This window comes from Leclercia sp. M50 (genome assembly GCF_037150775.1).
GTDB lineage: Bacteria > Pseudomonadota > Gammaproteobacteria > Enterobacterales > Enterobacteriaceae > Enterobacter.
In genome coordinates this window covers 1-57,671 of sequence record NZ_JBBCPK010000012.1, presented here as the reverse complement: position 1 = coordinate 57,671, position 57,671 = coordinate 1, and the positions used below count along the sequence as shown (strand labels likewise).

General features: G+C 57.1%; 51 protein-coding genes (1 of these 51 running past the window's edge). 26 read left to right on the top strand and 25 right to left on the bottom strand.

The window, feature by feature from the left end:
- From argH to argC, 3 genes are all read right to left on the bottom strand, one after another.
- Positions 1-1,133, bottom strand: partial view of an argininosuccinate lyase gene (gene argH, locus WFM46_RS04920; RefSeq protein ID WP_103177483.1) — the 5' portion only. It extends 241 nt beyond the left edge of the window; 1,133 of the gene's 1,374 nt are visible here — the first part of the coding sequence; it begins with the start codon at positions 1,131-1,133; its stop codon lies off the left edge, out of view.
- 74 nt (positions 1,134-1,207) lie between these two features.
- The gene (gene argB, locus WFM46_RS04915) at positions 1,208-1,984 is read right to left on the bottom strand and encodes an acetylglutamate kinase (protein ID WP_103177484.1); all 777 of its coding nucleotides are present in this window, start codon (positions 1,982-1,984) and stop codon (positions 1,208-1,210) included.
- Positions 1,985-1,990: 6 nt separating this feature from the next.
- Positions 1,991-2,995, bottom strand: coding sequence for an N-acetyl-gamma-glutamyl-phosphate reductase (gene argC, locus WFM46_RS04910; RefSeq protein WP_336997171.1), 1,005 nt, complete (start codon positions 2,993-2,995; stop codon positions 1,991-1,993).
- An 88-nt stretch (positions 2,996-3,083) separates the two neighbouring features.
- Between argC and argE the strand changes: the two genes are divergently transcribed.
- From argE to WFM46_RS04895, 3 genes are all read left to right on the top strand, one after another.
- Positions 3,084-4,235, top strand: a complete 1,152-nt coding sequence (gene argE / locus WFM46_RS04905; protein WP_336997170.1) for an acetylornithine deacetylase — start codon at positions 3,084-3,086, stop codon at positions 4,233-4,235.
- A gap of 247 nt (positions 4,236-4,482) precedes the next feature.
- Positions 4,483-7,134: a phosphoenolpyruvate carboxylase gene (gene ppc / locus WFM46_RS04900; RefSeq protein WP_336997169.1), complete on the top strand. Its 2,652-nt coding sequence runs from the start codon at positions 4,483-4,485 to the stop codon at positions 7,132-7,134.
- Between the two features lie 95 nt (positions 7,135-7,229).
- Positions 7,230-8,078 carry a helix-turn-helix transcriptional regulator gene (locus WFM46_RS04895; RefSeq protein WP_159340313.1) on the top strand — a complete coding sequence of 283 codons (849 nt, stop codon included), beginning with the start codon at positions 7,230-7,232 and terminating at the stop codon, positions 8,076-8,078.
- Here the strand turns inward: WFM46_RS04895 and WFM46_RS04890 are convergent.
- The 5 genes from WFM46_RS04890 to WFM46_RS04870 are packed head-to-tail and all read right to left on the bottom strand — an operon-like array spanning position 8,065 to position 13,028.
- Positions 8,065-8,412 carry a PTS fructose-like transporter subunit IIB gene (locus tag WFM46_RS04890; protein WP_442913445.1) on the bottom strand — a complete coding sequence of 116 codons (348 nt, stop codon included), beginning with the start codon at positions 8,410-8,412 and terminating at the stop codon, positions 8,065-8,067. The genes WFM46_RS04895 and WFM46_RS04890 overlap by 14 nt on opposite strands.
- 11 nt (positions 8,413-8,423) lie before the next feature.
- On the bottom strand, positions 8,424-9,299 hold the full coding sequence (locus WFM46_RS04885) for a [formate-C-acetyltransferase]-activating enzyme (RefSeq protein WP_336997167.1): 876 nt from the start codon (positions 9,297-9,299) through the stop codon (positions 8,424-8,426).
- On the bottom strand, positions 9,265-11,562 hold the full coding sequence (locus WFM46_RS04880) for a formate C-acetyltransferase (protein WP_336997166.1): 2,298 nt from the start codon (positions 11,560-11,562) through the stop codon (positions 9,265-9,267). The genes WFM46_RS04885 and WFM46_RS04880 overlap by 35 nt, the downstream gene beginning before the upstream one ends.
- A gap of 51 nt (positions 11,563-11,613) precedes the next feature.
- A complete protein-coding gene (locus WFM46_RS04875) occupies positions 11,614-11,934 on the bottom strand; it encodes a PTS fructose-like transporter subunit IIB (RefSeq protein ID WP_103177492.1) in 321 nt (106 codons plus the stop codon).
- Between the two features lie 14 nt (positions 11,935-11,948).
- Complete coding sequence (locus WFM46_RS04870; protein ID WP_180210093.1) at positions 11,949-13,028, bottom strand: PTS fructose transporter subunit EIIC; 1,080 nt, start codon at positions 13,026-13,028, stop codon at positions 11,949-11,951.
- Between the two features lie 314 nt (positions 13,029-13,342).
- On the opposite strand from WFM46_RS04870, the gene ptsP reads away from it, so the two are divergent.
- The 3 genes from ptsP to gldA are packed head-to-tail and all read left to right on the top strand — an operon-like array spanning position 13,343 to position 17,637.
- Positions 13,343-15,844: a phosphoenolpyruvate--protein phosphotransferase gene (ptsP, locus tag WFM46_RS04865; protein ID WP_336997165.1), complete on the top strand. Its 2,502-nt coding sequence runs from the start codon at positions 13,343-13,345 to the stop codon at positions 15,842-15,844.
- 14 nt (positions 15,845-15,858) lie between these two features.
- Positions 15,859-16,521: a fructose-6-phosphate aldolase gene (gene fsa / locus WFM46_RS04860; RefSeq protein ID WP_336997164.1), complete on the top strand. Its 663-nt coding sequence runs from the start codon at positions 15,859-15,861 to the stop codon at positions 16,519-16,521.
- A gap of 12 nt (positions 16,522-16,533) precedes the next feature.
- Positions 16,534-17,637, top strand: a complete 1,104-nt coding sequence (gene gldA / locus WFM46_RS04855; protein WP_336997163.1) for a bifunctional L-1,2-propanediol dehydrogenase/glycerol dehydrogenase — start codon at positions 16,534-16,536, stop codon at positions 17,635-17,637.
- 117 nt (positions 17,638-17,754) lie between these two features.
- Here the strand turns inward: gldA and katG are convergent, their stop codons facing one another.
- The 4 genes from katG to metB all read right to left on the bottom strand — a co-directional run bounded on the left by katG (position 17,755) and on the right by metB (position 24,764).
- Positions 17,755-19,926 (bottom strand): catalase/peroxidase HPI, encoded by a 2,172-nt coding sequence (gene katG, locus WFM46_RS04850; RefSeq protein WP_103177497.1) that lies wholly within the window; start codon positions 19,924-19,926, stop codon positions 17,755-17,757.
- A gap of 144 nt (positions 19,927-20,070) precedes the next feature.
- Positions 20,071-20,961, bottom strand: coding sequence for a methylenetetrahydrofolate reductase (metF, locus tag WFM46_RS04845; RefSeq protein ID WP_032615268.1), 891 nt, complete (start codon positions 20,959-20,961; stop codon positions 20,071-20,073).
- A 207-nt stretch (positions 20,962-21,168) separates the two neighbouring features.
- Entirely contained in the window at positions 21,169-23,601 is a 2,433-nt protein-coding gene (locus WFM46_RS04840) for a bifunctional aspartate kinase/homoserine dehydrogenase II (protein WP_336997162.1), read from the bottom strand.
- A 2-nt stretch (positions 23,602-23,603) separates the two neighbouring features.
- Complete coding sequence (gene metB / locus WFM46_RS04835; RefSeq protein WP_159340305.1) at positions 23,604-24,764, bottom strand: cystathionine gamma-synthase; 1,161 nt, start codon at positions 24,762-24,764, stop codon at positions 23,604-23,606.
- Between the two features lie 278 nt (positions 24,765-25,042).
- Here metB and metJ point away from each other — a divergent pair, with 278 nt between their 5' ends.
- Complete coding sequence (metJ, locus tag WFM46_RS04830) at positions 25,043-25,360, top strand: met regulon transcriptional regulator MetJ (RefSeq protein WP_015966498.1); 318 nt, start codon at positions 25,043-25,045, stop codon at positions 25,358-25,360.
- 48 nt (positions 25,361-25,408) lie between these two features.
- On the opposite strand, the gene rpmE is transcribed toward metJ, so the two are convergent.
- A complete protein-coding gene (gene rpmE, locus WFM46_RS04825; RefSeq protein ID WP_103177500.1) occupies positions 25,409-25,621 on the bottom strand; it encodes a 50S ribosomal protein L31 in 213 nt (70 codons plus the stop codon).
- A gap of 201 nt (positions 25,622-25,822) precedes the next feature.
- Here rpmE and priA point away from each other — a divergent pair, with 201 nt between their 5' ends.
- The 8 genes from priA (at position 25,823) to WFM46_RS04785 (ending at position 34,913) form a co-directional block, all read left to right on the top strand.
- Entirely contained in the window at positions 25,823-28,018 is a 2,196-nt protein-coding gene (gene priA, locus WFM46_RS04820) for a primosomal protein N' (RefSeq protein WP_336997161.1), read from the top strand.
- A 134-nt stretch (positions 28,019-28,152) separates the two neighbouring features.
- A complete protein-coding gene (gene cytR / locus WFM46_RS04815) occupies positions 28,153-29,178 on the top strand; it encodes a DNA-binding transcriptional regulator CytR (RefSeq protein WP_103177502.1) in 1,026 nt (341 codons plus the stop codon).
- A gap of 93 nt (positions 29,179-29,271) precedes the next feature.
- The gene (gene ftsN / locus WFM46_RS04810) at positions 29,272-30,264 is read left to right on the top strand and encodes a cell division protein FtsN (RefSeq protein ID WP_336997160.1); all 993 of its coding nucleotides are present in this window, start codon (positions 29,272-29,274) and stop codon (positions 30,262-30,264) included.
- 94 nt (positions 30,265-30,358) lie between these two features.
- A complete protein-coding gene (gene hslV / locus WFM46_RS04805) occupies positions 30,359-30,889 on the top strand; it encodes an ATP-dependent protease subunit HslV (RefSeq protein WP_032615282.1) in 531 nt (176 codons plus the stop codon).
- Between the two features lie 9 nt (positions 30,890-30,898).
- Entirely contained in the window at positions 30,899-32,230 is a 1,332-nt protein-coding gene (hslU, locus tag WFM46_RS04800; protein WP_103177504.1) for an HslU--HslV peptidase ATPase subunit, read from the top strand.
- 64 nt (positions 32,231-32,294) lie between these two features.
- Positions 32,295-33,221: a 1,4-dihydroxy-2-naphthoate polyprenyltransferase gene (gene menA, locus WFM46_RS04795; RefSeq protein WP_103177505.1), complete on the top strand. Its 927-nt coding sequence runs from the start codon at positions 32,295-32,297 to the stop codon at positions 33,219-33,221.
- A 91-nt stretch (positions 33,222-33,312) separates the two neighbouring features.
- The gene (gene rraA / locus WFM46_RS04790) at positions 33,313-33,798 is read left to right on the top strand and encodes a ribonuclease E activity regulator RraA (RefSeq protein WP_103177506.1); all 486 of its coding nucleotides are present in this window, start codon (positions 33,313-33,315) and stop codon (positions 33,796-33,798) included.
- 92 nt (positions 33,799-33,890) lie between these two features.
- Positions 33,891-34,913, top strand: a complete 1,023-nt coding sequence (locus WFM46_RS04785) for a hypothetical protein (RefSeq protein WP_336997159.1) — start codon at positions 33,891-33,893, stop codon at positions 34,911-34,913.
- Positions 34,914-34,994: 81 nt separating this feature from the next.
- On the opposite strand, the gene zapB is transcribed toward WFM46_RS04785, so the two are convergent.
- Entirely contained in the window at positions 34,995-35,234 is a 240-nt protein-coding gene (zapB, locus tag WFM46_RS04780; protein ID WP_103177509.1) for a septal ring assembly protein ZapB, read from the bottom strand.
- Between the two features lie 402 nt (positions 35,235-35,636).
- Here zapB and WFM46_RS04775 point away from each other — a divergent pair, with 402 nt between their 5' ends.
- The 4 genes from WFM46_RS04775 to fpr all read left to right on the top strand — a co-directional run bounded on the left by WFM46_RS04775 (position 35,637) and on the right by fpr (position 39,974).
- On the top strand, positions 35,637-36,491 hold the full coding sequence (locus WFM46_RS04775; RefSeq protein WP_103825246.1) for an MIP/aquaporin family protein: 855 nt from the start codon (positions 35,637-35,639) through the stop codon (positions 36,489-36,491).
- 21 nt (positions 36,492-36,512) lie between these two features.
- Positions 36,513-38,024, top strand: coding sequence for a glycerol kinase GlpK (gene glpK / locus WFM46_RS04770; protein ID WP_180210087.1), 1,512 nt, complete (start codon positions 36,513-36,515; stop codon positions 38,022-38,024).
- Between the two features lie 96 nt (positions 38,025-38,120).
- Positions 38,121-39,131 (top strand): class II fructose-bisphosphatase, encoded by a 1,011-nt coding sequence (gene glpX / locus WFM46_RS04765; RefSeq protein WP_336997158.1) that lies wholly within the window; start codon positions 38,121-38,123, stop codon positions 39,129-39,131.
- A gap of 96 nt (positions 39,132-39,227) precedes the next feature.
- Positions 39,228-39,974, top strand: coding sequence for a ferredoxin--NADP(+) reductase (fpr, locus tag WFM46_RS04760; RefSeq protein WP_103177513.1), 747 nt, complete (start codon positions 39,228-39,230; stop codon positions 39,972-39,974).
- Here the strand turns inward: fpr and WFM46_RS04755 are convergent, their stop codons facing one another.
- A complete protein-coding gene (locus tag WFM46_RS04755) occupies positions 39,975-40,394 on the bottom strand; it encodes a DUF805 domain-containing protein (protein WP_103177514.1) in 420 nt (139 codons plus the stop codon).
- 113 nt (positions 40,395-40,507) lie between these two features.
- On the opposite strand from WFM46_RS04755, the gene WFM46_RS04750 reads away from it, so the two are divergent.
- Positions 40,508-41,104, top strand: a complete 597-nt coding sequence (locus tag WFM46_RS04750; RefSeq protein WP_103177515.1) for a DUF1454 family protein — start codon at positions 40,508-40,510, stop codon at positions 41,102-41,104.
- 110 nt (positions 41,105-41,214) lie between these two features.
- Positions 41,215-41,982: a triose-phosphate isomerase gene (gene tpiA, locus WFM46_RS04745; RefSeq protein ID WP_103177516.1), complete on the top strand. Its 768-nt coding sequence runs from the start codon at positions 41,215-41,217 to the stop codon at positions 41,980-41,982.
- An 81-nt stretch (positions 41,983-42,063) separates the two neighbouring features.
- Here tpiA and WFM46_RS04740 read toward each other — a convergent pair whose 3' ends face one another.
- The 6 genes from WFM46_RS04740 to cpxP all read right to left on the bottom strand — a co-directional run bounded on the left by WFM46_RS04740 (position 42,064) and on the right by cpxP (position 48,197).
- Entirely contained in the window at positions 42,064-43,368 is a 1,305-nt protein-coding gene (locus tag WFM46_RS04740) for an SLC13 family permease (RefSeq protein WP_336997157.1), read from the bottom strand.
- Between the two features lie 58 nt (positions 43,369-43,426).
- Positions 43,427-44,185, bottom strand: a complete 759-nt coding sequence (locus tag WFM46_RS04735) for a CDP-diacylglycerol diphosphatase (protein ID WP_103177518.1) — start codon at positions 44,183-44,185, stop codon at positions 43,427-43,429.
- Positions 44,186-44,296: 111 nt separating this feature from the next.
- Positions 44,297-45,286 (bottom strand): sulfate ABC transporter substrate-binding protein, encoded by a 990-nt coding sequence (locus WFM46_RS04730; RefSeq protein ID WP_103177519.1) that lies wholly within the window; start codon positions 45,284-45,286, stop codon positions 44,297-44,299.
- A gap of 213 nt (positions 45,287-45,499) precedes the next feature.
- Positions 45,500-46,462 (bottom strand): 6-phosphofructokinase, encoded by a 963-nt coding sequence (pfkA, locus tag WFM46_RS04725; RefSeq protein ID WP_103177520.1) that lies wholly within the window; start codon positions 46,460-46,462, stop codon positions 45,500-45,502.
- Between the two features lie 175 nt (positions 46,463-46,637).
- Positions 46,638-47,543 (bottom strand): CDF family cation-efflux transporter FieF, encoded by a 906-nt coding sequence (fieF, locus tag WFM46_RS04720; protein ID WP_336997156.1) that lies wholly within the window; start codon positions 47,541-47,543, stop codon positions 46,638-46,640.
- Between the two features lie 153 nt (positions 47,544-47,696).
- Complete coding sequence (gene cpxP, locus WFM46_RS04715) at positions 47,697-48,197, bottom strand: cell-envelope stress modulator CpxP (protein ID WP_103177522.1); 501 nt, start codon at positions 48,195-48,197, stop codon at positions 47,697-47,699.
- Between the two features lie 150 nt (positions 48,198-48,347).
- On the opposite strand from cpxP, the gene cpxR reads away from it, so the two are divergent.
- Together cpxR and cpxA are read left to right on the top strand one after the other, a co-directional pair.
- Entirely contained in the window at positions 48,348-49,046 is a 699-nt protein-coding gene (cpxR, locus tag WFM46_RS04710) for an envelope stress response regulator transcription factor CpxR (protein WP_039032144.1), read from the top strand.
- Entirely contained in the window at positions 49,043-50,416 is a 1,374-nt protein-coding gene (gene cpxA / locus WFM46_RS04705; RefSeq protein ID WP_103177523.1) for an envelope stress sensor histidine kinase CpxA, read from the top strand. The genes cpxR and cpxA overlap by 4 nt, the downstream gene beginning before the upstream one ends.
- 26 nt (positions 50,417-50,442) lie before the next feature.
- Here cpxA and yiiM read toward each other — a convergent pair whose 3' ends face one another.
- From yiiM to rhaS, 4 genes are all read right to left on the bottom strand, one after another.
- Positions 50,443-51,126 (bottom strand): 6-hydroxyaminopurine reductase, encoded by a 684-nt coding sequence (yiiM, locus tag WFM46_RS04700; RefSeq protein WP_336997155.1) that lies wholly within the window; start codon positions 51,124-51,126, stop codon positions 50,443-50,445.
- A 66-nt stretch (positions 51,127-51,192) separates the two neighbouring features.
- Positions 51,193-51,813, bottom strand: coding sequence for a superoxide dismutase [Mn] (gene sodA / locus WFM46_RS04695; protein WP_103177525.1), 621 nt, complete (start codon positions 51,811-51,813; stop codon positions 51,193-51,195).
- A 185-nt stretch (positions 51,814-51,998) separates the two neighbouring features.
- Positions 51,999-52,847, bottom strand: a complete 849-nt coding sequence (rhaR, locus tag WFM46_RS04690; RefSeq protein ID WP_327061136.1) for an HTH-type transcriptional activator RhaR — start codon at positions 52,845-52,847, stop codon at positions 51,999-52,001.
- A 73-nt stretch (positions 52,848-52,920) separates the two neighbouring features.
- Positions 52,921-53,757 carry an HTH-type transcriptional activator RhaS gene (rhaS, locus tag WFM46_RS04685; RefSeq protein ID WP_156240078.1) on the bottom strand — a complete coding sequence of 279 codons (837 nt, stop codon included), beginning with the start codon at positions 53,755-53,757 and terminating at the stop codon, positions 52,921-52,923.
- 300 nt (positions 53,758-54,057) lie between these two features.
- Here rhaS and rhaB point away from each other — a divergent pair, with 300 nt between their 5' ends.
- The 3 genes from rhaB to rhaD form a co-directional block, all read left to right on the top strand.
- Positions 54,058-55,527: a rhamnulokinase gene (rhaB, locus tag WFM46_RS04680; protein ID WP_336997154.1), complete on the top strand. Its 1,470-nt coding sequence runs from the start codon at positions 54,058-54,060 to the stop codon at positions 55,525-55,527.
- Positions 55,524-56,783, top strand: a complete 1,260-nt coding sequence (gene rhaA, locus WFM46_RS04675; protein ID WP_103177529.1) for an L-rhamnose isomerase — start codon at positions 55,524-55,526, stop codon at positions 56,781-56,783. Before rhaB ends, rhaA begins: the two co-directional genes overlap by 4 nt.
- Before the next feature lie 96 nt (positions 56,784-56,879).
- Positions 56,880-57,671 (top strand): rhamnulose-1-phosphate aldolase (rhaD, locus tag WFM46_RS04670; protein ID WP_336997153.1); only part of this gene is annotated, 792 nt, incomplete at its 3' end.

The window sequence follows — 57,671 nt, the reverse complement described above, 5'->3', positions numbered from 1 at the left end:
CCTTTCGCCACAAGATAGTCCGCCAGCTCGGTGGAGTTGGCATAGCCCTGCTGGGCCGCTTCCTGGCAGCGCGGGCGTTTCACCTGAATGCCGTCCAGCACCAGGGCCGCCATATGCAGACAGTCCAGCCAGGTGTCGAGCGCGTCGAACAGCCCTTCTTTGTCTTCCTGCATATCTTTGTTGTAGGCCAGCGGCAGACCTTTCAGGGTCATCATCATCCCGGTCAGCGCCCCCTGCACACGGCCACACTTACCGCGGATCAGCTCCAGCGCATCCGGGTTTTTCTTCTGCGGCATGAGGGAAGAGCCGGAGGTCACGCGATCAGACAGCTCAACAAATCCGGCTTCACCGGAGTTGAAGAAGATCAGATCTTCGGCGAAGCGCGACAGATGGACCATGCCGATAGAGGCGTTGGAGAGCAGCTCCAGCACGTGGTCACGGTCGGATACACTGTCCAGGCTGTTACGGGTCGCAGAGGCAAAGCCCAGCCAGCCCGCCAGCTGTTCGCGGTCGATTTCATAGGCGGTGCCGGCCAGCGCGCCGCTGCCCAGCGGGCTCACGTCCAGACGCTTTAAGGTGTCCTGCAGACGGCTTTCATCGCGCGCCAGCATCTCGACATAGGCCAACGACCAGTGAGCAAAGGTGACAGGCTGCGCACGCTGCAGGTGGGTATACCCCGGCATCACCGCATCCTGGTTATTCTGCGCGGTCTCCACCAGCGCGCTCTGCAACTGACGGTTAGCCGCCAGCAGTTCCGCCACGGTCTCTTTACACCACAGCTTCAGATCGGTTGCGACCTGGTCGTTACGGCTACGGCCAGTGTGCAACTTTTTACCCAACTGGCCGACTTTGTCGATCAGTTTGCCTTCCACCCAGCTGTGAATATCTTCGGCATCGCTTTCAAGGATTTGCTGCGGGTTAAGACGCACCTCTTCCAGCAGATTGTTCAGCGCCTCTTCCAGCTGCAGCTGTTCGTCTGCGGTCAGCACGCCAACGGTGACCAGCGCTTTGGACCAGGCCACAGAGCCGACGATATCCTGTTCGGCCAGGCGGTAGTCGAAGCGCAAAGAGTCGTTGAACTGTTTGAACCGTTGATCCGCTGCCTGTGTAAAACGCCCACCCCAAAGTGCCATAACATCGTTCCTTTATTCGTTAGTTCTGCCGGGTGGCGCTGCGCTTACCCGGCCTACGGTCATTCATTAAAAACTTACGCTAGAATACGCGTACCAATCGGCGTGCCGTTAAACAGCGCCGGAAGCTGCTCCGCGTGACGCCAGGAGGCGATATCCACCGGACGGCCCAACGTGCGCGCCGCATCCAGCGCGGCGTTCACTTTGACAATCATGCCGTCAGTAATAATGCCCTGATCAATCAGCTGCTCGGCTTTTGCCGCGGTCATCTCCGCAATGCGCTGGCCTTTGCCGTCCAGAATGCCGCTCACGTCGGAGAGCAGGATCAGGTCTGCGCCCAGCGTTGCCGCCAGGGCGGTTGCCGCCTGGTCAGCGTTGACGTTCATCAGTTGCCCCTCTTCGGTCACACCGATAGAGCTGACGACAGGCAGGAAACCGCCTTCCAGCAGCGTATTGATCAGTTTTGGCGAACCCGGCTGGGCCAGGCCAACGTGGCCAAGCTCTTCATCGAGCTGGGTCACCTTAACGCTGTCGCCATCGCCCAGGTAGAGACCGACAGAGGCGATATGGTGTTTCTTCGCCCAAGCCAGCAGGGTTTTGTTTGCCGTACCCGCCAGCGCACCGGTAATGATGTCGATCTGATCGGCAGGCGTCACGCGCAGGCCGTTCTTCTTTTTCACCGGCAGGTTCAGGCCTTTCATTAACTCATCGACCACACAGCCGCCGCCGTGAACAATCACCAGCGGGCGTTGATGTGACTCGCGATAGTTGACCAGCGCGGTAAACAGACGCTCCAGCGCTTCTTCGCTGTCCAGCAGTACACCACCAAGCTTGATAATTAATGGGTTCATCATCACACCTTAAATAAGAGACTGCGTTTCAGCATAGCCAAAACGAATATTTGCGCACTGCATTGCCTGGGCGGCAGCGCCTTTCAGTAAGTTATCTTCTGCGGCCACCACAATCAGGTGCTCGCCCTGCACGGCAAAACCGATGTCGCAGAACGGCAGGCCGACCACATTTTTCAGCGCGGGCACGCCTTTGTCATAGAGACGCACCAGCGGTTTATCCGCATACGCCAGGGTAAAGGCCCCGCTCACCTGCTCTTTGGTCACGCCAGGCTTCAGGCGGCAGGTGATAGTTTCGAGGATCCCACGCGGGAAACTGCCCAGGTGCGGCGTGAAAATCACCTCCGCGCCCAGATGGGTAGTAATTTCCGGGTGGTGGCGGTGGTTAAACACGCCATACGGCTGCAGGCTCACTTCACAGAAGCTGTTGGAGATAGCCGCTTTGCGTCCTGCCCCGCTCACGCCGCTGGTGGCGTTGATCACTGGCCACTGGTTCAGATCCAGCAGACCCGCGTCGATCAACGGCTTCAGGGAGAGCTGCGCCGCCGTCGGGTAGCAACCCGGTACGGCAATCAGGTTCGCTTCTTTCAGTTTATCTGCGCTCCACTCCGCCAGACCGTAGACTGCCTGTTCAAGCAGGTCCGGGTGTTGATGGGTGAAACCGTAGTATTTTTCATAGAACGCGGCGTCGTTCACGCGGAACGCACCGGAGAGATCGAACACCACGCAACCCGCTGCCAGGAACTGCGGCGCCAGGTCGTGGCTGACTTCGTGAGCGGTGGCTAAAAAGACCACATCCACGCCGTCGGTAAATTCGCTGATATCCGACATTGGCTGCAATGGCAGATCGACAATCCCTTTAAGCTGCGGATGTAAATCGGAAATTAACTTTCCTGCATCATTGCTTTGCGCTGAGACAGTCAAAGCGGTTATGGTCATATGAGGATGGCGATTCACGTAGCTTACAAGCTCTGCGCCCGCATAACCGCTAGCGCCTACAATCAGCGTATTCAACATCGGGTTCCTTTATGCTCAACGTTAATGTATTTTTATTCACATTTATTGCATGAATATTGATACTATCACGACCTAAGGTGTGTCAACAATGAAAATGAATTTACCGCCATTTATCGAGATCTACCGCGCCCTGATTGCCACGCCGTCCATCAGCGCAACGGAAGAAGCGCTGGATCAGAGTAATGAGACTTTAATCAATCTGCTGGCAGGCTGGTTCAGCGATCTCGGGTTTAAGGTGGAGGTTCAGCCGGTGCCGGGAACCCGTAACAAATTTAACCTGCTCGCCAGTACTGGCCAGGGTTCGGGCGGCCTGCTGCTGGCAGGGCATACCGACACCGTGCCGTTTGATGACGGACGCTGGACGCGCGATCCCTTCACCCTGACCGAGCACGACAACAAGCTCTACGGGCTGGGCACTGCTGACATGAAAGGCTTCTTCGCCTTTATCCTCGACGCGCTGCGTGACGTCGACGTGACAAAACTGAAAAAGCCGCTCTATATTCTGGCTACCGCCGACGAAGAGACCAGCATGACCGGGGCACGCTACTTCTCGGAAAACACGGCGATTCGCCCGGATTGCGCCATCATCGGCGAGCCGACATCCCTGCAACCGATTCGCGCGCATAAAGGCCATATCTCTACGGCGGTGCGCGTGCTGGGCCAGTCCGGCCACTCCAGCGATCCGGCGCGCGGCGTTAACGCTATTGAACTGATGCACGACGCCATTGGCCGCATCATGATGCTGCGCGACGACCTGAAGGAGCGGTATCACTACGATGCCTTCACGGTCCCTTACCCGACGCTGAACCTCGGCAGCCTGCACGGTGGTGATGCCTCTAACCGTATCTGCGCCTGCTGTGAACTGCATATGGATATTCGCCCGCTGCCGGGCATGACCCTGAGCGACCTCGACGGCTTGCTGAACGAAGCGTTGGCCCCGGTGAGCGAGCGCTGGCCGGGTCGCCTGACGGTCTCTGAGCTGCATCCGCCAATCCCGGGTTACGAGTGCCCGCCGGACCATCAGTTGGTGCAAGTGGTGGAAAAACTGCTCGGCGAGAAAACCGACGTGGTGAACTACTGCACCGAAGCGCCGTTTATTCAGACCCTCTGCCCGACCCTGGTGCTTGGCCCAGGCTCTATTAACCAGGCCCACCAGCCGGATGAGTACCTGGAAACCCGCTTTATCAAGCCAACCCGCGAACTGATCGCTCAGGTTGTGCATCACTTCTGCTGGCATTAATGACTGTTCCCCTCTTTCGCGAGAGGGGAAAAATCGCATGATCTTCGTCACATTCTCATAAGCATCTCTTATCTGACGCAAAGCGAATTAAATTTCGTAAATTGCCCCTATTTATTCGTTTGCTGAACCGTTTTCGCAGCAATTGACGACGGGGGTTTTACGTGGCTTTATAAAGGGAGATGACAAAATAATGTCCGCGAGATGGCTTTACGGGCATAAACAAAAATGATGGGGTGACTGGGTTTTTATGAACGAACAATATTCCGCGTTGCGTAGTAATGTCAGTATGCTCGGCAAGGTGCTGGGAGATACCATCAAGGATGCGTTGGGCGAGAACATTCTCGATCGCGTTGAAACAATCCGTAAGCTGTCCAAATCTTCCCGCGCGGGTAACGAAGCCAATCGTCAGGAGCTGCTCACCACGCTGCAGAACCTCTCCAACGACGAACTGCTCCCTGTTGCCCGAGCCTTCAGCCAGTTCCTGAACCTGGCAAACACCGCCGAGCAGTACCACAGCATTTCGCCGAATGGCGAAGGGGCCAGCAACCCGGAAGTGATTGCCCGCACGCTCAGAAAACTCAAGGACCAACCCGATCTTAACGAAGCCACCATCAAAAAGGCCGTCGAGTCCCTGTCGCTGGAGCTGGTGCTCACCGCCCACCCGACCGAGATCACCCGTCGTACCCTGATCCACAAAATGGTGGAAGTGAATAACTGCCTGAAGCAGCTGGATAACAAAGAGATCGCTGATTACGAACGTAACCAGCTGATGCGCCGTCTGCGCCAGCTGATTGCCCAGTCCTGGCATACCGATGAAATTCGTAAGCACCGCCCAAGCCCGGTTGACGAAGCCAAATGGGGCTTTGCGGTGGTGGAAAACAGCCTGTGGGAAGGGGTGCCAAACTACCTGCGCGAGCTGAACGAGCAGCTGGAAGAGAACCTCGGCTACCGCCTGCCGGTGGATTTTGTGCCGGTACGCTTCACCTCCTGGATGGGCGGCGACCGCGACGGCAACCCGAATGTGACTGCCGACATCACCCGCCACGTACTGCTGCTGAGCCGCTGGAAAGCCACCGACCTGTTCCTGAAAGATATTCAGGTGCTTATCTCTGAGCTGTCGATGGTTGAAGCCACGCCGGAACTGCGCGAGCTGGCCGGCGAAGAGGGTGCCAGCGAGCCGTACCGTTATCTGATGAAAAAACTGCGCGGCCAGTTGCTGGCAACGCAGGCCTGGCTGGAAGCCCGCCTGAAAGGCCAGCGTCTGCCGAAGCCGGAAGGACTGCTGAGCCAGAACGAGCAGCTCTGGGATCCGCTGTATGCCTGCTATAAATCGCTGCAGGCCTGCGGTATGGGCATTATCGCCAACGGCGAACTGCTCGACACCCTGCGCCGCGTGAAGTGTTTTGGTGTGCCGCTGGTACGTATCGACGTGCGTCAGGAGAGCACCCGTCACACCGAAGCGCTGGGCGAGCTGACCCGCTACCTTGGCATTGGCGACTATGAAAGCTGGTCTGAAGCTGACAAACAGGCCTTCCTGATCCGCGAGCTGAACTCCAAACGTCCGCTGCTGCCGCGCAACTGGGAGCCAAGCAACGAAACCCGCGAAGTGCTCAACACCTGCAAAGCGATCGTTGATGCGCCGAAAGGATCGGTGGCCGCCTATGTGATCTCCATGGCGAAGACCCCATCCGACGTGCTGGGTGTTCATCTGCTGCTGAAAGAGGCGGGCATCGACTATGCGCTGCCGGTGGCACCGCTGTTCGAAACCCTTGATGACCTGAACAACGCTAACGACGTGATGACCCAGCTGCTGAATATCGACTGGTATCGCGGCTTTATTCAGGGCAAACAGATGGTGATGATTGGCTATTCCGACTCCGCAAAAGACGCGGGCGTAATGGCAGCATCCTGGGCGCAGTATCAGGCGCAGGACGCACTGATCAAGACCTGCAAGAAAGCCGGTATTGAACTGACCCTGTTCCACGGTCGCGGCGGCTCTATCGGTCGTGGCGGTGCGCCAGCGCATGCGGCGCTGCTTTCCCAGCCGCCGGGCAGCCTGAAAGGCGGTCTGCGTGTGACCGAACAGGGCGAGATGATCCGCTTCAAGTACGGCCTGCCGGAAGTGACCATCAGCAGCCTGTCGCTCTACACCAGCGCCATTCTGGAAGCCAACCTGCTGCCGCCGCCGGAGCCGAAAGAAGCCTGGTGCCATATTATGGACGAGCTGTCAGATATCTCCTGCGATCTGTACCGCGGCTACGTGCGTGAAAACAAAGATTTCGTGCCTTACTTCCGCTCGGCTACACCGGAGCAGGAGCTGGGTAAACTGCCGCTCGGCTCCCGTCCGGCCAAGCGTCGCCCGACCGGTGGCGTAGAGTCCCTGCGTGCCATCCCCTGGATCTTCGCGTGGACGCAAAACCGCCTGATGCTCCCGGCCTGGCTGGGTGCCGGTGCCGCGCTGCAAAAGGTGGTGGACGATGGCAAGCAGAGCGAACTGGAGACCATGTGCCGCGACTGGCCGTTCTTCTCTACCCGTCTGGGCATGCTGGAGATGGTCTTCTCCAAAGTCGACCTGTGGCTGGCGGAATACTACGACCAGCGCCTGGTGAAACCGGAGCTGTGGAAGTTGGGTAAAGAGTTGCGCGAACTGCTGGAAGGCGACATCAAAGTGGTGCTGGCTATCGCCAACGATTCCCACCTGATGGCCGATCTGCCGTGGATTGCGGAGTCTATCCAGCTGCGTAACATCTACACCGACCCGCTGAACGTTCTGCAGGCAGAGCTGCTGTACCGTTCACGTAAAGCGGAAGAAGAGGGTCAGGAGCCAGATCCGCGCGTGGAACAAGCGCTGATGGTCACCATCGCGGGCGTTGCGGCGGGGATGCGTAACACCGGCTAAGCGTAAACCTGATGTAATCAGGCCACACTATGTGTGGCCTTTTTTTATGCTTACAGGTAAGGTTTTGGCTTTGTTGCAACGGGAGAAGGTAAATTATGCAGCCAGATATCAGTCACATACTGGCAGAATTAATTGGTAGCCCTGTGCGGCTGGGTCATGTTCATTTTGCCAGCTCACCTTCTCCGGCCCCTGCCCTTGCATTACAGGTTGATTTCCCACGCCTTGAAATTATCCTGGAGGGCGTCGTTGAGGAGAGCGCCGCACCGGCGTTACAGCAGTACGACATCCTGTATATACCCGCGGGCGGATGGAATTTCCCTCACTGGCAACAGCCTGCGACAACCTTGAGTATCCTCTTCGGCAAACAGCAGCTCGGTTTTAGCGTCCTGCAATGGGATGGCGTCATGCACCGCAATCTGGCTAAACAACATGTTGCCCGGCGCGGGCCACGTATAGGATCTTTTCTGCTGCAAACGCTGCACGAAATGCAGATGCAGCCGCAGGAGCAGCAGACCGCGCGCCTGGTCGTCGCCAGTCTGCTGAGTCATTGTAACGACCTGCTTGGCAGCCAGATCCAGACGGCATCGCGCAGCCAGGCGCTGTTCGACGCTATTCGCAGCCACATCGATGATAATTACGCTTCGCCGCTTACCCGGGAATCCGTAGCCCAGGCGTTTTATATCTCACCCAACTACCTGTCGCATCTTTTTCAAAAAACCGGTGCGGTGGGCTTTAATGAATACCTGACGCATATCCGTCTTGAACACGCACGTCAGTTACTTAAGGGCTATGATCTGAAAGTGAAAGAGGTGGCGCACGCCTGCGGATTTGTCGACAGCAACTATTTTTGTCGGCTGTTTCGTAAGAACACGGAACGTTCCCCGTCAGAGTATCGTCGCCAGTATCATAGCCAGCTGACCGGTAAGGCCGTTAAGTCAGATTAACCTGCGTGTGCTGAGGGGCGGTTAACAACTTCCGCACGGCGCTCATTACCTTGTGCGGCTCGCGCAGAAAGGCGTTGATACCACATTTCACATAACGACAATATTCAAAGCGTTCGCTACCCGCCAGTTCAATATCGGTGATTAACAGTACCAGATCGGCACGATGGATATCCTCTTCTGTCAGCTCGTTTTCAATCCCTAACGCCCCCTGGGTTTCGATACGGACAGCCCAGTTCTCTTGCTGACAAAGTTTTTCCAGACGCTCGGCGGCCATGTAGGTGTGCGCCACGCCGCTCACGCAGGCTGTTACCGCCACCAGTTGTCTTCCCGTCATGACTGACATTGTTAACCTCCCACGGTTACCTGAAAACCTGCACGTTCTGCCAGCAGGCGTATGGCGGCAATCTCATTCGCATCCGGCGCGGCCACATCACGCATTAACCATGTTTGCCCTAGCAGACGGTATTTTGGTTCGCCATATTGATGAAAAGGCAGTAAATGCAGCTGCCGTATCCCTGAGGGTATCAGAAATTCCAGCACGCGCGTGATGTTGGCCGAGTCCAGTGTGTAGCCCGGAATAAGCGGAACCCGGGGGATGACATTGACCCCTTCTGCCGCCAGGCTGCGCAAGTTCTGTAACACACGGGGCAAATTCATATTCACGATAGCCCGCGCCTGCTCTGGTTCCATGATCTTCAGGTCGAACAGCACTTCATCGCACTGTTGCGCCAGCGGCAGCAAACGCGACAACGGCGCATCACCCGCCGTCTCGATTGCGGTATGCACGCCATAACGGCGCAAACGTTGCAAAAACTCTGTGGCGAAAGGCGCCTGCATCAGTACTTCTCCGCCAGACAGCGTGACGCCGCCGCCGGAAGCGCGAAAGAAAACATCGTCTTTCATCACCTCCTGTTCCAGCTCGTCGAGCGTCACATCCCGGCCGATCCGCTCAAACGCCCCCGAAGGGCACTCATCGGCATCGCGTAAACAGGGCGCGCAATGCAGGCATTTGCTCTCCCGGCGTACGGTTTCGATTTTTGGCGACATCGATTCAGGGTTGGCGCACCACGGACAGGTATGCGGGCACCCTTTAAAGAAGACCACGGTACGAATACCGCGCCCGTCATTCAGGGAGTAACGCTGGATATTGAAGATGCGCGCCATAGGGGCGCGCGTCTCAATGACCTCACAGTTGATGCGCGGTGCGGCGGATAATGTCATCCTGGATCTCCTTCGACAACTCGACAAAGAAGGCGCTGTATCCGGCAACCCTGACCACCAACCCGGCAAAATCCTGTGGGCGCAACTGGGCTTCACGCAGCGTATCTCCATTCACCACGTTGAACTGAACGTGCTGCAATTTGAGCTGGGTAAACGCGCGCAGGAAATCGGCCAGCTTTTGCAGCCCGGCATCGCCTTCAAGCGTCGCCGGAGTAAATTTCACGTTGAGCAAAGTGCCATTGGAGAGCAGATAATTATCCAGCTTACTGACGGATTTCAGCACCGCCGTAGGCCCCTGCATATCCTGACCGAGCATCGGTGAGAGACCGCCATCCGCGAGCTGCTCCCCTGCCAGCCGACCATCTGGCGTAGCTCCCACTACGGCACCTAGCGGGACGTGCGCCGACACCGTATAAGAGCCCGGCGTGAATTGCCCACCTCTTGGATTGCGATATTTTTCGACCTCTTTGCAATAATGGCGCAGCAGTTCCGCACTAATATTGTCAACGTCGTCGATATCATTGCCATATTTATCGAAGCGGTTGATCAGACGCGCCCGGATTTTTTCTCCTTCCGGAGTGGCAAAATTGGCTTTCAATAGTGCCAGTAGCTCATCAAAACTTAAGCGCTGCTGCTCAAACACCATCCCTTTTAATGCATGTAGCGAGTCGCTCAGGTTGGCGATCCCAATGCCCTGCACACCAGAGAAGTTATAGCGGGCGCCGCCGTCGGTGATCTCTTTTCCGTTGTCCAGGCAATCGCTGATAAAGGAGGAGAGCAGCGGCACTGGCGCCCAGTCCCGATGCCCGATATCGCAGATATTGCTCCCTTCAACCATCAGGGCAATGTAATGGTTTATTTTGTGGCGAATATCGTCGAGCAATCCTTCATAGGTCAACCCGGCATTACCTTCGTTCTCCTGCATGGCGATTTCCATGACTTTCAGCAGGTTAAACATGGCGATATCGTGTAGACCGTAAGTTTTGCCCGGTATAGAAAGCTCAACGCAGCCAACGACGGCGTAATCCCGGGCATCTTCCAGCGACACGCCACGATTAAGGAATGCGGGCACCACCACTTCATCGTTAAAAATCTGTGGGATGCCGGTACCGAGGCGGATAGTCTCTGCCGTTTTCAGCAGGAAGGGCCTGTCGATCAGCTCGTTGACGCGTACGCCAAGATTGGGTTGCGGTAGCTGAACGCTCTGGTAGGCGTCCAGACAGAGGAATGACAATGCGTTCACCGCGCTGCGGCCATTTTCGGTCAGGCCGCCTAACAGCGCGGTATAACCGGTCGGAAACCCGGCGAAATAGCGGGCGCTACTGGTGGAGCGTAGCAGCACCACGTCATTACATTTTACCCAGAGCGATTCCAGCAGCTCTTTGAGGAACGCGGCGGCTTCGCCCTGGGTGAGCGAAGCCTGGTAGAACGGCAGCATATATTGGTCGAAGCGACCAATGGAGAGCGAACTGGCGTTCGATTCATACTGCAAAATAATGTTCATATACCAGAACAGCTGACACGCCTGCCAGAAGGTCTGCGGCTTATGCTGCGCGTTATGCCGCGAGATCTCAGCGATGGTCAGTAGCTCCTGACGACGCGCGGCATCCGGGCAGTTTGCCGCCATCTGATCCGCCAGCAACGCATAACGCAAAATGTGGCGTTGGGAGGCTTCAAGCAGCAGCAGAGCGGCCTGGTAGAAGATGTTTTGTGGATCTTGCGCGCAGTGCGCGCGCATCTGGGCCACTAAGGCACCCAACCCGTTATTCAACAAGCGCGGATAGTCGATGATAATATGGCCCTGGCCTTTATCCGTCTGGTTAATACTGAATATTTGGGTGCCAACGGCGGCTTTTACCTCATCCGTCATCTGGCTGTTGATGAAGTCTTTCATCGAACGTTTTTCCCAGTAGGGATAAAGTTGTTCGCGATAGGTTTGCTTATCCTGCTCGCTGATTTCAAAACGGTCCTGAGGGCGGGTGGGGAATTGATCCAGCTCTTTCAGCAGCCAGTAGGGATCCATTTCCGGAGACATAATCCCGGCGCGCGGTTTCACCGTGCGGTTACCGGCAATCAACTCCTCATCACGAATCGCAATTTCTACGTGGTCAAGAATATACGCCGTCGCTTTCGCCCGGCGTATCATTACCGGTTCACCTTCCGTTTGTTGATGACTGGCGGTGTAAAGCACTGCGCGTTCGAGGGAAATTTCTCGTGGGTGAGCAAATAGCGCGTCTTTCAGGCGTTGGATACGGTTCGTCATGAGGACACTCCGGTAGAGGAAAACACTCCCGCCCCTCAGGGCGGGTGGAGATCAGGCAGTTTGCGCCAGATGCGCATCAATTTTGTTCATGATCGCTTCGGCGCGTTTTACCGCGTCGCTGATGTTGACGCGCACGATGGTTTTTCCAGTGAAGCGCTCTTCAAATTTGATGCCGATGTCTTTGGTCAGAATGACCATATCCGCCGCGGCGATCTCTTCGGCTGTAAGCTCATTCTCCAGACCAATCGAGCCCTGCGTTTCGACTTTGACTTCCCAGCCTTTCGCTTTCGCCGCGCTTTCAAGCGCTTCCGCAGCCATGTAGGTATGCGCTACGCCAGATGGACATGCGGTTACTGCAACAATTCGGGTCATGCTCTCTTCCTCACTCAGTTAATTTCAAAATCCAGATCCAGGTCGTCATCTTTTTGCGCAACCTGAGTCGTGTTCTTACGCGCCAGACTCTTCAGCACATTGACGCTCACTGCCGTTACCACCGCACCGACCACAATCGCAGCGATATAGCCCAGCTTGCCTTCCACGACGGGCAGCACAATCAGGCCGCCCCATCCGGCGTAACACTGCGCTCCAAGCATTGCCGCGGTCACGGCGCCACAGACGGAGCCCAGCATGATCGAGGGGATAACCCGCAGGGGATCGGCGGCGGCAAAAGGAATCGCCCCTTCGGTGACGCCAACACAGCCCATCACCAGAGCCGCTTTCCCGGCTTCACGCTCTTCGCCGCTGAAATTTTTACGGTTAATCAGCGTTGCCAGGCCCAGCCCCAGCGGCGGCACACAGATGCCAACCGCGGCAATCGCCACGACGGTATAAACCCCCTGAGCCACACAAATCAGCATGAAGGCATAGGCAACTTTGTTGATGGGCCCACCCATATCGAAGGCCAGCATCAGCCCCATGATCACGGCCAGTACGACGATGCTTCCCTGCTGCATACCTTGCAGCCACTGGGTTAAGCCAGTTGTGAGCGCGCCAACAGGTTCACCCAACCCCCACATCATGATGCCTGCAGTAATAAAGGTGCCGATGATGGGGATGATGAAGATGGGCATGACGGAGCGCAGAACTTTCGCTACGGGCAGCTTTTTCAGGTAATAGACGACGATACCGCCCAGGATCCCGGCGATGATCGCCCCGAAGAACCCGGCGCCGAAGCTGTTGCCAACCCAGGCCGCAATGGCGCAGGGCGCCAACGCCGCACGCTCAGCAATGGAATAACCGATGTAGGCGGCCAGGAATGGCACCATCAGCGTGAGTCCGGCAACACCAATATCAAACAGTTTTTTCAGATTGGGATCGGTCGCGGCATCCGGCACCGCGCCCTTGCCGTAGAGCATTACGGATATCGCCAGCAAGATACCGCCCGCCACGACAAAGGGGATCATATGCGATACCCCTGTCATAAGATGCTGTCGCGTGTTTTTAAGAATCTGCACCAGTTCTTTCATAGGTCGCTCCCGGGCTATGTTTGGCCCAAATCCATAACGATGTTGTGGCAAACAATAGGCAATCCGGCGGGGTACAGACAGTGGATAAAAACGCCATTTACTGGATTTTTGTAATATAGAAAGAAAAATGCGATCCGCCTCTTAATTTCTTCTCCTTCTGACTCGCGCCAGATAAAAGGCGTGTTGTGAACAAAGTCTCACTTCCAGCGAGACATTACATTTGTCCAGTTTTTGGCAGAAATGTCACATAGCGCGCATCCTCACCACACTCGTATGCTGATTGCCATGTATGACTCGTGATTTCAGGAGTGGTTATGGCTCTGGTGGTGGAATTTACCTGTGATTTGCCTAATGGCGTTCATGCGCGGCCGGCAAGTCATGTTGAAACGCTGTGTAATTCATTTACGTCACAGATTGTGTGGCACAACCTGCGTAGCGGCCGGAAAGGCAGTGCGAAAAGCGCGCTGGCGCTGATTGGCACCGACACGCTGGCAGGGGATGCTTGCCGTCTGCTTATTACTGGCGCGGATGAACAGGATGCGCATCAGCAACTTGAAAGGTGGTTTAAAGAAGAGTTTCCTCACTGCGATGCTCCGCTGGCTGCCGCCATCAATACCGAACTTTCCCCGCTCCCTGAATCCTTAACGCGCCTTAATCCCACGTTGTTTCGCGCGCTGGCGGTTTGCAGCGGTAGCGCCCAGGGGGTCTTAACGCTCCTGACCTCCCTTGATCTCAATGCGTTAACCGATTTACCCACTGCCGGAACCCAGGAAGAGGAACAGTCGGCGCTGGATAATGGCCTGAAGCTGCTGGTTAAAAACATTGAGCTGCGCATGCTGGATAACGACAGTACGGCCAGCGCCATTCTGGAGGCGCATCGCTCGCTGGCCACGGACGCCTCGCTGCGCCAGCAGCTTCTGGCAGGCATTAATGAAGGGTTAAGCTGCGCGCAGGCCGTGGTTAAGACCGCCAGCCATTTTTGCGCAGAGTTTGCCCGCTCCAGCAGCAGTTATCTTCAGGAGCGCGTGCTGGATGTACGCGATGTTTGCTATCAGCTGTTGCAGCACATCTACGGCGAGCAGCGCTTCCCGGTGCCGGGCCAGCTGACGCAACCGAGTATTTGCCTGGCTGACGATCTTACTCCCGGCCAGTTTCTCGAGCTTGATAAAACGCTGCTGAAAGGGTTGCTGTTAAAAAGCGGCGGCACCACGTCGCACACCGTTATTCTTGCACGTTCCTTTAATATTCCGACGCTGGTGGGGGTTGATAGCGAAAGCCTGCTCCAGTGGCGCAACCAGCCGGTATTTATTGACGGCAATGCCGGCGCGGTGGTGGTGAACGCCAGCGAAGCTGTGGCGCGTTATTACCAGCAGGAAGCGTATGTTCAGCAAGCCCTGCGTCAGCAGCAGAGCGTCTGGCTGAACCAGGAGGCGCGAAGCGCGGATGGCCTGCGTATTGAGGTGGCTGCCAACATCGCGCATGCGCTGGAAGCCCAGACAGCCTTTGGCAACGGCGCAGAAGCGGTCGGTCTGTTCCGCACTGAAATGCTCTATATGGACCGCGCCAGCGCGCCGTGTGAAAACGAGCTTTACAACATTTTTTGCCAGTCGCTGGAGAGCGCAGGTGGGCGCAGCATCATCGTGCGCACGATGGATATCGGTGGCGATAAACCAGTGGAGTACCTGAACATCCCGGCGGAGAACAACCCATTCCTGGGCTATCGCGCGGTACGTATTTACGAAGAGTACGCCGCGCTCTTCACGACTCAACTGCGGGCGATCCTCCGCGCATCAGCCCACGGCAGGCTGAAGATCATGATCCCGATGATCTCCTCAATGGAAGAGATCCTGTGGGTCAAAGAGAAGCTCGCTGAAGCAAAACAGCAGCTGCGCAGCGAACAGATCCCCTTTGATGAAAAAATCCCGCTCGGCATCATGCTGGAGGTGCCGTCCGTGATGTTCATCATCGATCAGTGCTGCGAAGAGATTGATTTCTTTAGTATCGGCAGCAACGACCTGACGCAATATCTGCTGGCGGTGGACCGCGATAACGCCAAAGTCACCCGTCACTACAACAGCCTGAATCCTGCGTTTTTGCGCGCGCTGGATTATGCCGTGCAGGCAGTCCACCGCCAGGGAAAATGGATTGGCCTGTGCGGCGAGTTGGGCGCCAAAGGCTCAGTCTTGCCACTGCTGGTCGGCCTGGGGCTGGATGAAATTAGCATGGGTTCACCCGCGATCCCGGCAACCAAAGCGCGTCTCGCTCAGCTGGACAGCCGCGCCTGCCGTCAGTTGCTTAATCAGGCAATGAATTGTCGCACCTCGCTGGAAGTTGAACATCTGCTGGCGCAGTTCCGTATGAATCAACAGGACACGCCGCTGGTGACCCCGGGCTGTATTTCGCTGGATAACGACTGGCGCAGCAAAGAAGAGGTGCTGAAAGGCATGACGGATAATCTGCTTCTCGCCGGTCGCTGTCGCTATCCGCGCAAGCTGGAGGCCGATCTCTGGGCGCGTGAAGCCGTGTTCTCTACGGGCCTCGGCTTTAGCTTCGCCATCCCTCACAGCAAATCTGAACATATTGAACAGTCGACCATCAGCGTCGCCCGGCTACCTGCCCCGGTTAAGTGGGGCGATGAAGAGGCGCAGTTCATTATTATGCTCACGCTCAATAAACATGCCGCAGGTGACCAGCATATGCGCATCTTCTCGCGCCTGGCGCGCCGGATTATGCATGCTGATTTCCGCAACGCGCTGGTCAACGCCAGCTCCGAAGAGGCTATTGCCACCCTGCTGCAACATGAATTAGAACTGTAAAACGAGGAAGAGTCATGGAACTGTATCTGGATACCGCCAACGTGGCGGACGTTGAACGCCTCGCCCGCATCTTCCCCATTGCTGGCGTCACCACCAATCCGAGCATTATTGCCGCCAGCGGTGAGCCGCTCTGGGAAGTCCTGCCGCGCCTGCAGAACGTCATCGGCCCGCAGGGCATCCTGTTCGCCCAGACAATGAGCCGCGACGCCGAAGGGATGGTTGCCGAAGCCAGACGCCTGCGTAAAGCGATCCCCACTATCGTGGTCAAAATTCCGGTTACCGCTGAAGGACTGGCCGCGATTAAAGTCCTTAAAAAAGAGGGTATTACTACGCTCGGCACCGCAGTTTACAGCGCCTCACAAGGTTTGCTGGCGGCGTTAGCCGGGGCGAAATACATCGCGCCCTACGTCAATCGCGTGGATGCCCAGGGGGGCGACGGGATCCGCACGGTACAGGAGCTGCAAAGCTTGCTGGAAATGCATGCGCCAGAGAGCAGCGTGCTGGCCGCCAGCTTCAAAACGCCACGTCAGGCGCTGGATTGCCTGCTCGCCGGTTGTGAAGCGATCACCCTGCCGACTGATGTAGCGCAACAAATGCTCAATACGCCAGCGGTAGAGTCAGCCATAGACAAGTTTGAGCAGGACTGGAAAAACGCGTTTGGTAGCCTCAACCTGTAAAGGAGACATAGGATGGATCGTATTATTCAATCACCTGGCAAATACATTCAGGGTGCAGATGTGCTCTCACGCCTCGGCGACTACCTGAAACCGCTGGCGGCGCGCTGGCTGGTGGTGGGCGATAAATTTGTGCTGGGCTTTGCGGAAGAGACGCTGCGCCAGAGCTTTAAACAGGCGGAACTGTACGTAGAAATCGCGCCATTTGGCGGCGAATGTTCGCAGAACGAGATCGACCGGCTGCGCAAGCTGGCGAAAAGCGCCGATTGCCAGGCAATCATCGGCATCGGCGGCGGTAAAACACTGGATACCGCTAAAGCACTGGCGCATTTCATGGATGTCCCGGTCGCCATCGCCCCGACCATTGCCTCTACCGATGCACCCTGCAGCGCGCTTTCTGTTATCTACACCGACAGCGGGGAGTTTGACCGCTACCTGATGCTGCCGCATAACCCGAACATCGTGATTGTGGATACCAAAGTGGTGGCAGGGGCGCCTGCACGTCTGCTGGCCGCCGGCATCGGCGACGCGCTGGCAACCTGGTTTGAAGCCCGGGCCTGCTCACGCAGCGGCGCCACCACCATGGCGGGAGGTAAATGCACCCAGGCCGCGCTGGCGCTGGCCGAACTGTGCTACAACACCCTGATTGAAGAGGGTGAAAAAGCGATGCTGGCGGCAGAGCAGCATGTGGTGACTCCTGCCCTTGAGCGGGTCATTGAAGCCAACACCTATCTGAGCGGCGTCGGTTTTGAAAGCGGTGGCCTGGCAGCGGCCCACGCCATTCATAACGGCCTGACCGCCATTCCGGACGCCCATCATTACTATCACGGCGAGAAAGTGGCGTTTGGCACGCTGACCCAGCTGGTGCTGGAGAATGCCCCGGTTGAAGAGATTGAAACCGTCGCGGCACTCTGCCACAGCGTAGGGTTGCCCATCACGCTGGCGCAGCTGGATATTACCGAAGATATCCCCGCCAAAATGCGCCTGGTGGCGACAGCAGCCTGTGCGAAAGATGAAACCATCCATAACATGCCGGGCGGGACAACGGCGGATCAGGTGTATGCCGCCTTGCTGGTGGCCGACCAGTACGGCCAGCGTTTTATGCAGGAATGGGAGTAGCCATCTTGCCCGGCGGCGCTGCGCTTGCACGGGCCTACAAATACGTAGGCCGGGTAAGGCGCAGCCGCCACCCGGCAAAGGGCAAAAAAATCCCCGCCGGAGCGGGGATTTTCCTGTTTACAGCAGATCGAACCGGTCGAGGTTCATCACTTTCACCCATGCCGCGACAAAGTCGTTCACGAACTTCTCGTGGGCATCGCTGCTGGCGTAAACCTCCGCCAGGGCACGCAGCACGGAGTTAGAACCGAACACCAGGTCAGCACGGCTCGCCAGATATTTGACTTCCCCGCTCACACGATCGCGCCCTTCGAACAGCTCGCTGGATTCATCGGTGGCTTTCCACTGTGTGCCCATATCCAGCAGATTGACGAAGAAGTCAGTGCTGAGTACGCCCACACGGTCGGTAAAGACGCCGCTTTTACCGCCATCAAAGTTGGCGCCCAGCACGCGCAGCCCACCCAACAACACCGTCATCTCTGGTGCCGTCAGCGTCAACTGCTGCGCTTTATCAATCAGCAACGATTCGGTGGTCGAGACGTCAATCGCCGCCCGGTAGTTACGGAAACCATCGGCAACCGGCTGCAGCAGCGTAAACATGCCGATATCGGTCTGATCCTGACGCGCATCAACGCGGCCTGGCGTAAAAGGTACGGTGATGTTGAAGCCCGCCGCTTTCGCCGCCTGCTCAACACCCACCACACCGGCCAGCACGATGATGTCCGCCAGCGATGCTTTATGCGCCGATTTATAGATCCCTTCCAGCACCGGCAGTACGCGCGCGGCCACGGCATTGACATCCCAGCTACGCTGCGGTGCCAGCGCCAGACGTGCGCCGTTGGCCCCGCCACGCTTATCGCCACCGCGGAAGGTGGAAGCCGACGCCCATGCCACCGACACCAGCTCGCTGACCGACAGGCCGGAAGCCGCAATGTCCGCCTTCAGGCTTTCGATATCTTCAGCGGTCGGGTGGAAGAACGGCTGCGGCAGCGGATCCTGCCAAATTAGCTCTTCTTTCGGTACTTCCGGCCCGATATAACGGGAAATCGGCCCCATATCACGGTGGGTCAGTTTGAACCATGCCCGGGCGAAGGCTTCGTTAAAGGCCTGCGGATCGTTGAGGAAACGACGGGAAATTTTGTCGAACTCAGGATCGAAACGCAGCGTCAGGTCGGTCACCAGCATGGTCGGTTTACGTTTTTTCGACGGGTCGAAAGGATCCGGCATAATTTCCGGCGCATTCGACGCTTCGAACTGGATAGCACCAGCCGGACTGCGGGTTTGCACCCAGTCGTATTTGTAGAGATTTTCGAAGAAGTAGTTGCTCCACTGGGTCGGCGTCTGGGACCAGATCACCTCCAGGCCGGAGGTAATGGCGTCTGCCCCAATACCGGTACCGTGGGTGCTGGCCCAGCCCAGGCCCTGAGCCTCAAGCGGGCCGCCTTCCGGATCGACACCCACATGGCTGGCTTCCCCTGCCCCGTGGGTTTTACCCAGCGTATGGCCGCCTGCGATCAGCGCGACGGTCTCTTCATCGTTCATCCCCATGTTGCCAAAGGTGGCGCGGATAGCCGCCGCCGCCGACAGCGGTTCACCGCTGGCGTTTGGCCCTTCAGGGTTAACGTAAATAAGCCCCATCTCGGTGGCGCCAATGGCGCTTTTCGCCAGGCTTTCCGGGTGACGATGCTCCAGCCAGGCTTTCTCATCGCCCCAGTTAACGTCCAGATCCGGCTCCCAGACATCTTCGCGTCCGGCGCCAAAGCCGAAGGTTCTGAAGCCGGAGTTCTCCAGCGCCACGTTGCCCGCAAGAATAAACAGATCGGCCCAGGAGATTTTCTGGCCATATTTTTGTTTGATCGGCCACAGCAGACGACGCGCCTTATCGAGGCTGACGTTGTCCGGCCAGGAGTTAAGCGGAGAGAAACGCTGTTGACCGCGGCCTGCGCCGCCACGCCCGTCGACAGAGCGATAGGTGCCCGCACCGTGCCACGCCATGCGAATGAACAGACCGGCATAGCTTCCCCAGTCTGCAGGCCACCACGGTTGGGAATCGGTCAGGAGCGCTTTCAGATCGCCTTTCAGAGCGGAGTAATCCAGCTTGCTGAATTCTTTACGGTAGTTGAAGTCTTTGCCTAGCGGGTTAGAACGTTCGGAATGCTGATTGAGAAGATCAATACGAAGTTGTTTAGGCCACCAGTCCCGGCTGTTGGTGCCGGCACCTGCACTCTTGTCATAACTGCCCTGGTGGAAAGGGCACTTACCTGAATTCTGGTTCTCGTCGGACGTACTCATCGCTCTGCTCCCTCTATGATTTTATCGTTAGGATATACACCACCGGGAACAAGAGATAATTGAAACAATCCACAGATTTGATAGTTAATACCGTTGTTATCCGGCTGAAATAAAAAAGCCCTCATCTTACTGAGGGCCTGGTCTTTACAGACCCGGGCGAACCCCTAACGTGTGGCAGATCGCGTAGCTCATTTCGGCGCGGTTGAGGGTATAGAAATGGAAATCCTTCACCCCTTCGCGGCTTAAAATCTTCACCATATCCATGGCGATACTGGCACCCACCAGCTTGCGGGTTTCGGCGTCATCGTCCAGGCCTTCATACATCTTCGCCATCCAGTGCGGGATGCGCACGTTGGTCATGTCGGCAAATTTCTTGGCCTGCTTAAAGTTAGAAACCGGAAGGATGCCAGGGATAATTTCCACGTCGATGCCGGCAGAGACGCAGCGGTCACGGAAACGCAGATAGCTTTCAACATCAAAGAAAAACTGGGTGATGGCGCGATTGGCACCCGCATCCACTTTGCGTTTCAGGTTGAGCAGGTCCGCCTGGGCGCTTTTCGCTTCCGGGTGCACTTCCGGGTAAGCCGCAACGGAGATGTCGAAATCGCCCACCTCTTTCAGCAGCGCTACCAGATCGGTCGCATACATGTCCGGCTTACCGCTGCCCGGCGGCAGGTCGCCACGCAGGGCCACGATGTGGCGGATACCGTTATTCCAGTAATCCTGGGCGATGGTGCGCAGCTCGTCGCGGGTGGCATCGATACAGGTCAGATGCGGGGCAGCCTCCAGACCGGTACGATCCTTAATGCCCTTGATGATACTGTGCGTGCGGTCGCGCTCGCCGGAGTTGGCGCCGTAGGTCACGGAGACAAATTTGGGTTTCAGGCTGCTCAGGCGATCGATAGAGGCCCACAGGGTCTGCTCCATTTCACTGGTGCGCGGCGGGAAAAATTCAAAAGAGACGTTAATCTGGCCGTTTACTTCAGCCAGGCTCTGATTCAGGGCTTCCCGCTGGTTGGCGTGAAAAAAGCTCATACCTTACCTCATCAATCGCGTGTCGTTGTTTGTTATGCTTCGAACTTCTATACGTTTAGACGTCCAGATGTAAAAATGACGGAAAAGCGGACTGGCGTCAACTGAAAATATCACCATTGACGGTGAGGAATGCTCAGGGAAGTTGAAAAAAGTTCAGGATGGGAAAAAAGAAGGCCCGGTAAGCGTTGCGCCACCGGGCATAGGGCTTTACAGCAGCTGCGCCAGACGGTTGATATCGGACTGGATCGCCCCGGCGGTCACGTCGCGGCCCGCACCTGGACCACGGATCACCAGCGGGTTATCGCGATACCAGCGGCTCTCAATGGCGAAGACATTATCGCACGGCAGCAGCGCCGCCAGCGGATGTTCCGGGCGGACAGCCTCAACCCCAACGCGCGCCTTGCCGTTGGCATCGAAACGCGCCACGTAGCGCAGCACCAGACCCATTTCGCGCGCCGCTTCCAGACGCTGCAGCATCTGCTCGTTCAGCGCTTCACCGTTCTCGAAGAAGTGATCCACAGACCCCTCTTCGCAGCCCGCCGGCACCAGCGACTCCACGCGCACCTGATTCGGCTCGATGTCGTAGCCCGCTTCACGCGCCAGGATTACCAGCTTACGCATCACGTCTTTGCCGGAGAGGTCAACGCGGGGGTCCGGCTCGGTCAGCCCCTGCTGCCACGCCTGATCCACCAGGTCGGTGAACGGCACGGTGCCATCAAACTGCAGGAACAGCCAGGAGAGCGTCCCGGAGAAGATACCGCTGATCGCCAGAATGCTGTCGCCGCTATCGATCAGATCGCGCACGGTGTGATTCACCGGCAGGCCGGCGCCGACGGTGGCATTGTAGAGCCAGTGACGGCCCGTTTTTTCAAAGGCGTCGTGGATCTGACGATAGTTGCGGGTATTGCTGGCGCCCGCCAGTTTGTTAGCGCTGATGACGTGGAAGCCGTGGCTGGCGAAATCAAGATACTGATCGGCCAACTGCTCGCTGGCGGTGACATCCAACACCACCAGATCATCATAGGGGTGGGCGCGCATCCACAGGAAGAGCGACTCTTCATCCTGTTCGATGGCTTCATCGTTGAAGAAGGCCAGCGCACGGCTGGCGTCCAGCCCTTCATAACTGAGCAGGCTGCGGCGGCTGTCCACCACGCCCGCCAGTACAAATTCAAAACCGGTACGCGCTGACAGCGTGGTTTGCTCCCGGGCAAACAGCTCCAGCCAGCGGGAACCGATATTCCCTTTCCCAAACAGCATCAGACCGATGCGTTTTTCGGCGCGGAACAGCGACTGGTGCAGGCCCTGGATCAGACTCTCCGTTGGTCCGGTGCGCATGACCGCCACCAGGCTGATGCCCTCCTCGGACTGCCAGGTAAATTCAACCGGCTGCCCTTTCAGTTGCTGCCAGAAACGGTGGCAGTGCAGCGGGTTACGGGTGACCCCCGCGCCCACCATCGCAATCAGCGCCAGCCCCTGACGCAGGCGAAGCTCGCCCGGCAGGCCCGCTTCATCCAGAATCTTCAGCGCGCTGTCGGCCACTTCGGCGGTGTAGCAGAACTGCAGCAGGTGACGATCGGTATGCACCCCCACGGCCAGCGGGCGCACCTGGGCACGCTTGAGGATCAGGTCGATCTCTTTATGCGCCAGTTTGAAATCGTGGCCGGCGGGAACGAGGAACTCAATCAGGCAGATATCGTCATGGCTGGTGACAATACGCGCCCCCGTGCCGGAAGCCAGCACGCGCTCAATGCGGGTGGAACCCTGATCCGGCGTATAGCTACAGCGCAGCTGCAGATCGATATCGCTGCCGGAAACCGGCTGCAGGGTACGGGCGTGGAGAACCGGGGCCGCCAGACGGGCCAGCTCGCTGGCTTCATCGAGACGCAGCAGCGGCAGCAGGCAGGCATCTTTAACCTTACGCGGATCGGCGCTATAGACGCCCGCCACGTCGCTCCAGATGGTGACGCGCGACACGCCCGCCAGCGCACCAATCTGCGTTGCGGAGTAGTCGGAGCCGTTACGCCCCAGCAGCACGGTTTCACCTGCGTTGCTGCGGCTGATAAAGCCGGTCACGACAATACGTTTATTTGGATGCTGCACCAGCAGCTGCTGGAGCAGCGGATAAGAGAGGCCTTCATCAACCTGCGGCTGAGCGCCCCGTTCGGCGCGCAGGAAGTCCCGCGCGTCCAGCCATGCGGCCTCCAGCCCCTGCTGTTGCAGAACCGCCGCCATCAGACGGGCAGACCACACTTCACCGTGGCCCACCACCTCGGCGTAAACGGCATCGGTCACGCCGCTGTCGAGTAACGCGGCCAGCCGCTCCAGATCCTGGATAAAGTGGCTGATCAGGCCATCGGCCACGTCGGCAGGCAGTAACCCGGCGATCAATTCACTCTGATAACGGCGTAACGCTTGTTGAACCTGATGCGCAGAGAGACGATCGGTCTGGCTTAACTTCAGCCAGCTAATCAACTGGTTGGTGGTGCTGCCCGCCGCAGAGACAACCATCATGTCCCCCGGCATCGAATACTCTGCCATGATCCCCGCGACCCGCAGGTAACATTTCACATCAGCAAGACTACTACCACCAAACTTGTGCAGCTGGCGACCCTTCGCCCCTGCCTGCGCTATCACACTCATGATTACCCCTTGGCTGCGATCCGGAAGCCATTTTCCAGATCGGCAATTAAATCTTCACAATCTTCAATACCGGTTGAGATACGCAACAGCGTCTCGGAGATCCCGGCGGCGGCACGCGCTTCTGGCGCCATGCCCGCGTGCGTCATGGTGGCGGCGTGGGAGATCAAACTTTCAACCCCACCTAAAGATTCCGCCAGCGTAAACAGTGACAGCCCGCTCAGGAAGCGACGTAGCGTCTGCTCATCGCCATCCAGCTCAAAACTTAACATCGCGCCAAAACCCTTTTGTTGACGCGCAGCAATCTCGTGTCCCTGATTCTCCGGCAGCGACGGGTGATAGAGCTTTTTCACCAGCGGCTGGGTCTTCAGGAAATCGACAATCGCCTGGGCATTACGCTGCGCCACATCCATACGCGGCGACAGGGTGCGCAGACCACGCAGCAGCAGATAGCTGTCGAACGCGCTACCGGTGACGCCGATGTTATTCGCCCACCATGCCAGTTCAGTGACAACCTCCGGCTCTTTCGCAATCACCACCCCGGCAACCACGTCCGAGTGGCCGTTCAAATATTTGGTGCATGAATGCAATACCAGGTCTGCTCCCAGTGCCAGCGGGTTCTGTAGCGCCGGACTGAGGAACGTATTATCCACTACACTTATCGCTCCCGCATCCCTTGCAAGCTGACAAATTTTTGCAATGTCCACGACGCGCAGCAATGGATTGCTCGGACTTTCGATTAATACCAGCTTCGGTTTTTCTGCCAGCGCCTGTTTCAGCGCCTGCTCATCACCCTGATCGACAAACAGCACGCGATAGCAGCCACGCTTCGCCAGGCTGTCAAACAGGCGGTAGCTGCCGCCGTAACAGTCGTGCGGGGCCACCAGCAGATCGCCAGGTTTCAGGAACACCGTGGTCACCAGGTGAATAGCCGACATGCCGGTATTGGTCATCACCGCACCTGCGCCACCTTCCAGCTCCGCCAGCGCGCGCTGGGTGACATCACGCGTAGGGTTACCACGGCGCGAGTAGTCATGGGCGCGTGGTTCATTAAATCCGGTGAAGTTATAGGTACTGGAGAGGTGAATCGGCGGGACAACGCAGCCGTACTGTTCGTCATCATTCAATCCGCTACGCACTGCGATGGTGGCCTGTTTACGCGTCATGGTGAAGGCTTCCTGGCTTAATGGATGAAAAGTCAGGCACCAGAGTAAACATTGATTATATGGACGTCAATACATCTGGACATCTAAACTTCTTTGCGTATAGATTGAGCAATGCGCAAATAGCCGTTAAAATTATATGCTTTAGCGCATACCGCAGAGGCAATATCCGTGTCACAACGGCATCTCTACGGTAAACTACGCGCGATTATGGCTCGGACCCCGGCGTATCGCTGCGGTGTCAGCCTCATATTAATGACAGAGAGGATTAAAGGTATCTCATGGCTGAATGGAGCGGCGAATATATCAGCCCATACGCTGAGCACGGTAAGAAGAGTGAACAAGTAAAAAAAATTACGGTTTCCATTCCTCTGAAGGTGTTAAAGATCCTCACCGATGAACGCACGCGTCGTCAGGTGAATAACCTGCGTCACGCTACCAACAGCGAACTGCTGTGCGAAGCGTTCCTGCACGCCTTTACCGGTCAACCGTTGCCGAACGATGAAGACCTGCGCAAAGAGCGTAGCGATGAAATTCCGGAAGAGGCAAAGGTGATCATGCGTGAGCTGGGTATCGACCCGGAGACGTGGGAATACTGATTTACAGATACAAAAAAAGCGCCTTGCGGCGCTTTTTTTTCGGGAAACTTACTTGGAACCCGGGATGCTGAAACGCTTGTTGAAGCGGTCAACACGGCCACCGGTTGCAACGTCACGCTGCTTACCAGTGTAGAACGGGTGGCACTGGCCGCACACGTCCAGGTTCAGATCGTGACCCACGGTGGAGCGGATCTGGATAGAGTTACCGCAAGAGCAGTTTGCAGTAATCATTTCGTATTTAGGATGGATATCTTTTTTCATGGGAGAACCTCAGTTAAGGCCGCGTCGCTCTTCCAGCCCTAACGCCAGACACCACGCGATGTTGAATGTAAGTTCTTTGATGCAAAGTGCACCAAAGGCGGCGAATCATACAGAATTTAACCAGGGTATGCAAACTGATCCGCACGCCGCCTTTCACTAATGTGTATACTAACGCGCCACTTTTCAAGTCAGGAAGATTCGATGCCCGTTGCTCACGTTGCCCTGCCCGTTCCGCTTCCCCGTACCTTTGATTACCTGCTGCCAGACAACATGCAGGCTGAGGCGGGCTGTCGCGTGAATGTGCCGTTTGGCAAACAGCAGCGGGTGGGTATTGTCGTCTCCGTAAGCCAGCACAGCGAGTTGCCTCTCAGTGAACTCAAAAGCGTGGTCGAGGTGCTGGACAGCGAGCCGGTCTTTTCCGCCAGCGTCTGGCGACTGCTCCTGTGGGCGGCCGACTATTATCATCATCCCATTGGCGATGTGCTGTTTCACGCCTTACCCATTCTGCTGCGACAGGGCAAAAGCGCCAGCCATGCGCCGATGTGGTACTGGTTTGCCACCGAGCAGGGCCAGGCGGTAGATATTAATAGCCTGAAACGCTCCCCGAAACAGCAGCAGGCACTGGCGGCGTTACGCCAGGGCAGGATCTGGCGGCATCAGGTTGAGAGCCTCGACTTTAACGACGCGGCGTTGCAGAGCTTACGTAAAAAAGGGCTGAGCGAACTGGCCTGCGAAGCGCCGGCGCTTATCGACTGGCGCGACGGCTTTAGCGTCGCGGGCGACCGGCTGCGGCTCAATACCGAACAGGCGACCGCCGTAGGGGCGATCCACAGCGCGTCCGATCGCTTCTCAGCCTGGCTGCTGGCGGGCGTGACCGGTTCCGGTAAAACTGAAGTCTATCTGAGCGTACTGGAAAATGTGCTGGCTCAGGGCAAGCAGGCGCTGGTGATGGTGCCGGAAATCGGCCTGACCCCGCAGACCATCGCCCGTTTTCGCGAGCGCTTTAACGCCCCGGTCGAGGTGCTGCACTCCGGCTTAAATGACAGCGAGCGCCTGAGCGCCTGGCTGAAAGCGAAAAATGGCGAAGCGGCAATCGTGATTGGCACCCGCTCATCCCTGTTTACACCCTTTAAAAATCTCGGGGTGATCGTCATCGACGAAGAGCACGACAGCTCTTATAAACAGCAGGAAGGCTGGCGCTATCACGCCCGCGACCTGGCGGTCTATCGCGCCCACAGCGAACATATCCCAATCATTCTCGGCTCCGCGACCCCTGCGCTGGAGACGCTGCATAATGTGCGCCAGCGAAAATACCATCTATTACGCCTGACGCGGCGGGCGGGTAATGCCCGTCCTGCCATGCAGCACGTACTGGATCTGAAAGGTCAGCCGGTGCAGGCCGGGCTAGCCCCGGCGCTGATCGCCCGCATGCGCCAGCATCTGCAGGCCGACAACCAGGTGATCCTGTTTCTCAACCGGCGCGGCTTTGCCCCGGCGCTGCTGTGCCACGACTGCGGCTGGATCGCCGAGTGCCCGCGCTGCGATCACTACTATACCCTGCATCAGGCCCAGCACCATTTGCGCTGTCACCACTGCGACAGCCAGCGACCGGTGCCGCGCCAGTGTCCTTCCTGCGGCTCGACCCATATGGTGCCGGTCGGTCTGGGCACCGAGCAGCTGGAGCAGGCGCTGGCCCCCTTCTTCCCGGGCGTGGCTATCTCACGTATCGATCGCGACACCACCAGCCGCAAAGGTGCCCTTGAGCAACAGCTAGCGGAAGTCCATCGCGGCGGAGCGCGTATTCTGATCGGTACCCAGATGCTGGCCAAAGGACACCACTTCCCGGACGTGACCCTGGTGGCGCTGCTGGATGTCGACGGGGCGCTCTTCTCGGCAGATTTCCGCTCCGCAGAACGCTTTGCCCAGCTCTATACCCAGGTGGCAGGCCGTGCCGGGCGCGCCGGTAAACAGGGCGAGGTGGTGCTACAAACCCACCACCCCGAGCATCCGCTGCTGCAAACCCTGCTGCATAAAGGCTATGACGCCTTCGCCGAACAGGCGCTGGCGGAGCGTCAGACCCTGCAACTGCCACCGTGGACCAGCCATGTGATTATCCGCGCCGAGGATCACAACAACCAGCAGGCGCCGCTGTTCCTCCAGCAGCTGCGCAACCTGCTGCAGGCCAGCCCGCTGGTGGATAATCAGCTGTGGATTTTAGGTCCGGTTCCGGCCCTGGCCCCCAAGCGCGGCGGACGCTATCGCTGGCAAATCCTGCTGCAACATCCCTCCCGGGTGCGGCTACAGCATATCGTCAGCGGCACGCTGGCGTTGATTAATACCCTGCCGGAAGCGCGTAAAGTGAAGTGGGTCCTGGACGTTGATCCTATCGAAAGCTAAAAAAGGGTGGGAGGCGGATCGAAAAATTAAACACGACTCACACTTTTTATGAAAATTCTGTAACCGCTTCCATTCGCAATCTGATAAAACTGACACAGTCAGAAGTGCGGTGATACGCCTGCGAGGAGAAGAAGTTGAAGTCCAGGAAAGAGGTTGCCTCGGCGACCATGAAAGATGTTGCCCTGAAAGCAAAAGTCTCAACGGCAACGGTATCCCGAGCATTAATGAATCCCGACAAAGTCTCTCAAAGCACGCGCAACCGTGTTGAGCAGGCTGCGCTGGAGGTGGGTTATCTGCCCCAGGCTATGGGCCGTAACGTCAAACGGAACGAATCCCGCACCATTCTGGTCATTGTGCCCGACATCTGCGATCCCTTTTTCAGCGAAATTATCCGCGGTATCGAAGTGACCGCCGCCGCCCAGGGCTACCTGGTCCTGATTGGCGACTGCGCGCATCAGAATCAGCAGGAAAAGACCTTCATTGACCTGATTATCACCAAGCAGATCGACGGTATGCTGCTGCTCGGTTCGCGCCTGCCCTTTGATGCCAGCATTGAAGAGCAACGCAATCTGCCGCCGATGGTGATGGCCAACGAGTTTGCCCCTGAGCTGGAACTGCCTACCGTCCATATTGATAACCTCACCGCTGCCTTTAACGCCGTGAATTATCTCCAGGAGCTGGGCCACAAACGTATCGGCTGTATCGCCGGACCGGAAGAGATGCCGCTGTGCCACTATCGCCTGCAGGGCTATGTTCAGGCGCTGCGCCGCACCGGGGCGACGGTGGATCCGCACTATATCGCCCGGGGCGATTTTACCTATGCCGCAGGCGGCCTGGCGCTGGAAAAACTGCTGTCGTTGCCGCAACCGCCGACCGCGGTGTTCTGTCACAGCGACGTGATGGCGCTGGGCGCGCTCTCCTATGCCAAACGGCGCGGTCTGAAAGTGCCGAAAGACCTCTCAATCATCGGCTTCGATAATATTTCTCTGTCTGAATTTTGCGATCCTCCGCTCTCGACGGTGGCACAACCCCGCTATGATATTGGCCGGGAAGCGATGCTGCTGTTACTGGATCAGCTGAACGGACAAACAGTTAGCAGCGGCTCCCGTTTACTGGACTGTGAATTGATCGTCAGAGGTTCAACCCAGGCCCTGACTTAAAGTAAACGCCTTTCAGACGTCCTCATCTGGTCAAAGGCCCGTCGCTTAAGTAACATGACGGGCTGACAAACGAAAAAATACAGCGAAACGATAGTGGCACAACGAGATTATGTACGTCGCGGCCAGCCGGCACCTTCGCGACGCAAAAAGAGTAGCTCACGGAAACCGCAACGCAGCAGCCTGCCCGCAGTCTCACCGGCTATGGTGGCGATCGCGGCGGCGGTCCTGGTGGCATTTATCGGCGGCCTCTGGTTCATTACGCACCATAAAAAAGAAGAAGCAGAAGCGCTGCAGGGCAATAAAGTGGTCGGCAATGGCTTGCCCCCTAAACCGGAAGAGCGCTGGCGCTATATTAAAGAGCTTGAGAGCCGCCAGCCGGGCGTGCGTGCGCCTACCGAACCCTCTGCGGGTGGCGAAGTGGTGGATCCTAACCAGTTAACCAACGAACAACGTCAGCTGCTGGCGCAGATGCAGGCCGATATGCGCCAGCAGCCTACCCAGCTCAACGAAGTGCCGTGGAATGAGCAGACGCCAGCACAGCGTCAGCAAACGCTGCAGCGCCAGCGCCAGGCGCAGCAACAAATTCAGCAGCAACAGCAGCAGCAGTGGGCACAGTCCCAGACGGTACAGCAGCCGAAAGCGCAGCCGCGCGTGACGGAACAGCCGTATCAGCAGCCTAAGGTGGCACAGACGCAACCGGCGCAACAGCCGAAGACGCAGCCTGCGAAGCAAAATAGCAACACGCAGCCGTATCAGGATCTGCTGCAAACCCCTGCGCATACCACCGCGCAGCAGCCAAAAGCCGCGCCGGTCACCAAAGAGACCGAGGCGCCAAAGCAGACGGCTGAGAAGAAAGACGAACGTCGCTGGATGGTGCAGTGCGGTTCCTTTAAAGGCGCAGAGCAAGCGGAAACCGTACGTGCCCAGCTGGCCTTTGAAGGCTTTGACTCACGCATTACCACCAATAACGGCTGGAATCGCGTAGTGATCGGTCCGGTTAAAGGCAAAGACAATGCCGATGGCACCATCAGCCGTCTGAAGATGGCAGGTCACACAAACTGCATTCGACTCGCTTCCGGGGGTTGAAACCCCCAAAATCCCCCCCATCTATCATTCTATTCAGCCCTGAGCACTGGCTCAGGGCCTCTATTTTCCGAATGTGTAACCAGGGGGTCTGCTCGTGACAACAATAGTAAGTGTACGCCGTAACGGCCAGGTGGTGATTGCCGGTGATGGCCAGGCCACGCTGGGTAATACCGTCATGAAAGGCAACGTGAAAAAAGTGCGTCGTCTGTATAACGACAAAGTGATCGCCGGTTTTGCGGGCGGTACTGCGGACGCCTTCACGCTGTTTGAGCTGTTTGAACGTAAACTGGAAATGCATCAGGGCCATCTGGTAAAAGCTGCCGTTGAGCTGGCGAAAGACTGGCGTACCGACCGTATGCTGCGCAAGCTGGAAGCACTGCTGGCGGTGGCCGATGAAAATGCCTCGCTGATCATCACCGGTAACGGTGACGTGGTGCAGCCAGAAAATGACCTGATTGCTATCGGTTCCGGTGGCCCGTACGCCCAGGCCGCCGCCCGCGCGCTGTTGGAAAACTCCGATCTGGGCGCACGCGATATCGCTGTGAAGGCGTTGGATATTGCAGGTGATATCTGCATCTATACCAACCACTTCCACACCATCGAAGAATTGCCGTCTAAGGCGTAAGGATTTCTCATGTCTGAAATGACCCCACGCGAAATTGTCAGCGAACTGAACAAACACATCATCGGCCAGGATAACGCCAAGCGTTCTGTGGCGATTGCCCTGCGTAACCGCTGGCGTCGTATGCAGCTGGATGAAGTGCTGCGCCATGAAGTGACGCCAAAAAACATTCTGATGATCGGCCCAACCGGTGTTGGTAAAACCGAAATCGCCCGTCGTCTGGCTAAACTGGCCAACGCGCCATTCATCAAAGTCGAAGCGACCAAGTTCACCGAAGTGGGCTATGTCGGTAAAGAAGTGGACTCTATCATCCGCGATCTGACCGACTCTGCCATTAAGATGGTCCGCGTCCAGTCCATCGAAAAAAACCGCTATCGCGCTGAAGAGATGGCGGAAGAGCGCGTGCTGGATGTGCTGATCCCACCGGCGAAAAACAACTGGGGCCAGGCAGAACAGCCTGCTGAGCCATCCGCTGCGCGCCAGGCGTTCCGCAAAAAACTGCGTGAAGGCCAGCTGGATGACAAAGAGATTGAGATCGAGCTCGCCGCCGCGCCAATGGGCGTGGAAATTATGTCTCCGCCAGGTATGGAGGAGATGACCAGCCAGCTGCAATCCATGTTCCAGAACCTGGGCGGGCAGAAGCAAAAGCCGCGTAAGCTGAAAATCAAAGACGCGATGAAGCTGCTGATTGAAGAAGAAGCGGCGAAGCTGGTGAACCCGGAAGAGCTGAAGCAGGACGCTATCGACGCGGTTGAACAGCACGGTATCGTGTTTATCGATGAGATCGATAAAATCTGTAAGCGCGGCGAATCCTCCGGCCCGGACGTTTCCCGTGAAGGCGTACAGCGCGACCTGCTGCCGCTGGTTGAAGGCTGCACCGTCTCCACCAAGCACGGCATGGTGAAAACCGATCACATTCTGTTTATCGCCTCTGGCGCGTTCCAGGTTGCCAAACCGTCGGATCTGATCCCGGAACTGCAGGGCCGTCTGCCGATCCGCGTTGAGCTGCAGGCGCTGACCACCGAAGACTTCGAGCGTATCCTGACCGAACCAAACGCCTCCATCACCGTGCAGTACAAAGCGCTGATGGCGACCGAAGGGGTGAACATTGAGTTCACCGAAGATGGGATCAAGCGTATCGCCCAGGCCGCATGGCAGGTTAACGAGACCACCGAAAACATCGGTGCGCGTCGTCTGCATACCGTGCTGGAACGCCTGATGGAAGATATCTCTTATGATGCGAGCGACCTGAATGGTCAAAGCATTAAAATTGATGCCGACTATGTGAGTAAGCACCTTGATGCTTTAGTAGCAGATGAAGATCTGAGCCGTTTTATCCTATAATCGCGGCAATTGCATTTTCATCACAAATGATGGGGCTGAAAGGCCCCATTTTTATTGGCACATAATTACTATGACTGAAATCAGCCGTACGCAGGCCTGGCTGGAAAGCCTGCGTCCTAAAACGCTCCCTCTCGCTTTCGCCGCCATTATTGTTGGCACTACCCTCGCGTGGTGGCAGGGGCATTTCGACCCGCTGGTGGCTGCCCTGGCGCTGCTGACCGCCGGGCTTCTGCAAATCCTCTCTAACCTCGCTAACGATTACGGGGATGCCGTCAAGGGCAGCGATAAGCCCGACCGCATCGGGCCATTGCGCGGAATGCAGAAAGGGGTGATCACCCAGGAGGAGATGAAACGGGCGCTGATTATCACCGTCGCGCTGATCTGTCTTTCCGGGATTGCGCTGGTGCTGGTGGCCTGTAAAACCCCGGCGGATGCGGTTGGCTTCCTCGTGCTCGGTCTGCTGGCGATTGTCGCGGCCATCACCTATACCGTCGGCACCCGCCCTTACGGTTACATCGGGCTGGGGGATATCTCCGTGCTGGTCTTCTTCGGCTGGCTGAGCGTGATGGGCAGCTGGTATCTGCAGGCGCACTCGTTAATTCCTGCCCTGTTCCTGCCAGCCACCGCCTGCGGCATGTTGGCGACGGCGGTGCTGAATATCAACAACCTGCGCGATATCGACAGCGATCGTCAGAACGGTAAAAACACCCTGGCGGTGCGGTTAGGCGCGGTGAATGCGCGCCGCTACCATGCCTGCCTGCTGATGGGCGCCCTGCTCTGTCTGGCGCTGTTTAACCTGCTTTCCCTGCACAGCCTGTGGGGCTGGCTGTTTGTGCTCGCCACGCCGCTGCTGGTCAAACAGGCGCGCTACGTGATGCGCGAGCAGAGCGCCTCGGCCATGCCGCCAATGCTGGAACGCACGGTAAAAGGCGCACTGCTGACTAACCTGTTGTTCGTGATAGGGATTATTCTTAGTCAGACGCTAAATTAGCTGACAAATATCAATTAACAATTGATGATTTTGCCAACAATGCAATTCGCGCGATATACTGAAAACACTCGCAGCAACTGAACTTAAGCCTATGAAATACGATACCTCCGAGCTTTGTGACATCTACCAGGAAGATGTAAACGTCGTAGAACCGCTGTTTTCCAACTTTGGAGGACGGTCGTCGTTTGGCGGACAAATCATTACGGTGAAATGTTTTGAGGACAACGGGTTGCTGTACGATCTGCTCGAACAGAACGGCCGTGGACGCATTCTGCTGGTTGATGGCGGCGGCTCCGTGCGTCGCGCGTTAATCGATGCAGAACTTGCCCGTCTCGCCACCCAGAACGAGTGGGAAGGCATTGTGGTCTATGGCGCGGTGCGTCAGGTGGATGACCTCGAAGAGCTGGACATCGGCATTCAGGCGATTGCGGCCATTCCGGTTGGCGCAGCAGGTGATGGCATTGGCGAAAGCGACGTGCGCGTCAATTTCGGCGGGGTGACCTTCTTCTCCGGCGACCATCTCTATGCCGATAACACCGGCATTATCCTCTCTGAAGATCCGCTGGATATTGAGTAACACATAGAAAAAAGGCGGAGATTACCGCCTTTTTACTGTGCCTGACAGCCAGGATGGCTGTCGTTAAATGATACAAGCAAAAGGAATCTTGTTTGCGCGGCATTCTCTATTTTCTCAGTTTCGTTTCTATCCTCTGGTTACTCTATCGCTCGTTTCGCCTTCTGTTTTTTGCGCCTCCGCCGTTTATGCTGGCTGTCACCTTGCGTCTGGGTCTGGCGTTAATCATCTTTCTTGGCGCAGTGAACTTGCCCCGTAATCTGGCAACGTTTGATAAGCAATTTAAAGAAACCGTGGGTTATCCCTCCTCCCTTCTTACAATGCAATTCATTCATATTGACGATGTTAAAAAACAACGGATTATGCGGGAAGCTGAGATCTATTTTTCCGATATCCAAAACGTGATTACCGTTGAAAATATCCCGACGCGTCAGCGAACAGAGTCATATCTTGATCACCAGAGAAGAATTAAGATCCAACGAGATATCCTGCCCAATCGCTACCGCTGGCAGGGTGATCAGCTCACCATTGCCAGTGGCAGGCCATTAACTGACGAAGAGGCTGCCCGGCTGGAAGCGACCCTGACGCAGGCTTTAAACGGCATCACGTCACACTCAGGACTCGAGTCTCGTTTTGTTTTATCTCCCGCTATGCCAGGCAGCGCTAATCTGTGGCAAATACTGCTTACTGAAGAAACGGATACCTTAGCGTTAACCTTCTCTGCCAGTGTGCATCCGAAGGTCTTTACTGCAACGTGCCCCAAAAATATGACGCCTTTATGCAGTAAAGCGCGCTTTTCCTGCCTGCTGCCGGTCGCAACGACCTTACCAGACTCTCTCACCACGCAATGGTTGCAACTGAATCATGATGAACCCATAAAGCTTACGGGGTCGCTGGGGCAGGAAAAATATCAGCTATGGATAACCAAAGAGCGAGAACAAATAGCACCCTTTTTGGTGTTGTCATCGGACAACAGGGAGGCTGAGCGAGAGCGGTTTTGTGAGCGGGAAAAACGAAATTTTATGCTGCGCCACTTTAGCCAAAGTACAGATTTAAACCAAATAAGTCAGTCACTTGAGAGTTTCAAGCTGGAACGCAATGTTCGGTTTCATCCGTAAAGAGAGGAAAGAAAGCGAGGGGGCCGAAGTCCGTGAGTAGGGTGAATGACATAAAGCGCCTTACGGCGCTTTATTCTGGAATCAGACCTCTTCCATGCGCCCGAGCAGAGCATGCAGACGATCCTGCCAGCCGTTCTGCTGTTCGCGCAGCTGGTGGTTTTCACGCTCCAGCTCTTCACGACCATGCTGAGCAGTCTGAATTTCCTGCGACAGCGCGTTGTTTTTTTCTTTCAGCTCTTCGATTTCCATCTGCAGCAGGGTGATGGTATCAATCGCCTGCTGTACTTTCGATTCCAGTTTCTCAAACACTTCTAACGACATAATGCTACCTCTCCTGAATTTGCAAGGCGACGCTTGACGTAAACGCGCACAACACCTGGTGTCGATTGTATGGAGCCCCGCCCTCCCTGTCCAGCGGCAGACCGCGCAGATTGCGGTTTGCAACACTTTTCAGTCTCCTCCTGGTGCGTTCGCGCCATATACCCCTAAATTGTTAACACTTTAGTTAATAGAAAGCTTACTCCCCCTTTCGCTTACAGCAGTTCTCGCCCGCTTTATGGCGCGTTATCGCTCATTTTGTTGACGCGGCACACACATTTTAAGTTCGATATTTCTCGTTTTTGTTCGTTAACGATAAATTAACACTATGTCTACAGGACATCGTGCCGGTCATGGCGACCGTCGCGCCAACAATAACCATTAATCATTTTTCAGGATCCGATTATGAGTGAAACATCAACCTTAAAAGGCCAATGCATCGCAGAGTTCCTGGGTACTGGGTTGTTGATTTTCTTTGGCGTAGGATGTGTGGCTGCACTGAAAGTGGCGGGCGCCAGTTTCGGTCAGTGGGAAATCAGCGTGATCTGGGGTCTGGGCGTGGCGATGGCCATCTACCTGACGGCGGGTGTTTCGGGTGCGCACCTCAACCCTGCGGTCACCATCGCGCTGTGTCTGTTTGCCTGCTTTGACAAACGCAAGGTTGTGCCTTTTATTGTGGCGCAGTTTGCTGGTGCGTTTTGTGCAGCGGCGTTAGTTTACGGGCTCTATTACAATCTGTTTATCGACTTCGAGCAGACGCACCATATGGTGCGTGGCAGTACCGAAAGCCTTGAGCTGGCGGGGATCTTCTCCACCTATCCGAACCCGCACATTAACTTTGTGCAGGCCTTCGCGGTAGAGATGGTGATCACCGCCATCCTGATGGGTACCATCCTGGCGCTGACCGATGACGGCAACGGCATTCCGCGCGGTCCGCTGGCGCCGCTGTTGATTGGCCTGCTGATTGCGGTGATCGGCGCGTCGATGGGGCCACTGACCGGTTTCGCCATGAACCCGGCGCGCGACATCGGCCCGAAAGCCTTCGCCTTTATTGCCGGGTGGGGTGACGTGGCCTTCACCGGCGGCAAAGATATTCCTTATTTCCTGGTGCCGCTGTTCGGCCCCATTGTAGGTGCTGCGCTGGGTGCCTTCGGCTATCGTAAATTGATTGGCCGCCACCTGCCGTGTGACACCTGTGTCGTCGAAGAGGCCGAAGAGAAGGAAACCACCTCTGGCGCACACCAAAACGCTTCGCTGTAATCTGACTACGGGACCACAACTATGACCGACAAAAAATATATCGTTGCGCTCGACCAGGGCACGACCAGCTCCCGCGCTGTCGTTATGGATCATGACGCGAACATCGTCAGCGTGTCACAGCGCGAATTCGAGCAAATCTATCCTCGTCCAGGCTGGGTTGAACACGACCCGATGGAGATCTGGGCGTCACAAAGCTCAACGCTGGTTGAAGTACTGGCGAAAGCTGATATCAGTTCCGACGAGATTGCGGCGATTGGCATCACCAACCAGCGTGAAACGGCCATCGTCTGGGAACGCGAAACCGGTAAGCCGATTTACAACGCCATTGTCTGGCAGTGCCGCCGCACAGCGGACATCTGCGAGAAGCTCAAGCGCGACGGCATGGAAGAGTACGTGCGCAGCGCCACCGGCCTGGTGGTAGACCCCTACTTCTCCGGCACCAAGGTGAAATGGATCCTCGACCATGTCGAAGGCTCCCGCGAGCGGGCAAAACGCGGCGAACTGCTGTTCGGTACCGTAGATACCTGGCTTATCTGGAAGATGACTCAGGGGCGCGTTCACGTCACCGATTACACCAACGCCTCGCGCACCATGCTGTTCAACATCCACGATCTGGACTGGGATGACAAAATGCTGGACGCGCTGGACATCCCGCGCGCCATGCTGCCACAGGTGCGTAAGTCGTCTGAAGTGTACGGTCAGACCAACATCGGCGGTAAAGGCGGCACCCGTATTCCTATCGCCGGGATCGCCGGCGACCAGCAGGCCGCGCTGTTTGGCCAGCTGTGCGTAAAAGAGGGGATGGCGAAGAACACCTACGGCACCGGCTGCTTTATGCTGATGAACACCGGCGAGAACGCGGTGAAATCGGAGCATGGCCTGCTGACCACCATCGCCTGCGGCCCACGCGGCGAGGTGAATTACGCCCTGGAAGGCGCGGTGTTTATGGCAGGCGCGTCCATCCAGTGGCTGCGTGACGAAATGAAGCTCATCAGCGACGCCTTTGACTCGGAATATTTCGCCACCAAGGTGAAAGATACCAACGGCGTCTACGTGGTGCCGGCTTTCACCGGCCTGGGCGCCCCCTACTGGGACCCCTACGCCCGCGGCGCGATTTTCGGCCTGACGCGCGGAGTCAATTCTAACCACATCATCCGCGCCACGCTGGAGTCGATTGCCTTCCAGACCCGCGACGTACTGGAAGCGATGCAGGCCGACTCCGGCATTCGTCTGCACGCCCTGCGCGTGGATGGCGGCGCAGTGGCGAACAACTTCCTGATGCAGTTCCAGTCCGACATTCTGGGTACCCGCGTGGAACGCCCGGAAGTGCGTGAAGTGACGGCGCTGGGTGCGGCCTATCTTGCCGGCCTGGCGGTTGGCTTCTGGCAGAACCTGGACGAACTGCAGGAGAAAGCGGTCATCGAGCGCGAATTCCGTCCGGGTATCGAAACCACCGAGCGTAACTACCGTTATAGCGGCTGGAAAAAAGCCGTGAAACGCGCGCTGGCCTGGGAAGAGCACGACGAGTCATAATACCTCCCCCTCACCCCGTCGGGGTGAGGGGTCCAAACCGCCTCTCCCACTCTGTGATAAACTTCGTGCAATTCCTTTTGATTGCACGAGTATCTGATGAAACGTGAACTTGCTATCGAGTTTTCCCGCGTAACCGAGGCCGCCGCTCTGGCAGGCTACAAGTGGCTTGGCCGTGGTGATAAAAATACTGCTGACGGCGCAGCCGTCCATGCCATGCGCATCATGCTTAACCAGGTCAACATCGATGGCACCATCGTGATTGGTGAAGGTGAGATCGACGAAGCCCCCATGCTGTTCATCGGTGAAAAAGTCGGTACCGGTAACGGCGATGCGGTGGATATCGCGGTAGACCCCATTGAAGGCACCCGCATGACGGCCATGGGCCAGGCTAACGCCCTGGCGGTACTGGCGGTGGGCGATAAAGGCACCTTCCTCAACGCGCCCGATATGTATATGGAGAAGCTGATTGTCGGCCCTGGCGCAAAAGGGGTCATCGACCTCAATCTGCCGCTGGCGGAAAACCTGCGTAATATCGCCGCCGCGCTTAATAAGCCCCTTGGCGAACTGACGGTCACCATTCTGGCGAAACCGCGTCACGATGCGGTCATCGCCCAGATGCAGCAGTTAGGCGTGCGCGTCTTTGCTATCCCCGATGGCGACGTGGCGGCCTCCATCCTCACCTGCATGCCGGACAGCGAAGTCGACGTGCTGTACGGTATCGGCGGCGCACCGGAGGGGGTGGTTTCTGCCGCGGTGATCCGCGCCCTCGACGGCGATATGCATGGCCGTTTGCTGACCCGTCATGACGTAAAAGGCGACAGCGAAGAGAACCGCCGCATCGGTGAGCAGGAGCTGGCCCGCTGTGCCGCAATGGGCATTCAGGCCAATACCGTGCTGCGTCTGGATGATATGGCGCGCAGCGATAACGACATCTTCTCGGCGACCGGCATCACCAAAGGCGATCTGCTGGACGGCATCAGCCGCAAAGGCAATATGGCGACCACCGAAACGCTGCTGATCCGCGGTAAATCACGCACCATTCGCCGCATCCAGTCGATTCACTATCTCGACCGTAAAGATCCGGACGTGCAGACCCACATTCTGTAAAACCGTTTGATCAATAGAGCTTTCCGGCCCGCCTGGGCTGGAAATCTCCCTCTCAGGTAAGGAAGATAGAACCCGAGATCAGTACAGGAGAACATCATGGCAGACTGGGTAACAGGTAAAGTCAAAAAGGTAGAGTTCTGGACCGATGCGCTATTTAGCCTCACCGTACATGCGCCCATCCAGCCTTTCACGGCCGGGCAATTTGCCAAGCTGGGGCTGGAGATCGACGGCGAACGCGTGCAGCGCGCCTACTCCTATGTCAACGCGCCGGATAACCCGGATCTCGAGTTCTACCTTGTCACCGTTCCCGATGGCAAACTCAGCCCGCGCCTGGCGGCACTGAAACCCGACGATGAGATCCAGATTGTCAGCGAAGCCGCAGGCTTCTTCGTGCTGGATGAAGTGCCAGACTGCGAGACGCTGTGGATGCTGGCAACCGGTACCGCCATCGGCCCTTACCTGTCGATCCTGCAATATGGGCAGGACCTGGATCGCTTTAAAAATATCGTTCTCGTGCATGCCGCGCGCTACGCCGCAGACCTGAGCTACCTGCCGCTGATGCAGGAACTGCAGAAGCGTTATGAAGGGAAAGTGAAAATCCAGACGGTGGTGAGCCGTGAAACGGTGCCGGGATCGCTCCACGGGCGCGTACCGGCTCTGATTGAAAATGGCGAGCTGGAAGCCGCCGTGGGTCTGAAGATGGAGGCCGACACCAGCCACGTGATGCTGTGTGGCAACCCGCAAATGGTGCGTGATACCCAACAGCTCCTGAAAGAGACCCGGCAAATGACCAAGCATTTACGCCGTCGGCCGGGCCATATGACCGCAGAACATTACTGGTAATTAGCGGTACTTTACGTCGATCGTATCTTTACCATATTTATTCTCGCCCTGGGTGCCCACAAACGCGCCCAGGTCGACAATGATCATCACAAAAATAATGGTAGGGATCAGCCTGCCCACCACCCACGGCAGCATGGAGGGCAGCATCGACCAGTTGCCGGCCAGCAGCATCCACGCCAGTATCACCAGCAGCGCCCACAACCCCGAACGCCCACGATCGTGCAGACGTTTCACTAACACCGCCGCGGTCGGCCACAGCAGCGACACCAGCGCGAAGGCCGCCGTCTGGGTGCTCAGCCAGGCGTTATTGGCAGAAATAAACAGAGCCAGCATGGCGACAATCCATACGCCAATCCAGATCCAGAAATCACGGCGTCCAATACGCCCTTTGAATGAAAACAACCACTGCTGTATGGTCATGTCAGGTTCCTAAAAGTCATCGCGGCGCGTAGTTTACCCTGGAGTCGCCTCTTTTTGACAAGCCAGCCGGATCCCGTTTTAATCGTGGGCAGTAACATTCAGAGACTTTATTGATGAAGATGTGGTTTCACCTTATTTGGCTGGGTTTAACACTGTTGGGTGCAAGCGCACCTCTGCATGCTGCTGAGACTTCCGTATCGGCTACCGCACCCTATGTGATGCCGGGCGCGCCGACCTTTGATCAGTCTATCAGCCTGTTCCGTGAAGCCTTCAATCAGGATAATCCAAAGCTGCCGCTCAATGAGTTCCGCTCCATTGATGGCACCCGCGACACCCCGAACCTGACCCGGGCTGCCAGCAAAATTAATGAGAATTTGTACGCCTCGACGGCGCTTGAGCGTGGAACCCTCAAAATCAAGAGTATGCAGATTACCTGGCTGCCGATTCAGGGGCCGGAGCAGAAAGCCGCCAAAGCTAAAGCGCTGGAGTATATGAGCGCCATTTTACGCGCCTTTACCCCTGCCCTGACCAAAGCGCAAAGCCAGCAAAAGCTGCAAAAGCTCCTCACAGCCGGTAAAAACAAGCGCTATTACGCCGAAACGGAAGGCGCGGTTCGCTATGTCGTGGCAGATAACGGCGAAAAGGGGCTGACCTTCGCTGTTGAACCGATTAAGCTGGCGCTATCTGAGGCGCTCGGCGGGTCGAATTAATGACAAAAAGCAAAGCCTTTCGAGGGAAAATCTCTATACTGATTCACAGACCATGCTGCCCTGTCGGGCGGCCATATTCCTTAATTCGCTCTTGAGCGTGGAGAATTGAAATGCGACATCCTTTAGTGATGGGTAACTGGAAACTGAACGGCAGCCGCCACATGGTAAACGAGCTGGTAGCTAACCTGCGTAAAGAGCTGGCTGGTGTGACTGGCTGTGCTGTTGCTATCGCTCCGCCGGATATGTACCTGGATATGGCTAAGAAAGCTGCTGACGGCAGCCACATCGTTCTGGGTGCCCAGAACGTTGACGTTAACCTGTCTGGCGCGTTCACCGGTGAAACCTCCGCTGAAATGCTGAAAGATATCGGCGCAAAATACATCATCATCGGCCACTCTGAGCGTCGTACCTACCACAAAGAGTCCGACGAGTTCATCGCGAAGAAATTCGCTGTGCTGAAAGAGCAGGGTCTCATCCCGGTTCTGTGCATCGGTGAAACCGAAGCAGAAAACGAAGCGGGCAAAACCGAAGAAGTCTGTGCACGTCAGATCGACGCAGTCCTGACCACTCAGGGCGCAAGCGCGTTCGAAGGTGCGGTCATTGCTTACGAGCCAGTATGGGCGATCGGTACCGGCAAATCTGCCACCCCAGCACAGGCTCAGGCCGTTCACAAATTCATCCGTGACCACATTGCGAAAGCAGACGCGAAAGTTGCTGAGCAAGTGATCATCCAGTACGGCGGTTCCGTAAACGCATCTAACGCAGCAGAGCTGTTCACCCAGCCGGACATCGACGGCGCGCTGGTTGGCGGCGCATCCCTGAAAGCAGACGCTTTCGCGGTGATCGTTAAAGCAGCAGAAGCAGCGAAACAGGCGTAAGAGCATCTGCGGCGGGTGGCGCTTCGCTGACCCGCCCTGGGATACTCCAGGCCCGGTAAGCGCCAGCGCTACCGGGCTTTTTTACAGCCGTCCCAGCAGGCTAAACCACAGATAATCCAGCGGCAATAGCACCAGATAGGTTGCCACCGCCAGCGCCAGACAGAGCAGCATCCCCGCCCGCGCAGGCACTCTTCCCAGCCCCATCGCCACCACAATCGGCGACGCCTGATACGGCAGCAGCGGCGTGGAATACCCCAGCACCTGAATCATAATCACCGACAGCAGCGGAAAGCCGGTGGCGTCCGAGAAGCTTTGCGCCAGGGTGGTATACAGCGCCGGTACGCCGTTGGCGGTCATAATGAAATTCAGGGCGGTGGTGATGCCGGTCAGGGCCAGGAAACTGGTGAACGGCGCATCGGCATCCAGGGGCATTACCCGCATCAGCGCCTCGCCCACGGCACTGCCAATACCGGTTTGCGTCACGGTGATCGCCAGCCCGAGAATACCCGCCACATAAATACAGGTGCGCATATTCACCCCCGCCGAGAATTCATCCCCGGTGATAAAGCCAACCCGCGGCAGCATCACCACAATCGACGCCGCAAGCCCGGTCCATGCCGGTCCAATGCCGTGCCAGCTTTCGGTTACCCACATCACCAGCACCACCGCCAGCAGCCAGGCGAGGCGCTTTTCGTCGCGGCCCATCGGCTCTGGCGGGGCCAAATCCTTCACCGGTTTTGGCGCGCCGGGGAACAGCCAGCAGATCAGGCCGATCAGGACCAGACCCTTGAGAATACCCAGCACCGGAGTATGCAGCAGCAGGTACGGAACATAGTTAAGATGGATGCCGTAAGAACCTTCCGCCGCCCCGCTCATCACCAGGTTAGGAACGTTGGCCGGAAGGATGGTGGCCGAAAGCTGGAAGGTGCCAAACCCCACCGCCAGCGCCAGGCCGAACCACGCCCGGGAGCCGTCCGCAATGCCCGCCCGCTTCGCCATCGCCGCCACGATGGGCATCAGCAACGCAATACGCCCCATATTGGAGGGCATCACAAACGCCAGCGCATAGGTGAGCAGCACTACGCTTGCCACCATCAGCGGCCAGGAGTCGGTCAGCCTGGCCGACAGCGCCCGCGCCGCCCTGTCCGCCAGCCCGGTTTTGCGGATCGCCACCCCCAGCACAAATCCGCTGAACACCAGCCAGAACGCTGACGAGGCAAAACCGCCAAAAATCACCTCCGGCGGGGCGATACGCGCGATCATCGCCGCGGTAAAGAACAGCAGCGCGGTGAGGAATTCCGGCAACAGCGAGGTGGCCCACAGGATGATGGTGACGACGATAATCAGCGAGGGCAGAAACAGCGGGTGAGTGAACCAGAGCGACATGCCTGTCTCCTGTAGAATTTTTCAGCAAGTCTACGGCGACAGGCAGGGCGAGTAAACGCTATTTATGGTGGGGTTCATTCAGGATAGTGCATTGATGATCCTGCAATTCCTCAGCAGAAGCGCGGTTAAGCGCCAGCAAATTGCGCGCCGTTGCCAGTAATACAAACGATCCGTCCGCCTGCTGCGCCATCGCCAGCGCAAAACGCCCCATATGGTCGCGCGCTTCCGGCAGCTCTTCTGCCAGCATCATAAACGGGCTGCGTTTCACCAGCTCCGCTTCCGTCACCCGACGCGCCAGGTATTCATGCCCCTCCAGCCCACCGGGGAACGGCAGCCACTGGGTGCTGATTTGCCCCTGACTCACATTGAGCTTCTCGCGCACGTCCGGGCGCAGGCAGGAGATATGGATATGAAAATGGTTTTGCGTGCGGCCGGTCGGGGAGTTGATGGTCAGTGAAACTGCACTGTCGGGCACGTTGCTCCCCCGCTTCATGCTCATAAAGTGGCGCGACTGCCACGCCAGCCAGAAGAAATTGGGCGTATGAGCCTCGGTCAGGAGCGGGCTTTCGGTACCGTTGATGCGGTACGTGGGCATCAGCAAATATTGCAGCGGCCCGTTGCGATCTTTAAACACCACATATCCCGCATCCGTTTTTACCAGCGCACAGGGCGCCGGGTTACGGTTCTGCATCTGACCAGGCACACACTGGTCGAGAACGATATGCCGCAGCGCGTTTGGGTTACCCGCTTTCAGCCAGAACCCGCCGCCTGCCGCGAGCGCAATCACAACCAGTACCAGCACGATTATTTTTTTCACAGCGCATTCCCTGTATCCACCTGACGCCAAAGAGTAACGCATAAAAGTGACCAAATAAAAAACCCGGTGGATTTCTCACACCGGGTCCCGTGTCGTTCTTCAAAAAAATGCTTAACGCTTGCTGATCTGATCGAAGGTACCGCCATTCGAGAAGTGATCTTTCTGCGCTTTCGTCCAGCCGCCGAAGACCTCATCGATAGTGAAGAGCTTCAGTTTCGGGAATGTGTTCTCATATTTTTTCGCCACCGCCTCATCACGTGGCCGGTAGAAATTCTTCGCGGCGATCTCCTGGCCTTCCGGGGAGTAAAGGTATTTCAGGTAGGCTTCCGCCACGGCCTGGGTGCCTTTCTTATCCGCCACTTTATCGACCACAGAGACGGTTGGCTCAGCCAGAATAGATTCGCTTGGGGTGACAATTTCAAATTTATCTTTACCCAACTCGTTCGCCGCCAGCAGCGCTTCGTTTTCCCAGGCAATCAGCACGTCGCCAATGCCGCGTTCAACGAAGGTGTTGGTTGCGCCGCGTGCGCCGGAATCCAGCACTTCGACGTTTTTAAACAGCGCTTTCACGAAATCCTGCGCTTTAGCCTGATCGCCATTGTTCTGGTGCAGGGCGTAACCCCAAGCTGCCAGGTAGTTCCAGCGTGCGCCGCCAGAGCTTTTTGGGTTTGGAGTGATGACCGATACGCCCGGCTTAACCAGATCGTTCCAGTCATGAATCTGTTTCGGGTTGCCTTTGCGAACCAGGAAAACGATGGTGGAGGTATACGGCGCGGAGTTATCCGGCAGGCGTTTGATCCAGTTTTTATCGATACGGCCGCGTTCCGCGATAGCGTCCACGTCATACGCCAGCGCCAGGGTCACGACGTCGGCTTCAATGCCGTTAATCACCGAGGTCGCCTGCTTGCCGGAGCCACCGTGGGACTGGCGGATCACGACGTTATCGCCGGTTTCCTGTTTCCAGTGTGCGGCGAACGCTTTGTTGTACTGCTCGTACAGTTCACGCGTCGGATCGTAAGACACGTTCAGTAGCTGAATATCCTTTGCCAGAACGCTGGTCGATGCCAGCAATAACGTTAAACCCACGCCCCATTTATTCATCGCCCAACTCTCTTAATGTTGTGTTTGATGAGTGCAGGGTGCCAGAAAGCGAACCAATGATTAAAGAATAAAAAAAGATTGGCTATAACACAGGGGAATAAAAAGAGGGTATGAGCGCACAAAAAAGCCGGGTGGCAGCTACGCCTTACCCGGCCTACGAACCATGCTTTTGTAGGCCCGGTCAGCGCAGCGCCACCGGGCAACAGCCGCCGATCAGTACAGCTTTTTCGCGCACTCCAGCCAGTCACCTTTGAATGGACGCTTCATATTTTCAATAGCGTCGATGATGTCATGGTGAACCAGTTTTTCGTTCTGAATACCGACGCAACGACCGCCAAAGCCCTGCTGCAGCAGTTCAATCGCGTAAGCGCCCATACGGGATGCCAGGATACGGTCGTAAGGACCCGGAGAGCCGCCACGCTGGATGTGACCGAGAACGGTCGCGCGGGTTTCGCGTTTGGTTTCGGCTTCAATGTACTTCGCCAGCTCGTCAACGTCACAGATGTGCTCGGTGATGGCTACGATGGCGTGTTTTTTACCTTTAGCGATACCGGCTTTGATCTCGTTAACCAGATCTTCACGGCTGAATTCCACTTCCGGCACCACGATAAACTCACAGCCGCCGGCAATCGCCGCCGCCAGGGTCAGGTCGCCACAGTAGCGGCCCATCACTTCGACGATGGAGATACGCTGGTGAGAAGAAGAGGTGTCGCGCAGACGGTCAATCGCCTCTACCACGGTGCCCAGCGCAGTGAAGTAACCGATGGTGTAGTCGGTACCTTTGATGTCGTTGTCGATGGTGCCTGGCAGACCGATGCATGGGAAGCCCATTTCAGTCAGGCGTTTTGCCCCCATGTAGGAACCGTCACCGCCGATAACAACCAGCGCGTCCAGGCCGCGTTTTTTCATGTTCTCGATAGCCACTTCACGGATGCGCTCATCGCGGAATTCCGGGAAACGCGCGGAGCCCAGGAAGGTACCGCCACGGTTAATCATGTCGGACACGCTGTAGCGGTCGAGCTGCACCATGCGATCTTCATACAGGCCCAGATAACCGTCATAGATACCAAAAACTTCCAGACCTTCCGTCAACGCTGCGCGCACTACACCACGAATTGCTGCGTTCATGCCGGGCGCATCACCGCCGCTTGTCAACACACCGATTTTCTTAATCATGACTACCTCTGAACTTAGGAATGCAAAAATGAAATCTGTTGCCGGAAGACGTCCTATCGACCAACGAATAGTGCAAATAGTATATCAATCACTTCCCGCTGAATTGATTCAGGTCAGACCAAATGGCGGTTATTTTTCCACAAAATGCTGCCCCGGTTCACTTTTTTACAACGAATTACGAAAGCTCAAAATGTCCATTACCTGGCTTAGGTACGACTGAGCAGGGATCCTGGTGAATAATGACATCTGACCCCGGGAAACGCTGCAAAATCGCCTGCTCAACCTGTTCCGCCACCAGATGGGCCTGAACGAGCGGCAGGTTATCTTCCATTTCTAAATGAATCTGAATAAAGCGGGTCGGCCCTGACTGCCGCGTGCGAAGATCGTGAGCGCCGCTGACACCGGGCCAGGAGGTCACAATTTCAAAGATTTCATGCCGTTCTGCGTCTGGCAGTGCGCGGTCGAGCAGGGATTGCACTGCATCGTACCCCATACGCAACGCACTGTATAAAATATAGAATCCAATCCCTAACGCAAATAACGCATCGGCCCGGTGCCAGCCATACCAGGCCAGACCGAGCGCAATAAGAATCGCACCGTTCATCATAACATCAGACTGATAATGAAGCATATCCGCCCGTACCGCCTGGCTCTGCGTTTTACGCACCACCCAGCGCTGGAACGTTACCAGAATTAATGTGCTTATAAGTGCAATAACGGTAACGACCACGCCGACGCCGGGATCTTTCATTGGCGACGGGGTATACAGGTGCTGAATGCCAGTCAAAAAGAGGAACAGCGCCGAACCGGAAATAAACATGCTTTGCGCCAGCGCCGCCAGCGACTCCGCTTTGCCATGACCAAAGGTATGCTCTTCGTCCGCCGGCTGTAACGAGTAACGCACCACCCACAGGTTCGTCACCGAGGCGGCAATATCCACAAGGGAGTCCACCAGCGCCGCCAGAATACTGACCGAACTGGTATACCACCACGCGAAGATTTTAATGACTAACAGGCACGACGCCATGACCGTCGCGGCGATTGCCGCCCGGCTCACCAGCCGTCCATAGGATTGATTCATAAACACTCCTGTCACGCTATGCCGCTAGTATAACGGATGCGGAGGAGTCAATAAGATGAATAAACGGTTAACGCATTTTAATGATGGGCAAAAAAAACCCCCACATCATGTGGGGGAAGACAGGGATGGTGTCTATGGCAAGGAAAACAGGGTTTACTGGTTACTACGGGTGTTGCTACTAAAAAGCGTCGATTCAGCGTTCTTCTGCATCCGGGCAACCTCGCGCAACTGGTCCATACGTTGCTGGTGTTTCTGGTTCAAAACCGCTTGCTGCTCTGGCGTTAGCAGGTGAAACATCTGGTTGCGGACCCGGGCCATTTCGACCTGGCGGGCAACCTGTTCCTGCGCCATTTTGTTTGCCTGAGCGCGCACAGCGTTTTCGTCAAAATTTTCTGCGGTGACAAGGCGGTGCATTGTCTCCATTTCGCTAACATTAACAGGGGGCTGGTCATGACGAGCCCGCTGCATCAGATCTCGCATCTGTTGACGCTGATGTTCGGTTAAACTTATGCCGTCAAACATGTGGCCCTGGCCGTTTTGCTGCGCGATGCCCTCTGCTGAGGAACGGTTATCGCCGGTGATAGCTCCAGCAGCCTGGCTAAATGCACTAAACGCCAGCGTTGAGGCCATGACGGCAGCGGTAACTATGCGCATCACTTACTCCCAAAATCTTTCGTGTCGCGATTCAACGAGAGACAGTCTACGATTCAGGCTGCAAACATGCGTCAGGGGGTGTAAAACAACGTAAAGTCATGGATTAGATAGCCTTGATGACGTAATTTCTGCCTCGGAGGTATTTAAACAATGAATAAAATCCTGTTAGTTGATGATGACCGAGAGCTGACATCCCTTTTAAAGGAGTTGCTCGACATGGAAGGCTTTGACGTGTCGGTTGCCCATGATGGGGAGCAGGCGCTGAGCCTACTCGACGATAGCATCGACTTGCTTTTGCTCGACGTCATGATGCCGAAGAAAAACGGTATCGACACCCTTAAAGAGCTGCGCCAGACACACCAGACCCCCGTTATTATGCTGACCGCGCGCGGCAGCGAACTTGACCGCGTACTCGGCCTTGAGCTGGGCGCTGATGACTATCTGCCAAAACCGTTTAACGACCGTGAACTGGTGGCGCGTATTCGGGCGATCCTGCGCCGTTCCCACTGGAGCGAGCAGCAGCAAAACACCGACAACGGTTCACCGACGCTGGAAGTGGACTCCCTGAGCCTCAATCCAGGCCGCCAGGAAGCGAGCTTTGACGGCCAGGCGCTGGAGCTGACCGGCACCGAATTCACCCTGCTTTATCTGCTGGCGCAGCATCTGGGCCAGGTGGTGTCGCGTGAACATCTGAGCCAGGAAGTGTTGGGTAAACGCCTGACGCCGTTCGACCGCGCCATCGATATGCACATCTCGAACCTGCGCCGTAAGCTGCCGGAGCGCAAAGATGGTCACCCGTGGTTTAAAACCCTGCGTGGACGCGGCTATCTGATGGTTTCCGCTTCATGATAGGTAGCTTAACCGCCCGCATCTTCGCCATCTTCTGGCTGACGCTGGCACTGGTTTTAATGCTGGTTTTGATGTTGCCAAAACTCGACTCACGCCAGATGACGGAGCTCCTCGACAGCGAGCAACGTCAGGGTGTGATGATCGAGCAACACGTAGAAGCAGAGCTGGCCACCGATCCGCCCAATGATTTGATGTGGTGGCGCAGGCTGTTTCGCGCTATCGAAAAATGGGCGCCTCCCGGACAACGCCTGCTGCTGGTGACCAGCGAAGGTCGCGTGATTGGTGCGGACCGCAATGAAATGCAGATCATCCGTAACTTCATTGGCCAGGCGGATAACGCCGATCACCCGCAAAAGAAAAAATATGGTCGGGTGGAGATGGTGGGGCCGTTCTCCGTCAATGACGGGGAGGATAATTACCAGCTCTACCTGATCCGCCCGGCGAGCAGCTCCCAGTCCGACTTTATCAACCTGCTGTTTGACCGCCCGCTGCTGCTGCTGATTGTCACCATGCTGGTGAGTTCACCGCTGTTGTTGTGGCTCGCATGGAGCCTGGCGAAGCCGGCGCGCAAACTGAAAAACGCCGCGGATGAAGTGGCGCAGGGCAACCTGCGACAGCACCCGGAACTGGAAGCCGGGCCGCAGGAGTTCCTGGCGGCAGGGGCCAGCTTCAACCAGATGGTGACGGCGCTGGAGCGGATGATGACGACCCAGCAGCGTCTGCTCTCTGATATCTCGCACGAGCTGCGTACCCCGCTGACGCGCCTGCAACTTGGCACCGCCCTGCTGCGCCGCCGCAGTGGTGAGAGCAAGGAGCTGGAGCGTATCGAAACGGAAGCCCACCGTCTGGACAGCATGATCAACGACCTGCTGGTGATGTCACGCAATCAGCAGAAAAACGCGCTGGTCAGCGAAACGATGAAGGCTAACCACCTCTGGGGCGAAGTGCTGGATAACGCCGCCTTCGAAGCGGAGCAGATGGGTAAATCGTTCACCGTTAATTTCCCGCCGGGCCCGTGGCCGCTGTACGGTAACCCGAATGCGCTGGAAAGCGCTCTGGAGAATATCGTCCGTAACGCCCTGCGCTACTCGCATACCAAAATCGAGGTGGCGTTCTCGGTGGATAAAGACGGCATCACTATTAACGTGGATGACGATGGTCCTGGCGTCAGCCCGGAAGATCGCGAGCAGATTTTCCGTCCGTTCTACCGTACTGACGAAGCCCGCGACCGTGAATCTGGCGGCACCGGACTGGGTCTGGCGATTGTCGAAACCGCCATTCAGCAACATCGCGGCTGGGTGAAAGCGGACGACAGCCCGCTGGGTGGGTTGCGTTTAACCCTCTGGCTGCCGTTGTATAAACGTTCGTAGTTATTATGCCGGGTGACGGCTTCGCCTTACCCGGCCTGGTTTCCCCACAATCTGCGGGAATTATTCTCGATCTTCCCGCTTAAACGCCGTTTCTGCATGGTTCTGGTCCAGCTTGTTGACAGGCCCGCCGCCGCCAGCAGACGCTGATACTGTTCGTCGTCAAACGGCATATGCCAGGCGATAGCGCAGGCGTCATGTACCGATACGTCGCTCAGGCGTGACACCAGTTCCAGGGGCGCATCCGCCGATACCTGCCCTGCCAGCACCACCCGATAGAGCCAGCCGGTTTTCGCCGCGTTCTGCATCTGCGTAGCCATATCGCTGATGCCGAAATGGAAGTTGAGTTTGAAGCACGGCGAGCGCGGCTGGGTCACCTGGATCAGGGCATCCCCCCAGCGAAAGATGTCGCCGATAAAGACGTTCTCCTCCGTCAGCCCCTCGGTTGAGAGGTTTTCGCCAAACGCCGGGGCGACAAACAGATCGGCCTGAGCGGGAAATTCCCTTGACCAGTGCTGATAGTGCTCCCGCGGATAGTGGCACAGCGCGCGGTCGGGCCCGCCGTGGATCTTCTTTTCCGCCTGCTCGTCACCTGCCAGTCCAAGGTCGGTTAAGGTCAGCTCACCGTCGACCTGCACTTTAGCAATTGCGCTCGGGCGGCTGCCGTCGTAGTCCCTTACCTTGCCTGTAAACACGTTCACCGGGTAATGCATCTCTACTCCTTCAGATACAAAAAAAGCGAGTCATCAGACTCGCTTCTCACAGAAGGCTTTGCAACCTTATTTTTTAGCAGCGAAACGTGCCGCAGCTTCGTCCCAGTTGACGACGTCCCAGAAGGCTTTGATGTAGTCCGGGCGACGGTTCTGGAATTTCAGGTAGTAAGCGTGTTCCCACACGTCCAGACCCAGGATTGGGAAACCGGATGCGCCAGAGATCGCTTCACCCATCAGCGGGGAGTCCTGGTTAGCCGTAGAGACTACCGCCAGTTTGTCGCCTTTCAGAACCAGCCACGCCCAGCCGGAGCCGAAACGGGTAGCAGCCGCTTTTTCAAACTCAGCTTTGAAGTTCTCAACGGAGCCGAAGTCGCGCTCGATAGCGGATTTCAGGTCGCCCTGCAGAGTAGTACCGGTTTTCAGGCCTTTCCAGAACAGGCTGTGGTTAGCATGGCCGCCCGCGTTGTTGCGCAGGACGGTTTTCTTGTCGGCTGGCAGTTGATCCAGTTTGGTGATCAGCTCTTCAACCGGCAGGCTCGCGAATTCTGGCAGGCTTTCCAGCGCCGCGTTGGCGTTGTTAACGTAAGTCTGGTGGTGTTTGGTGTGATGGATTTCCATCGTCTGCTTGTCGAAATGCGGCTCCAGGGCGTCGTAAGCGTACGGCAGGGATGGCAGGGTATAGCTCATAATCATCTCCATTATTGTCGGGCGGCAAACGTGTTAATGCCGCGTAAGCAGTTGGTTCATTATAGTTAATTAAATGATATTGAAAATGTTTATCAATGCCGTAGTTTTAATAAGGTTATAACTTTTCGTTATGTCACTGATCTGGCGGGGGCTGCGGAGAAGTCAGGGGTAGAGCCGGGATTCTATTACGCGGCGTTATGGCTGCGGTGGCGCCACTGAACCGGGGTCATCCCCACTTCGCGGTTAAACACCACCGAGAAGTAGTTGCTGTCCTCAAAGCCGCACTGCATCGCCACTTCGCTGACCATCAGCTCGGTATGCTGCAGCAGATACTGGGCGTGGCAGATCCGCAGCTGACGCAGATAGTGGTTCACCGTCATGCCGGTCTGGGTTCGGAACTGCTGGCGCAGGGCTCGCTCGCTGCACTGCTCCTGCTCGCAAAACTTCTCCAGCACAAAGCTGCGGTTCAGGCTGCCAGACAGCGCGGTGATGAGCTTATCCAGCAGCGCTTCCGGCTCGCTGGCGGTCGGGTTGTCCGGGGCGTAGCGGTAGCGTTTGAGCATGATCACCAGCTGGGCAAACAGCAGCTCCGCCAGGTCATAGCCGTGGGGCTCGTCCTTCAGGCTCTCCTGTTCAAGCTGGGCAATGATCTGGCGCACCTGAGCCATACCGTTGCTGCCAAGCCGCCAGTGCGGTGCCCCGCGGGCGTTCATAAAGCCGGGGATGTTGGCTCCCCAGTCCACGTTGAGCTTCAGCCGGTCGGGACAGTAGATGATGTTCTGCAGCACCAGATCGTTCACCGAGGCGTAGGAGTGTTTGTCTTCCGCGCGGATGTAAAACAGGTCACCGCGGGTAATACGGTAGGGGCGATCGTTGAGGATATGCAGGCCGTTGCCGCGCCACACCAGTACCAGCTCGCAGAAGTCGTGGGTATGTTCGGCAAAGACATTCTGCGGATAGCGATCCGCCACCGCGACGGCCTGAGCAGCGGATGCAAAAAAATCGGCTCTGCGAAGAATCAACTGTCCTGCCACGTCACAACCTCACCGGGGAATAACCTGACATTATTACCCGCTTTACGGCAATAAAACGGTGATTTTCCTCGCGTTACTGAAGTGAAGCATCCCGGCCCTGACGAATATCGCGCGGCGACCAGCTAAATTCCCGGCGAAACAGGGTCGAAAAGTGGTTACTGTCGCCGAAACCGCAGCGATAGGCGATATCCGTGACGCTATCATCGGTATGGCGCAGCAGATGCCGCGCTTTAATCAGCCGCAGCCGGTTCAGGTAGCGCTGCGGCGTCTGCCCGGTGTGCTGTTTGAGCTGGCGATGCAGGGTGCGCAGCGAGAGAGAGAAGTTATCCGCCAGTGTCTCCCAGCAGACATCCTCCGCGTAGTGATCTTCCAGCCAGGCCATCAGCTGGTTGAGGCGGGCGTCGTTATCCGCCGCCCCTTCGACCAGGCTGCCGCGGCGCAGCAGCACCAGCAGCTGCATAAAGAGGATTTCACGGCTGGCAAGGGCGTGGGTCTCCTGCCCCTCTTCAGCCTGCTCCATCTGGCTCACCAGCTGGCGCACCTGTTGCAACGTGGCCTGGTTCACCCGCCAGTGCGACGGATAGTGCCCGTCCTGCTCCTGAGGGAGGAGCTGATTCAGTCCCGACAAAAACTGGAACGCCTCCGGGGAGCGATAGAGCACGTTGGTCAGGCACAGGTTATCGGTATGTTCATACATGTGCCGGTCATGATCGCGCACGAAGCAGACCGTTCCGCCGCTGATGGTGTACGGCTGGCCGTTGAAGACATGGATACCCGTACCGTGCTCCACGATCACAATCTCATGAAAATCATGATGATGTTCCGGAAAGGCAGCCTGGGGCAGCCGCGGCTCAATCGCCACAGGCGAGTGGCCTGAAGGAAAAAAATCCACGCTGTGCAGTACGGTCATAACGGGTCACCAGATGATAAGAGTTCTCAAAATAGTAATTTAGGGTTCCCCGCCTCACCTTAAATTTTCGACAGCAAATGGCGCAAACCCTGTCGCTTTTTCAAGAAGCGGCGGGAAAGATCTGGAAATGCGGTCACCGTCACATCGCCTGCAAGTGCCGTTAAAAACGGAAAATGTGAACTCTCTCACGTTCATCTTTGCTTTCTTGCCAGCGCCTGAAATGCGCTGTCAGTAGCAAGAAGGTCGCCTTCCCTTCCCTTTTTTACACTGTCCGGCAATGACTTCAGGAAGGACCGGACCATGACTTTTCGCCATTGTGTGGCTGTCGATTTAGGCGCATCCAGCGGCCGGGTAATGCTGGCAAGCTACCACCGCGAGGCGCGCACGCTTCAGCTTCGCGAAATCCACCGTTTCGTTAACTGTCTGCAAAAGCGGGACGGCTTTGACTGCTGGGATATCGACACCCTGGAAGCGGAGATCCGCACCGGGCTGAATAAGGTTTGTGAAGAAGGCATTCGCATCGACAGCATCGGGATTGATACCTGGGGCGTGGATTATGTGCTGCTGGACAGCAACGGCCAGCGTGTGGGCCTGCCGGTCTCCTACCGCGACAGCCGCACCGACGGGGTAATGGCGCACGCGCTGGCGCAGCTGGGCAAAGCGGAGATCTATGGCCGCAGCGGCATCCAGTTCCTGCCGTTTAATACCCTCTATCAGCTGCGTGCCCTGGTTGAACAGCAGCCGGAGCTGGTGGCGAAGGTCGCCCACGCCCTGCTGATCCCGGACTACTTCAGCTACCGCCTTACCGGCCAGATGAACTGGGAATATACCAACGCCACCACCACCCAGCTGGTGAACATCAATTCCGATACCTGGGACGAGAACCTGCTCAACTGGACCGGCGCGCCGCGCGACTGGTTTGGCACGCCGACCCATCCGGGCAATGTAATCGGTCACTGGATTTGCCCCCAGGAGAATGCCATCCCGGTGGTGGCCGTTGCCAGCCATGACACCGCCAGCGCGGTGATCGCCGCCCCGCTGGCCTCAAAGGATGCAGCGTATCTCTCCTCCGGCACCTGGTCGCTGATGGGCTTTGAGAGCCAAACCCCCTACACCAGCGATAGCGCGCTGGCAGCCAACATCACCAACGAGGGCGGCGCAGAGGGCCGCTACCGGGTGCTGAAAAACATTATGGGGCTGTGGCTGCTGCAGCGGGTGCTGAAGGAAAAAGGTATCAGCGACCTGGCTGCCCTGATCGCTGAGACGGAAAGCCTGCCGTCGTGCCGCTTCCTGATCAACCCCAATGACGACCGCTTTATCAATCCGGCCAATATGAGCGCCGAGATCCAGGCCGCCTGCCGCGAAAGCGCGCAGCCGGTGCCGGAGAGCGCCGCCGAGCTGGCGCGCTGCATCTTCGACAGCCTCGCCCTGCTCTATGCCGAGGTGCTGCACGAGCTGGCCACCCTGCGCGGGATGCCGTTCAGCCAGCTGCACATCGTGGGCGGCGGCTGCCAGAACCAGCTGCTCAACCAGCTGTGCGCCAACGCCTGCGGCATCACGGTGTTAGCCGGGCCGGTCGAGGCCTCCACCCTCGGCAATATTGGCATTCAGCTGATGACCCTCGACGAACTGAACAACGTCGACCAGTTCCGCCAGGTGGTGACCGGCAACTATGGCCTGACCACCTTTACCCCTCATCCCGATCATGAGATTGCCCGCTACCGGGCGCAGTTTCAGCAACAACGACCGACAAAGGAGCTTTGCGCATGACCACTCAACTTGAACAAGCCTGGGAACTGGCTAAACAGCGTTTCGCCGCCGTGGGCGTGGATGTCGAGGAGGCTCTGCGTCAGCTCGACCGTCTGCCGGTCTCTATGCACTGCTGGCAGGGTGATGACGTCGCCGGTTTTGAGAACCCGGGCGGGGCGCTGACCGGCGGTATTCAGGCCACCGGTAACTATCCGGGCAAGGCGCGTAACGCCGCCGAACTGCGGGCGGATCTGGAGCTGGCCCTGAGCCTGATCCCGGGCCCTAAGCGCCTTAACCTGCACGCCATCTATCTGGAATCCGACGAGCCCGTCGAGCGTAACGCCATCAAACCAGAACATTTTAAAAACTGGGTCGAGTGGGCGAAAGCTAACAAGCTGGGGCTGGATTTTAACCCCTCCTGCTTTTCGCATCCGCTGAGCGCCGACGGCTTTACCCTCGCCCACGCCGACGACGAGATCCGCCAGTTCTGGATCGACCACGTGAAGGCCAGCCGCCGCGTGTCGGCGTACTTTGGCGAGCAGCTTGGCACCCCATCGGTGATGAATATCTGGATCCCGGACGGGATGAAAGACATCACCGTTGACCGCCTCGCCCCACGTCAGCGCCTGCTGGCGGCGCTGGATGAAGCCATCAGTGAAAAGCTCGACCCGGCGCACCACATCGATGCCGTGGAGAGCAAGCTGTTCGGCATTGGCGCCGAGAGCTACACCGTGGGCTCCAACGAGTTCTACATGGGGTACGCCACCAGCCGCCAGACCGCGCTGTGTCTGGACGCGGGTCACTTCCATCCGACTGAAGTCATCTCCGACAAGATCTCCGCCGCGATGCTCTATGTGCCGCACCTGCTGCTGCACGTCAGCCGTCCGGTGCGCTGGGACAGCGACCACGTGGTGCTGCTGGATGACGAAACCCAGGCCATCGCCAGCGAAATTATCCGCCATGACCTGTTTGACCGGGTACACATCGGCCTCGACTTCTTTGATGCCTCCATCAACCGCATCGCGGCGTGGGTGATCGGCACCCGCAACATGAAGAAAGCCCTGCTGCGCGCTCTGCTGGAGCCCACCGCCGAGCTGCGCGCGCTGGAAGCCGCGGGGGATTACACCGCGCGTCTGGCCCTGCTGGAAGAGCAAAAATCACTGCCGTGGCAGGCGGTATGGGAGATGTACTGCCAGCGCAACGACGCCCCGGCGGGCAGCCAGTGGCTGGATAACGTCCGGGCGTATGAGCAGGACGTATTAGCCAGTCGCACGTAAATAACATTGCCGGGTGGCGCTTCGCTTACCCGGCCTACGTTTAGCTGTAGGCCCGGCAAGCGAAGCGCCGCCGGGCGTTTTCAAAGGAATCAAAAAATGCAGACCATCACCCAATCCTGGTTCGTCCAGGGCATGATCAAAGCCACCTCCGACGCCTGGCTGAAAGGCTGGGACGAGCGCAACGGCGGCAACCTGACGCTGCGCCTGGATGACGCGGATATCGCCCCGTTTGAAGCGGATTTCCACGCCAAACCGCGCTATATCGCCCTGAGCCAGCCGATGCCGCTGCTCGCCAACACGCCGTTTATCGTCACCGGTTCCGGCAAATTCTTCCGCAACGTACAGCTCGATCCCACCGCCAATTTAGGGGTGGTAAAAGTGGACAGCGACGGCGCGGGCTACCACATTCTTTGGGGGCTGACTGACGAAGCGGTGCCAACATCTGAACTGCCGGCCCACTTCCTCTCCCACTGCGAGCGCATCAAAGCCACGGGGGGAAAAGACCGCGTGATCATGCACTGCCACGCCACCAACCTGATCGCCCTGACCTTTGTGCTGGAGAACAACTCAGACGTCATCACCCGCCAGCTGTGGGAAGGCAGCACCGAGTGTCTGGTGGTGTTCCCGGATGGCGTGGGCATTCTGCCGTGGATGGTACCGGGTACCGACGAAATCGGCAGCGCCACGGCGGTGGAGATGCAAAAACATTCGCTGGTGCTGTGGCCATTCCACGGCGTGTTCGGCAGCGGCCCGACGCTGGACGAAACCTTTGGCCTGATCGATACCGCCGAGAAATCGGCGGAAGTGCTGGTAAAAGTTTATTCAATGGGTGGCATGAAGCAGACCATCACCCGGGAAGAACTGATTGCGCTGGGTAAACGCTTTGGC

Bases quoted from the DNA above. Each gene is read 5' to 3' on its own strand.
- katG (WP_103177497.1), bottom strand. From the start codon at position 19,926: ATGAGTACGTCCGACGAGAACCAGAATTCAGGTAAGTGCCCTTTCCAC.
- ptsP (WP_336997165.1), top strand. From the start codon at position 13,343: ATGGCTCTGGTGGTGGAATTTACCTGTGATTTGCCTAATGGCGTTCAT.
- WFM46_RS04895 (WP_159340313.1), top strand. From the start codon at position 7,230: ATGCAGCCAGATATCAGTCACATACTGGCAGAATTAATTGGTAGCCCT.
- WFM46_RS04740 (WP_336997157.1), bottom strand. From the start codon at position 43,368: ATGTCGCTCTGGTTCACTCACCCGCTGTTTCTGCCCTCGCTGATTATC.
- ppc (WP_336997169.1), top strand. From the start codon at position 4,483: ATGAACGAACAATATTCCGCGTTGCGTAGTAATGTCAGTATGCTCGGC.
- WFM46_RS04840 (WP_336997162.1), bottom strand. From the start codon at position 23,601: ATGAGTGTGATAGCGCAGGCAGGGGCGAAGGGTCGCCAGCTGCACAAG.
- rpmE (WP_103177500.1), bottom strand. From the start codon at position 25,621: ATGAAAAAAGATATCCATCCTAAATACGAAATGATTACTGCAAACTGC.
- rhaB (WP_336997154.1), top strand. From the start codon at position 54,058: ATGACTTTTCGCCATTGTGTGGCTGTCGATTTAGGCGCATCCAGCGGC.
- WFM46_RS04870 (WP_180210093.1), bottom strand. From the start codon at position 13,028: ATGAAAGAACTGGTGCAGATTCTTAAAAACACGCGACAGCATCTTATG.
- WFM46_RS04890 (WP_442913445.1), bottom strand. From the start codon at position 8,412: ATGACGGGAAGACAACTGGTGGCGGTAACAGCCTGCGTGAGCGGCGTG.
- WFM46_RS04750 (WP_103177515.1), top strand. From the start codon at position 40,508: ATGAAGATGTGGTTTCACCTTATTTGGCTGGGTTTAACACTGTTGGGT.
- fpr (WP_103177513.1), top strand. From the start codon at position 39,228: ATGGCAGACTGGGTAACAGGTAAAGTCAAAAAGGTAGAGTTCTGGACC.
- cpxP (WP_103177522.1), bottom strand. From the start codon at position 48,197: ATGCGCATAGTTACCGCTGCCGTCATGGCCTCAACGCTGGCGTTTAGT.
- rhaS (WP_156240078.1), bottom strand. From the start codon at position 53,757: ATGACCGTACTGCACAGCGTGGATTTTTTTCCTTCAGGCCACTCGCCT.
- argB (WP_103177484.1), bottom strand. From the start codon at position 1,984: ATGATGAACCCATTAATTATCAAGCTTGGTGGTGTACTGCTGGACAGC.
- WFM46_RS04730 (WP_103177519.1), bottom strand. From the start codon at position 45,286: ATGAATAAATGGGGCGTGGGTTTAACGTTATTGCTGGCATCGACCAGC.
- WFM46_RS04885 (WP_336997167.1), bottom strand. From the start codon at position 9,299: ATGACATTATCCGCCGCACCGCGCATCAACTGTGAGGTCATTGAGACG.
- rraA (WP_103177506.1), top strand. From the start codon at position 33,313: ATGAAATACGATACCTCCGAGCTTTGTGACATCTACCAGGAAGATGTA.
- cpxR (WP_039032144.1), top strand. From the start codon at position 48,348: ATGAATAAAATCCTGTTAGTTGATGATGACCGAGAGCTGACATCCCTT.
- yiiM (WP_336997155.1), bottom strand. From the start codon at position 51,126: ATGCATTACCCGGTGAACGTGTTTACAGGCAAGGTAAGGGACTACGAC.
- rhaA (WP_103177529.1), top strand. From the start codon at position 55,524: ATGACCACTCAACTTGAACAAGCCTGGGAACTGGCTAAACAGCGTTTC.
- WFM46_RS04880 (WP_336997166.1), bottom strand. From the start codon at position 11,562: ATGACGAACCGTATCCAACGCCTGAAAGACGCGCTATTTGCTCACCCA.
- WFM46_RS04775 (WP_103825246.1), top strand. From the start codon at position 35,637: ATGAGTGAAACATCAACCTTAAAAGGCCAATGCATCGCAGAGTTCCTG.
- WFM46_RS04875 (WP_103177492.1), bottom strand. From the start codon at position 11,934: ATGACCCGAATTGTTGCAGTAACCGCATGTCCATCTGGCGTAGCGCAT.
- hslU (WP_103177504.1), top strand. From the start codon at position 30,899: ATGTCTGAAATGACCCCACGCGAAATTGTCAGCGAACTGAACAAACAC.
- WFM46_RS04755 (WP_103177514.1), bottom strand. From the start codon at position 40,394: ATGACCATACAGCAGTGGTTGTTTTCATTCAAAGGGCGTATTGGACGC.
- tpiA (WP_103177516.1), top strand. From the start codon at position 41,215: ATGCGACATCCTTTAGTGATGGGTAACTGGAAACTGAACGGCAGCCGC.
- gldA (WP_336997163.1), top strand. From the start codon at position 16,534: ATGGATCGTATTATTCAATCACCTGGCAAATACATTCAGGGTGCAGAT.
- argC (WP_336997171.1), bottom strand. From the start codon at position 2,995: ATGTTGAATACGCTGATTGTAGGCGCTAGCGGTTATGCGGGCGCAGAG.
- zapB (WP_103177509.1), bottom strand. From the start codon at position 35,234: ATGTCGTTAGAAGTGTTTGAGAAACTGGAATCGAAAGTACAGCAGGCG.
- metJ (WP_015966498.1), top strand. From the start codon at position 25,043: ATGGCTGAATGGAGCGGCGAATATATCAGCCCATACGCTGAGCACGGT.
- metB (WP_159340305.1), bottom strand. From the start codon at position 24,764: ATGACGCGTAAACAGGCCACCATCGCAGTGCGTAGCGGATTGAATGAT.
- metF (WP_032615268.1), bottom strand. From the start codon at position 20,961: ATGAGCTTTTTTCACGCCAACCAGCGGGAAGCCCTGAATCAGAGCCTG.
- cpxA (WP_103177523.1), top strand. From the start codon at position 49,043: ATGATAGGTAGCTTAACCGCCCGCATCTTCGCCATCTTCTGGCTGACG.
- priA (WP_336997161.1), top strand. From the start codon at position 25,823: ATGCCCGTTGCTCACGTTGCCCTGCCCGTTCCGCTTCCCCGTACCTTT.
- fieF (WP_336997156.1), bottom strand. From the start codon at position 47,543: ATGAATCAATCCTATGGACGGCTGGTGAGCCGGGCGGCAATCGCCGCG.
- glpX (WP_336997158.1), top strand. From the start codon at position 38,121: ATGAAACGTGAACTTGCTATCGAGTTTTCCCGCGTAACCGAGGCCGCC.
- glpK (WP_180210087.1), top strand. From the start codon at position 36,513: ATGACCGACAAAAAATATATCGTTGCGCTCGACCAGGGCACGACCAGC.
- argE (WP_336997170.1), top strand. From the start codon at position 3,084: ATGAAAATGAATTTACCGCCATTTATCGAGATCTACCGCGCCCTGATT.
- sodA (WP_103177525.1), bottom strand. From the start codon at position 51,813: ATGAGCTATACCCTGCCATCCCTGCCGTACGCTTACGACGCCCTGGAG.
- fsa (WP_336997164.1), top strand. From the start codon at position 15,859: ATGGAACTGTATCTGGATACCGCCAACGTGGCGGACGTTGAACGCCTC.
- pfkA (WP_103177520.1), bottom strand. From the start codon at position 46,462: ATGATTAAGAAAATCGGTGTGTTGACAAGCGGCGGTGATGCGCCCGGC.